Raw genomic sequence first — 57,195 nt, 5'->3', positions numbered from 1 at the left:
AGACGGCTTGTCCGACGGTGCGACCACTGGGCATTTCAGGCGGCGCTTCGCCCGTGGGCGGCGGAGCCGAGCGCGGGGGCTGCGCCATGGCCGAACCGGCGACACACGTGATCAGAAAGCCGCAAAGTAAAATTTTTTTCAGGGTCATGACTCTGGTTCCGCCGATTTGGGTCTGTTGTCGGGTCTCTATGTGATTTTTAGATGGTGTGATTATGGCGTGACTGACATGCAAGGGGAAAATTTCGTGCCTCTGCGATCCGGCGTTTTTGCCGGGCGGAAAGTTTGTCCGGATTTATGTAAGGGCTGTATTGAAGGGGCGGTCAAAAGCATTGAATAAGGCAAAATTGCGCCTAATTATGTAATATATTGAAATTGTTATTAAATAAATGCCTTGTTAATTGAGAATTGCTTCCGTTTTTGCGCTTGCCAATCCAGGTGAGTACTTGAACGGAGATGACTGATGCAGATTGGATCAATGTCGACCTCCGCCATGTCGCAAATGCACGCGAAGATGTTTTCGAAGATCGACGCAAACAGCGACGGCGGAATAACGCTGGAGGAAATGACCGCCTCCGCCAGCGAAAAGACGAAAGGCAAGGGCGGCACAGAAGACAGTGCGAAGATCTCGGAACGCTTTGCCAGTATGGACAGCAACAGCGATGGCTCGGTAAGCGAAGAGGAAGGCCTAAGTTTCTTCCAGAGCCAGATGTCGTCACAAACGATGAGCGGCATGTTGCAGGCTCAGGAAGGCGGGCAGGGTCGGCCCATGGGCCCGCCGCCAGGCGGCGCGACCGGAGGTAGCGGTGGTCAGAAACCGGCGACCTTCGACGAACTCGACACCAATCAGGACGGTTCGGTCAGTCTCGATGAAATGCTGGCCTCGTCTGAGAGCGATGAAACCGAAGATACGGAAGACACCGACGAAACCGCGCGCCTTACCGAACTGTTCTCAAAGATGGATACCGATGGCGACGGCTCGGTCACCGAGAGCGAGAAATCGACCTTTGATGAAAAGATGCGCGCCGAAGGCCCGCCGCCTCCGCCTATGGAGGCTTTTGCTCAGACCTCTGAAAGCGAAGACACCGCATCGTCGGCGACAGGTACGACCGTCGATGAGGGCACTGCGGCCAAGCTCGCCGCGCTGACGGCTCAGTGGATGCAGTCCATGGCCGCTGTGCTGGCGGAACAGGCGAAAAATCAGACGCCTGTGTCGGTTGCGGCCTAAAGCACATTCCGAAAAGTGTGCAACGGTTTTGGCTTCCCCGAACTCCGTTTCGGAATCAAATGCGCGACCAAGCAAAATGTTAGAGCGGGATTTCGATTCGACCTGAACGAAATCCGCTCTAGTCGGACGCGGGCAGGTAGAAGGCCTGCCCGTTCAGCTACGGTTCAGGAACTGAGGTGCTTGATGGGCTCACAACACGGAGAAAACCCCATGCGCCGCCTGATTTCCCTTTTCGCCCTTACCCTGATTTGCGGCCTGTCCGCCGGGGCCGCCTCGGCTCAGGACAGTTATGGTGGTGGTCGTTGGCAGGATCGTGACGATGACCGTCGCTGGGGCGGTCTGCCGTCCGGCTCTTACCGCGAAAGTTGCCGGGATATTGAACTGCGGGGAGATGTGCTGTCGGCGCGCTGCCGCGCCAAGAGCGGTTATTATAACTATACGACCCTGTCCTTGCGCGATTGCCGCGGCGGTTCTGTCGAAAACGACCGGGGCAATCTGCGCTGTGAAGGCGGCCGGTACGGCGGTGACTGGGGGGGTAATGGGGGCGGTGGTGGTGGCTGGAACGACAGCCGTCTGCCAGAGGGTAACTATTTGCAAACCTGTCGCGATATCCGGGTGGAGGGTGACCGCCTGACGGCGCGCTGCCGGATGCGCGAAGGCGGCTATAGCTATACGGATATACGCCTGCGTGAATGCCGCGGCGGGCGCGTTGAAAACCTCAATGGCACCCTGCAATGCGAAGGCGCCGGCTATAGCGGCGGGCGTCTGCCGGCCGGCAATTATCGCGATACCTGCCGCGACATCTCGCTACAGGGCGACCGGCTTACGGCACGCTGCCGCGACAAATGGGGCGATTACCGCCTGACGGCCCTGTCGTTAAGCGATTGCAATGGCGGACAGGTCGAAAACAGCAATGGCAATCTGGTTTGCCGCGGCTGGTAAAAGAAAAGAGGCCGGGCGCCGGACCCGGCCTCTCGCCTTTACTGGAAGGTTTCCGCGATTTGCGCGACGGTCGGCCCGCCGCCATACTTGTTGGGGCCCTCAGTGCCTTTCAGGCAATAGAAGACCAACAGGACAATGCCGCCGATCAGCGGCACCAGGCTGATCAGCAGCCACCAGGCGCTGCGATTGGTGTCATGCAGACGGCGAAAGCTAAGGGCAAGGCTGGGCAGGAACAGGCCCAGCGATATCAGCAATTGCAGGGTGGAAAAAATACCAAAGCTGCCGTTTGCACGTTCTGAAATGCTCAACGCGGCCGGAACCAGAATGACGATGAACTGAAACAACGCAAACCACCAGAATTCAGACCGCGTGGCGCGCCCCGAAAACGTGGCGTAGTTCTTCAGACCGCTTTTAACCGCTTCGACAAAGCCCATGTGTTGCCCCTTGTAAACAGACGCCCCTGTGACGCTAGGTAAGACTATAAGGGCAGGTGCGCGGGTGTGGAAAACCCGAAAATGTTGAACAGGTGTCGCCGGTCAGGTTCGGGCGGGCAAAGGTCCGTCAGGCATTGCGTCTGGCGGTGATCCGCCGCACCCTCAAGGATCACCGCCTGCGTCATCACCTATATCCGTACATTCTCAAGTGCGCCGCCCCAGGTGGTGCGCCAGCGGCGCTTGATGAGGCTCAGGCCGCCGAAGGCGATCAGGGCCAGCGCCGCAAAGCCAATCAAGCCCGGCTGATAGGACCCCAGAGCCTGTTTTGACAGGCCCAGACTGGTGGCCAGATAGAAGCCGCCGATGCCGCCAAACATGCCGACAAGGCCGGTCATCACGCCGATTTCGGCGCGAAAGCGCTGCGGCACCAGTTGAAATACCGCGCCATTGGCCATGCCTAGCGCCCCCATACCCACGATCAGGAACAACAGGGCGGTGAATTCGGTCGGCAGGCGGAAGCTGATGATGATGAGGGCAATCGCCGCGACCACGTACATGATCGACAGGGTGCGGATGCCGCCGATGCGGTCGGCAACGCTGCCCCCCACCGGCCGGAACAGCGAACCGGCAAAGACGCAAGCCGCGGTAAAAAAGCCGGCCTTGACCGGATCGAGGCCGTATTCAGTGTTGAAATAGATGTTGAGCGAGGAGCTGAGGCCCACAAAGCCGCCAAAAGACACGCCGTAGAACAACAGGAACCACCACGCATCCTGTTGTTTTAGGACGCCAAAATACTGATCCAGACGCTTGGGGGCGGGCGGATTGGGCGCATCCTTGGCAAACAGCATATAAAAGATAAAGGCGGCGATCAGCGGCAGGGCCGCCAGACCGAAGACCGTGCTCCAGCCAAAGGCCTTGGCCAGCGACGGCGCAAACAGCGAGGCGAACACCGTGCCGGAATTGCCCGCACCGGCAATGCCCAGAGCCACGCCCTGATACTGTGGCGGATACCAGCGCGATGCCAGGGGCAGGGCGACCGCAAACGACGCCCCGGCGACGCCCAGCACGCCGGCCAGCATCAGCACACCGGCATAGGAGTCGATTTTCAGCACAAAGGCCGCCAGCAGCCCGCCAATGACGATGGCCTGAGCGATTGCGCCCGTCGTCTTGGGGCCAATACGATCGACCATCACCCCCGCCACCAGCCGTAGCAAGGCCCCGGTCAGGATGGGCACGGCAACCATGAAGCCCTTTTGCGCCGGGGTGAGGCCCAGATCGCTGGCGATCTGCACGCCCAGAGCGCCCAGCAGCACCCAGACCATGAAGCTCATGTCGAAATAGAGAAAGGCCGAGACCAGCGTAGGCGCGTGTCCGGCTTTGAGGAAGTCTTTGGAAATCATGGATAAACCTGCGGCGTCGATCCGGGCAGTGCAAAGGCCACCGCGGCAATGGGGAGACTTTTTCGGGTGAAGACGACGGTCCGGTTCGTTCCGGAGGCTGACCGCCGTTGGCCAGTTCCCCAATCGCTGGCCAAAGGCTAAGTCACTCAGGCAGACCCTGTCAAGGTGCGATTTTGCGTTGCGGGAAAGGTCAAAATTTTTCGCTTGCGCCCGGCGGCAGGTTGGCATTAGCCGTAGGAGCAGAATCGACGCCCCGCAGCGCGGTGGGGTGTACCCGATACCCTCTCCCTGCCGGATAATTCCCCGTGAATGTGCTGATCATCGATCCCGACGACGCGCGTGCGGCCCTTGTGGCCGAGGGCTTGCGGCTGGACGACAGCCTGCATGGCGCGACCCTGCACATCTGGCCGCGCTTTGAGCTGGCCCGCCTTAGCGAGATCAACCCGGACATGGTCATCATCGCCTGCGAAAGCCCGGATCGCGATACGCTGGATGCGCTTCAGATCGCCCATGAACACGCGCCGCGCCCTGTGGCCATGTTTGTGGACCGTTCGGATGCCAATACGACGGCGCAGGCGCTGGAGGCCGGGGTGGCGGCCTATGTGGTGGACGGCTATGCACCCAATCGTGTGGCCTCCATCCTGTCGGTGGCGGCGCATCGTTTCAACCTGATGCAGACCCTGCGCCATGACCTGTCGAAGGCGCGGGCCGATCTGGCGGCGCGCAAGACCATTGACCGCGCCAAGGGGGTGCTGATGACCTCACGCGGGATCGGCGAAGAGGAGGCCTATCGCCTGATGCGCAAGCACGCCATGGACTCAGGCCGCCCCATCGCGGCCATCGCCGAGGACATCCTCGCCATTTCCGACCTGCTGAAGAAGAGGGACGACGGATGCTGAGTGTACGTATCGGTTTCAGCCCGCTCAACGACGCCGCTCTGGTCGTGCTGGCCGAAGCGCTGGGCTTTTATAGCGCGGAAGGGCTGGATGTTTCGCTCAGCCGCGAAGCCAACTGGTCGAATATTCGGGACAAGCTGTCCTACGGCCTGCTGGATGGTGCGCATGTGCTGGCGACGTTGCCGCTGGCGCGCGGGCTGGGGCTTGGGCCCGCCATCGGGCACATCATCGCGCCCATGGCGCTGGGGGCCAATGGCAATTCGGTGGTCATCTCCTCCAAGCTGAAAGAGGTGTTCGAAGGGCTGGGGGCCTCGACCCTGCTGGAGTCGGCGCGCGCCCTGCGGCTGGTGATCCAGCACCGGCGCGCCGTCAGCGAAGGCAAGGTGACCTTGGCCATTCCGTTCAACTATTCGCCGCACCATTTCGTGCTGCGCCACTGGCTGGCAGCGGGGGGGATCGACCCCGACCGGCAGGTGCAATGGGTGGTTCTGCCGCCGTCGCGCATGGCCGATCATCTGCGCGACGGCGTGATTGACGGTTTCTGCTCTGGCTCCCCCTGGCCGCAGATGGCGGAGTTGAACGGGAATGGGGTTGTGCTGTTCTCAGACCCGGCCTTCTGGACGCTGAAGCCCGAAAAGGTGCTGGCTCTGCGCGGCGTCTGGGCCGAAGAGCATCCTGAGGCGGCCGTAGCCCTGACGCGCGCCCTGTTGCGGACCGGGCAGTGGGCGACTGATCCGGCTCATGCCGACGAACTGGCCCTGATCCTCAGCCGTGAGGCCTATGTGCGCGCGCCGCTGGAGGCTATTCAGGCGGCGCTGGCTCCCGGCGGGGCGGGTTTGATTCTTGATCCGCAGACGGCGACCTTCCCGTGGATCAGCCACGCCAAATGGTTCATCGGGCAGTTTGTGCGCTGGGGCCTGACGGAGGGGAGTCACGATTTCGACGCCATTGCGCGACGGGTCTATCGCCCGGACCTGTGGCGGCAGGCGGCGGCCCCGCTCGGCCTGTCCCTGCCGTTCGAGGATGAGAAGGACGAGGGCGGGGCCGATGCACCGTGGATGTTACCGGCCGCGCCCGATCCGGTCCTGATGCCGCCCAATACCCTGTTCGACGGGGGCGTGTTCCGGGTCAGACGGCCATAGGTTTTGGCGGCTGAATCCCAATCTCGCAGGCGCAAAAATCGCCGATTGACAGGGCGCGCGTCCTGTGGCCCAATAAAACTACGGATCAAGGTCGATCCACGACATTTGCTCAGAGGTGCCAACGGCGGCGCGTTTGAGCCTTCATCGGACAAAGATGTCCCGCACTCCTGAAACGCTTTGGCGTCAAAGGAGTGCGGGATTTTTTTTGGCCCAATTCCCACGCGCTCGCATTGGAGCAACCCCATGGCCTTTCATTCTGAGCCTGTGGCCAAACCCCGGATCGTCGTCATCGGCGCGGGCATGGCCGGTGGCCGTATCGTCGAAGAGATTCTCAAACGCGATGATCGTATGTTCGACATTTCGATCATCGGTGCCGAGTCTTGCGCCACCTATGACCGCATCCAGCTCTCGCCGGTGCTGGCGGGCGAAAAGACGTTTGAACAGATCGTCACCCATTCGCAGGACTGGTACGATCTCAATGGCGTGAAGACGCACTTCGGCTGTTGGGTGCAGGGCATTGACCGCGATGCCCGGCGGGTGGTGCTGCACGACGGTCAGACGATCAGTTACGACTATCTGATCCTCGCTACCGGTTCCGACCCGATCCGCCTGCCTCTGCCCGGTGCAGATTTGTCAGGCGTCGTGGCCTTTCGCGACCTGCACGACGTCGATCTGATGCAGAAGGCGGCGGAGGCAGGCGGTGAGGCGGTGGTCATCGGCGGCGGGCTTCTGGGCCTAGAGGCCGCCTATGGTCTGGCCAAACGCGGCATGAAGGCCACGGTTATCCATCTGGTCGATGTGCTGATGGAGCGGCAACTCGATGAGGCCGCCGGGCGGTTGCTGGAAAAGGCGCTGGCCGAACGCGGTGTGTCGGCTGTGCTGAATGCGCAGTCCGAGGCCATACTGGGCGAAACCCACGTAGAAGGGTTGAAACTCAAGGACGGGCGCGTGATTCCGGCCTCGCTGCTGGTCATGGCGGTGGGTATCCGCCCGCACGTGGAACCGGCGAAGTCAGCCGGTCTGACGGTCGAGCGCGGCATCGTCGTCGATGACCAGATGCGCACCAGCGACCCCTTCATCTTTGCGGTCGGCGAATGCGTGCAGCACCGCGGGCAGTGCTACGGCCTTGTGGCGCCCATCTGGGACATGTGCCGTACGCTGGCCGATGTGCTGACCGGCAAGAACCCGCAGGCGGCCTATCTGGGCTCGGAACTGGCGACGCGGCTTAAGGTCTCCGGCGTCGATCTCTATTCGGCCGGGCAGTTCAACGGCGGCGACGGTTGCGAAGACATCGTGTTCCGTGACCCGGCGCGCGGCGTCTATAAGCGCATCGTCATCAAGAATGACCAGCTTGTGGGCGCGGTGCTGTTTGGTGAGGCGGCGGACGGCGGCTGGTATTTCGACCTGATCAAAAAGGGCGAAAGCATTGGTGAGATTCGTGACACCCTGATCTTCGGTCAGGCGGTGACGGAGGCACTGGCCGGCGTGGACCCTAACGCCGCCGTTGCGGCATGGCCCGACGACACGGAAGTGTGCGGCTGCAACGGCGTAAGCAAGGGTATGGTGGTCGCGGCCATCAGCGGCGGCGCGGACACGCTGGATAAGGTGCGCGGCTGCACCAAGGCGTCGGCGTCGTGCGGCTCGTGCACCGGCATTGTCGAACAGTTGCTGAAGGTCACTCTGGGCGATGCCTTCAAGGCGCAGACCGGCCCCAAGCCGATGTGCAAATGCACGCATCATGGCCACGCGGTCGTGCGTCAGGCGATCGTCGAGCAGGCGCTGAAGACCATCCCGGATGTCATGCAGGCGCTGAAATGGGAGACGCCGGATGGCTGTTCCTCGTGCCGCCCGGCGCTGAACTACTACCTCCTGTGTGCGTGGCCGCGTGAGTATCAGGACGATCCGCGTTCGCGCTTCGTCAATGAGCGTAACCACGCCAATATTCAGAAAGATGGCACTTATTCGGTCGTGCCGCGCATGTGGGGCGGCGTCACCTCGGCCAGGGAGCTGCGCGCCATTGCCGATGTCGTCGATAAGTTCAACCTGCCCATGGTCAAGGTGACGGGCGGGCAGCGCCTCGATATTTTCGGCGTCAAAAAAGAGGACCTGCCCGCCGTCTGGGCCGATCTCAATGCCGCCGGTATGGTCTCAGGCCACGCCTATGCCAAGGCACTGCGCACGGTGAAAACCTGTGTCGGGTCGGAATGGTGCCGCTTCGGAACACAGGACTCGACGGGGCTGGGTATTCGGCTGGAGCAGGACACCTGGGGTTCCTGGATGCCGCACAAGTTCAAGATGGCGGTCTCAGGCTGCCCGCGGAACTGCGCCGAGGCGACGATCAAGGACTTCGGCGTCATCTGCGTCGATTCCGGCTATGAACTGCACGTGGGCGGCAATGGCGGCATTCACCTGCGCGGGACGGACCTGTTGTGCAAGGTGGCGACCGAGGTCGAGGCCCGCGAATACTCGATGGCCTTTGTACAGTTCTACCGCGAAGACGCCTGGTATCTGGAGCGCACCGCGCCGTGGATCGAGCGTGTGGGCCTTGAGGCGATCAAGGCCAGACTGTTCGATGAAGAGGCCCGCAAGGCCCTGATGGCGCGCTTTCTGGAGTCACAGGCCGTGTTTCAGGTCGATCCGTGGGCGGAGCACGCCCCTCAGTCCGAACCGGCCAAGGTGTTTTCACCGCTTGCGGATCTGCGCAGCGAAAAGAAGGAGATAGCGCGATGAGCGGCGATCTGGCTTTGCAAACGCCACCGCTGACGTGGCTGGATGTCGGGGCGGCGGCGGAGGTGCCGTATCAGGGGGCCCGGCGGGTCGAGACGGACAAGGGGGCCATCGCCGTCTTTCGTACCGTGGATAATGACTATTACGCCGTGATGGACAAATGCCCGCACAAGGGCGGTCCTTTGTCCGAAGGCATCGTGCACGGTCGTCATATCGCCTGTCCGTTGCACAACTGGTCGTTCAGCCTCGAAACAGGCGAGGCCGTCGGGGCCGATGCGGGGAAGGGCTGTACGCCCACCGTGCCGCTGAAGATCGAAAACGCCCGGATCTTGCTGGGACTGCGTTAAACCCCTTTCCCTCAAGGGAGAGGGGGAGAGGTTCAATGACCACCACCCAATCTACCACCTGTCCCTATTGCGGCGTCGGTTGCGGCGTCGAAGCGACGCTTGCTGGCCGTCAGATGACCGTGCGGGGCGATGGGGCGCATCCGGCCAATCAGGGGCGGCTCTGTTCCAAGGGCACGGCGCTCGGCAAGACCTTCGGACTGGAGGGGCGATTGCTCAGCCCGCGCCGTCGCACGCCACAGGGTTTTGTCGATACAACATGGGACGCGGCGCTTAGCGAGGTGGCCCGGCGTTTCCGCGACATCATCGCCGAACACGGGCCGGATGCCGTGGCCTTTTATGTCTCCGGTCAGTTGCTGACCGAAGACTATTACGCGGTCAACAAGCTGGCCAAGGGCTATATCGGTACCGCCAATATCGACACCAATTCGCGCCTGTGCATGAGTTCGGCGGTGGCCGCCCACAAACTGGCCTTCGGGGCCGATCTGGTGCCGGGGGTCTATGACGATCTGAGCGAAGCCGATCTGCTGGTCTTCAGCGGCCACAATGCCGCCTGGACGCACCCGGTCCTCTATCGTCGCATCGAGGCGCGTCAGGATCAGTTCCGCGTCTGCATAGACCCGCGCCGCACCGATACGGCCAAGGCGGCCAACCTGCATCTGATGATCCGCCCGCAGACGGATGTGCGCCTGTGGAATGGCCTGTGCGCGCACCTGATCGCGCGTGATGCGCTCGATCATGACTTTGTGGATCAGCATACGCAGGGCTTTTCACGCCTGATGGCCGCGCTCGCCGCCGACGATCAGAGCCTTGAGGCCGTGGCCGCGGATTGTGGTATCTCGCCGGCCGATCTGAAGACGTTTTATGATGCCTTTCTGCACACGGATAAGGTGGTGAGCTTGTTTTCCATGGGCTCCAACCAGTCGTCGCAGGGCGTGCACAAGGGGCTGAGCCTGATCAATGCCCACCTCCTGTCGGGCAAGATCGGCAGGCCGGGGGCTGCGCCGTTTTCGATCACGGGGCAGCCCAATGCCATGGGGGGGCGCGAAGTGGGCGGGCTGGCCAATATGCTGGCCGCGCATATGGATTTCGATGACGCGTCGAGAGCCCTTGTGCAACGCTACTGGGGCTCACCGACCCTTGCGCCCAAACCCGGCCTGAAGGCCGTCGATATGTTTGAGGCGGTGCGCACGGGCAAGATCAAGGCCATCTGGATCATGGCCACCAACCCCATGGTGTCCATGCCCGACGCCAACCGCATCCACGAAGCCTTGTCGAACTGCGAACTGGTGGTCGTGTCGGACGTTATGACGCGCACCGATACGATGGATATGGCCCATATCCAGCTTCCGGCAGCCGCCTGGGGCGAAAAGGACGGCACGGTGACCAATTCCGAGCGCGTCATCTCGCGGCAACGCGCTCTGACCGAGCTGCCGGGGCAGGTGCGCCCGGACTGGGCCATCATTGCCGAGGTGGCGCGGCGGATGAACCCGGATTGGGCGCAGGCCTTTGACTGGGCCGGGCCGGATGAGGTGTTTGCCGAGCACGCCGGGCTGACGGCCTTTGAAAACAACGGGCAGCGTTTTTTCGATCTGGGCGGCCTCTGTGGCATGTCAAAGGCGCAATACGACGCGCTGATGCCGGTGCGCTGGCCCTTTCCGGCCGATGGCCTGCCGGCGACGCGCCTGTTCGCCGATGGGCGTTTCAACACGCCGAATGGTCGGGCGCGGCTGGTGCCGCCGGTGGTGCGCGGCCCGGCTCAGCCGCCGACGCCGGACTTTCCGTTCAGTTTCAATTCGTGCCGCGTGCGTGACCACTGGCACACGATGACGCGCACGGCGCTGGCGCCGGAACTGAACCGCCATATCACCGAGCCGACGCTGGACATCCACCCGAAGGATGCGCGGCGGCTGGGGATACGTGACGGACGGCTGGCGGTTGTGACGACGGCGCAGGGCGAGGCCATCTATAAGGCGCGCGTGACCGACGATGTGCGCGTCGGCAACCTGCACGCCCCGATGCACTGGACACAGCAGTTCGCGCCCTTTGGTCGCTCAAACCCGCTGATCAATCCGGCGGTCGATCCGTTGTCCGGGCAGCCGGAGTTCAAGCACACCCCGGCGCAGGTGCGGGCCTTCGGGGAGGTCTGGCATGGTTTTCTGATGGTGCCGCGCGATTTCGACGGCGCGCCGCCTGTGTTTCAGCCGGATACGGTCTGGCGTCGCACCGCCTATGCCCACGCAGATGGCTATGAGATGGCGGGCACGGGCGCGCCGGATAGCGCGGACTTTGACGCCACGGCGACGCTTGAGGACCCGACGAGCGGCATCCGGCGTCAGGTGCGCGTCGAAAACGACCGCCTGACGCGGGTATTGTTCATAGCACCGATCCACAAAAAACTGCCGCCGCGCGACTGGCTGCTGGAGTGCTTCGGAGAGCCGGAACTGAGCGCGCCACAGCGTGCGGCGCTGCTGATCGGGCGGATGCCGGGCGTGTCGGACAAGGGCCGTATAATCTGCGCCTGCAACAGTGTGGGCGAAAACGCCATCCTGGCCTGCATAGACGATGGCGCGGCTACGGTCGAAGCGATCGGCGACGCGACGCGCGCCGGCACGGCCTGCGGCTCGTGCAAGGGCGAACTGAAACAATGCCTGTTGCGCCACGCTGAGGGCTTAAAAAAGGAAACGGTGCAAGCCTGAGACAGGCCCAAACACAAAAAAAACGCCGCCCGATCTTTGCGGGCGGCGTTTTTTTCATGGACGACTGTCTCAGGGCTGATTGTTTCAGGCCGGTTCGGCCAGCGGGACGGGTGCGTGATCGTGAGCTTCGAGGAAGCTGACGATGCGACGGCGGCATTCGACAAACTGCGCATCCTGCATGACGACCTTACGGTCTCGCGGGCGGGGCGTCTTCACGTCCACGATCTCCCCGATGCGCGCCTTCGGGCCATTGGTCATCATCACCACACGATCGGCCAGCAGAACGGCTTCATCCACATCATGTGTGATCATCAGCACGGTTGAGCGGATGCGTTCGTGCAGTTCCATCACCGTATCCTGAAGGTGGGCGCGGGTGAGGGCGTCGAGCGCGCCAAAGGGCTCATCCAGCAGCAATACCTTGGGTTCCATGGCCAGGGCGCGGGCGATGCCGACGCGCTGCTTCATACCGCCTGAGATTTCGCCGGGACGTTTATCCTTCGCGTGGGTCATCTTGACCAGTTCCAGATTGTGCAGCGTGCGGTCGTGGAGCTGTTTCAGGTTTTCCCTGGCACCGTAGAGCTTGGCGACGGCCAGACGCACGTTCTCATAGACGGTCATCCACGGCAGAAGCGAATGGTTCTGAAACACTACGGCGCGTTCGGGGCCGGGGCCTTTGATCTCTTTGTTGTCGAGCAGGGCGGCCCCCAGCGTCACGGGCACAAGGCCCGCGACCACGTTCAGCAGGGTGGACTTGCCGCAACCGGAATGGCCGATGATCGACAGGAATTCGCCCTTATTGACGCTGAGCGAAACGTTGTCGAGCACCTGCGAGATGACGCCATCGCGCTCGAAATCGACATAGATGTTTTCAAGGGAAAGAAGCGGTTTGGACATGAGGTAACCTTTTAATCCGCAGTGGTGCCGCGCGAGACGTACTGACCCACAAGGGCCACCAGACGGTCGAGCACAAAGCCGACCAGACCGACCCAGACGAGAGCGACGATGATGTCGGACATGCGCGACGAGTTGTACTGATCCCAGATAAAGAAGCCGATGCCGACGCCACCCAGCAGCATTTCAGACGCGACAATGGCCAGCCAGCTCATGCCGACCCCGATGCGCAGGCCTGTGAAAATGTGCGGTGTGGCGGCGGGCAGCATGATCTTGAAGAAGTATTCGCCGGGCGTCAGGCGTAACACCTTGGCGACATTGACATAGTCCTGCGGGATATTGCGCACGCCGACCATGGTGTTGATCACGATGGGCCAGATGGAGGTGATAAAGATGACGAACAGGGCTGACGGCTGGGCTTCACGCAGGGCGGCCAGCGAGATAGGCAACCAGGCCAGCGGCGGCACGGTGCGCAGGACCTGAATGATCGGATCGGTCCCCTTGCGCGCCCAATCAACCGTGCCGAGGAAGGCGCCCAGAAGGACACCGCACACGGCGGCCAGTCCAAAGCCTATACCCACGCGCGACAGGGAGGTCAGGACATGCCAGAACAGGCCCTTGTCCACGCCGCCCCGGTCATAGAAGGGATCAAAGATCAACTCCTGCGCTTCCATCAAGACCATGGAAGGCGAGGGCAGACCACCCGGAAAGGCGGTCCCCAGCGCTTCCCACATCAGGAGCAAGGCGCTCACCGTGAGCAAAGGCATCAGGTAGTTCCCGGCCTTGTCAGCCAGCTTTCGCCGCCTGGAGGCCGCTATCTGTTTGGCCTGCGCCGCCGCCAGAAGGATCTGGTTATGCTCGGCGACCGGGTCTGCGGAGACATCAGTCTGAGGGGAGGTCATTTTGTGAACTTCAAAGGGCATGGAAACCTCAATATCCCTCTCCCCTTCGGGGGAGAGGGTTGGGAGGGGCTTAAATCAGGCCAGCTTCTTGACGGGCTGGCTGGCGAGGTAGGCATTCGGGTTGGTCCAGTCGAAGGTCTTGCCATCGAAGAAGCGCTCGACACCGCGGGAATCCGCCGGGGCCGGGATGCCATACTGTTTGGCCACTTCGCGCCACAGGTCGGAGCGGTTGACCTTGTTGACCAGCGCCTTGGTATCCACGTCGTTGTCGATAATGCCCCAACGCTTGTTTTCGGTGACGAACCAGGTGTCATGCGACTTGAACGGGAATCCGGCATTGTCGGCCCAGAACTTCATCAGATGCGCTGAGCCGGAGACATTACGGCCATCGCCGTAATTGATCTTGCCCTGAAGGCGCGGCAGGATGTCGTTGATCGGTACGTTGATATACTGACGCCCGGCGGTGATGGCGCACATGGCGGGGCGGTTCTTGTCGCACCATTGCTGGGCTTCCATGACCGCCGCGATGAGGGCCTTGGCCGCATTCGGGTACTTATCGACCCAGTCGGCACGCATCCCCAGGGCCTTTTCCGGATGGTTCATCCAGATTTCGGAGGTCGTGGTGGCGGTATAACCGATCTTCTGATTGACGAGCTGACCGTTCCACGGTTCACCCACGCAGAAGACGTCCTGCGTCCCGGCCTTCATATTGGCCACCATCTGCGGCGGCGGGATGACGATGGTGGAGACATCCGTATCCGGATTGATCCCGGCAGCCGCCAGCCAGTAGCGCACCCACAGATCATGCGTACCGCCGCGATAGGTCATGGCCACCTTGGCCAGATTGCCGGCGGCCTTCATCTGGGCAAACTTGGCCCTGGCACCGGCGGCGTTCAGCCCGACCTGCACGTTTTTCAGATCGTTGCCGACGCTGATACCCTGACCATTGGTGTTGAGCCGCGCCAGAATATACATCGGCGTCTTGCGCGCGCCGACGCCGAGCGTGAACTGATAGGGCATGGGGCTGAGGATATGCGCCCCGTCGATGCCGCCGCCCTGTGAACCCAGCACGATATTGTCGCGCGTGGCCCCCCATGAGGCCTGTTTCAGCACCTCGACATTGGGCAGGCCGTATTTGGCAAACAGGCCCTTCTCTTTGGCGATGATGAGGGGGGAGGCATCGGTCAGGGCAATAAAGCCCAGCTTGGCGCCGGAAACTTCCGGCCCCTTACCGGCGGCAAAGGCCCCGGAGGGGAAAAGCCCTTTGGCGGCGGCGACGGTGGCGGCAGCCCCGATCAGGGCCTGACGGCGGGAAAAGGTGGTCATATCAGTCGGTCCCTTAAAGTTTGTATTCGAAGCCGACCCACACCTTGGTGCGCGAGGCGGGCATGAGGGTGTTGGCGCGCTCAAAGTCGGCATATTTCAGCAACAGCGACAGGTTCTTGGTCAGGCCGGAGGCAAACTGCGCGTCGAACTCCGTGCCGATCGACTGGCTGAGGCGCTCCGTCTCAAAATCGTGGTAGGCGAGCGTCAGGGTCGGGTTCTTGATCAGCGGGAAGGACGGATGGGTGTAGCCCGCCACCGTCAGGGTGTAGCTGAGGTTCTTGAACCCGTTGGCCATGGTCTTGTTGCCATTGAAGGCCAGCGCATCGGACCAGCCATTGAAGGCGTGCGCCGTAGCCAGCGGCGTAATAAAGCCGCGCGTGCCGTCGCCCTCAAAGGTCTCGTAACCGACCTTGAAAGTGTACATGTCCCAGGTCACTGCCCCGTCGATATTGGAAGCGGACAGTTCGAAATCGGCCGGGTTATAGCCATAGTCGGTCTGCTTGGCGTAATAGCTCGAATAGGCCAGCTTGAAGGATGATACCCAGGCCGAACCTGACGCCTTGAGGCCTATGGTATTGGTCGAGTTCGCCTTGGCATTCTCAAAATCGAGCGCGTAATCAAAGGCCTGAAGCTTCAGGGCTTCATTGATCGGCAGGGTGACATTCAGCAGGTGGCTGTCGGAATCCCAGTCAGCGCTTTCGCCCAGGATACGGTTGACCTGAAACACATAGGCGTAGGTGACGGCCAGCTTGCCCACCGTGGTATCAACGCGCAGGGCATCGAAGGTCTGTTCGTCCTGACGCCAGCCGACATTGCCGATGAAGCGTGCATCGTCGAGGATGAGGCGCTGACGACCGGCGGTGATGGTGGTGAAGCTCGATGGCGTCCACACCACCTGCGCGCGGTTCAGTTCGGTCACGGTCGGGTCATTGACCGCCGGATATTGCGTCTTGCCATTGGTCGTCGAGTTATAGTCGTCATCCAGAGCGCGGACGTCTTCGAATTCCACGAGGAGTTTCAGGTTCTTCCAGTCCGCCGATTGAAAGCCGATGCGATTGCGCAGGGTCAGGGCCGATCCCTTTTTCAGCCCCGCCTGATCGACGCCTTCGTAGCGCAGGCGGCTTTCCAGCAGGGGCTTGCCCATGGCCAGCGCCTCGCTAAACGTCTCCTGAGCGAAAGCCGGGGCACACACCCCGCATAAAAATGTTGCGCCGCACAAAATTAAGGGCGCACTTTTCCGACGCAGCTTTAGATGGGCCACGGTCATATCCCCTGAAAAGAGCAAAAAAAAACGCCCCAGACTAAACCGCAGGTTCCCCTTGTACGGTAATGGTCTGAGACGTCGTTGTCCGGTGATGGGCGAAGCCTTCTGTGGCCCCGCCGTGTGTTATCCGCCTTTGGATAACAACGTGAGCGTCATATAACATTCACGAGGCGTCTGTCTTTTTTTTTCGCATACGCGTAAAATTTATCAAAGACGCCATCGTGTGAGATAGTTTGGCCACAAGGGAACACGCCAAATCGCCGGACTCTGGTGTTGCTGCGCTGCAACTGGGCAATTTTTTCCAATACAGCGTTATTTCGGCTGTTTTCCTAAATTGCAAGTTGTGCTCTTACTGGCGCGTCCGATTATGATTGGCATAGCTGGGGGGCGGAATGGGCTGGCATTATCTTTCTATAGCTGTTGCCCTGATCTGCCTTGCAGTGTCGGGTAATGTACACGCCAGCGACCTCAGGCAGGCGACCACGCGTCTCGATGAGGGGCTGTAGATCGGCGTGCAAAAAGGGCTCTGACGCAATTTTGGTGCAAACGGGTTCAATAAACATCCACCAACCGCGCCTGAAGAAGTTCGATCTTGGCGCGGCCGTACATTTGGCGCTTCACGAGCTTCAGTTTAGTGATCTGCCCCTCTGTCTGGCCGTTGGACCATGATGAGGAGATCGCCGCGCTGACTGCCGCCCGGTCCCTGGCCACGCCGTTAGCGAACGAGGTGATCAGGCTGGCTTTTGCTTGCTCGACCCAGGGGTCGAGTTCAGCCATGGCCTTTTTGCGGATCATGGTGTGGAATTTCGCAACAAGGTCGCGTGCTTCGACAAGTGACGGAACGCCGCCTTCGATAGCCGCGACGAGCAAGGTTTCCGCTTTCGACAAGGTATCTCTCCCCACTGTCATTAGCCTGGCAATGGTCCTCGCCGACGGAACACGCTGTAAGCTTTCAGCGTCGGCCTTTTCCGAACGTCGCCGCCTTGTCGCCCACTCGGTAACGACCCGCATTGAACCTTGGAAGCCTAAGGCTTTGAGACGTCGCCAAAGCTCGGCACCATTTCGATGGCCGGCCACCCATTGTTCATCCAGCCATGGCAAGTGTAGTTCAAGGGAGCTTTCACGAACGCGAAAAATGTCCGAGCGTTGGCCCCGCAAGATTTTCCTGACCATACCGCGGCTATGACCGGTAACCCGGGAAATCTCTCGGATCGAAGCTCCGCTTTCCGACTGTTTAAGGATCGCGGCGTTGGTATCTTCACGTCGAAGGTAGCCTTCGTATTGGAGCCGTTCAGCCGAGGTGAGCAAGTCCGCATTGATTACAGTTGCGCCTATTGCCGCCCGGACCTGGCGCATAGATTTCCGCACGGCATCCCTGAATGCCTGGCTGGCATTCTCCATCAGATGCCAGCGATCCGCCACTTGTGTCGCTTGGGGTAGCGCCTTGGCCACGGCCCCGCCGTAACCGCCGCCGCGATCCCTGGCGACAATGGTAATTTGCGGTTGGCCACCGAGCCACGCCTCAGCCGTTACCGGCTCTCTGTCGGGAAGAAGTCGGATTGGTCGCCGTCGTTCCAGGTCACAAATAATCGTCCCGTAGCGCTGATTGCGACGCCAAGCCCAGTCGTCAATACCGATTACTCTTGGAGGTGCAAATGCCTTTCCGCTTCGCCGTCGAACGACGCGCAGCAATGTATCGTTGCTCACCGGAACCATCAGGCGCGAGGCAAAACTGGCGGCCGGGCGGCCTCCCAATGCCAAGCCGAGTTGGTGAACGACATAGTCGAGCCGAGCTGTCCGGCGTGCCCAAGGGGCCAGGACCGCACTATCGTACCGCTCGGTAAAGATGCGTCGCTTGCATGAGACGAAGTCGCACTGAAAGCGACGCGCCGAAACAAGAAGGCGCACCGGCCGCCCGCCCAGTGGCAAATCACCGACACGGCGACAATACTGGCTGCGGACACGTTCGGATAATGAACCGCAGCACGGACAAGCGCTGCTCCTGTTCGTCGCGCGCACCGTGACAACGGTGGCAGCACCGTCGGTCACCGCGTTAACGACCTCGAAGCCGGCGGGGACGAGGTTGGAAGGTTTGAGGGCGTTTTGCATGACGTTGATTCTCAGGTGAAACCAAAGCCAGCCGACGCTCTAACTGCATCAAAATTGAGTCAGAGCCCCTTTTCCACGCCGGTTGACACTGTGCCGCAGGGTGTTCTGATAACCGACATCGGACTGGATGTGGAAGGGGCTCAGTGTTACTTTGATATCCCCCTCAGGCTTTGGCGCAACACCTCGGATAAGGCCCAGGCCTATGTGCTGGCAGGATCTTCGAGTGCCGGACGCGTTTCCTTTGCCGCCGGAGAGGTTTTTGCAAAATGGCCGGAAGCGGTGTTGTTAAGCAACAACAGCACCTTTGTTTCTGTCAAGGAAGGCGGGAATGGGGGATATAAAGCCTTTAGCCTTCGCCAGGTGAATGTGGAGAGCGCCGATCAGATTTCGGTCGGTCTTTTGTATGAAAAGGGCTGTGATCTACAGGCCACCCGGCTTGTCGATACTCTGGTGCAGGCCCGTTCGCCGAAACCTTAGAGCGATATGTCGAAAAGTGTGAGCGGTTTTCGACAAAAATATCGCGACAAAACAAAAATTTAGAGCGGAATGACGTTCCCGTTTAAAGTCATTTCGCTCTAAGAGGGGCTTCTGCTCAACCCCCGGTTTGCCGGAGCGAGGTTGACAATACATCCGCCGATGACGTCTCCCTATGCTCACGCGCGCCATCGGGAGGGCATTTTCAGCGCGCTTGCGGGTGCCGAGGATGCGCCGGATCGGCTGTTCATCGACAGCAGCTGCATCAAGGGCCACCGCTGCGCGGGAGGGGAAAAAGGGGGGGCTTGGCTCAGGGTATCGGCCGCACGAAGGGCGGACGCAACACCAAACTCCACGCCCTCAGCGACGCGAAGGGGCGTCCTCACGTCCTGCTCCTGACGCCCGGCAACGTCCACGATTGCAAGGTGGCCAAGCTGTGCATCGAGGTCCTGCCGGCCTCCGCCGAACTTGCCGCCGACAAAGGTTTTGACAGCCAGGCCCTGCGTGAATGGCTCGACGCGCGCGGTACCGAGGCCGTCCATCCCATCACCGCGCTAATCCACAAATGCAGGATTGGGTGCTCACTCGTTTTGCTCTTCACCTTAACACAGCTTATCCCCTCTCGTAGGTCTCTTCCATCCGGAAGCATAGTTTAGGGCTGTAATGCGATTTGCGCCCGGGCAGGCTGGCACTTCCCGCGCTGACGTTAACCTGAAATCCAGTTCAGGTCAGAGCGAAGTCTGACCGGTCCTATACCCGCTTTCCGGATGGCCGGAGTAATTCTCAAATGATGGATCTCGATGCGAATGAGCGATGATCAGTTTCACCAACACTTTACGCCTTAACGGGCTTGGCATTCGTCATAGAGAAAAAGACGCCCATTTCCGGATTGCTGATCAGCTTGAACTGCCCCTCAATGGTCAGGGGCTTGTCGTTCCAGGCTACGGCCTTGAGGCTGCGCACCTCGATCACCTCATTGGGCTCGCCCGGCGGATGGAACAGGCACACCGGCGTGTTGATGCCGATCAGGAAATGCTTCGTCAGGTCCAGTCCATCAAGCGGGATAATAAAGCCTCTGACCTTCAGGGTTTGCCCGATCAGGGCCTTGACCTCGTCCGTCGGGGTCAGGCTGTAAAGGGCGGTTTTGGCGTTATAGCGCACCTTGCACTGGCGCAGCTTCACCCACAAAGGGTCGGATGAGCGCGGCAGGGTGCGCTGAAAGGCGCGCTCGCCGCTGAGTTCACCATCGGTGGTCGAAGCCTTCTGTTCGCGCCAGGCCGCAAGGCTCAGGGCGGCAGGCAGGAACAACATCAGGTCGCGGCGTCTCATGCGCGGAATCCTTCATCATCACGGGTCAGAGCCAGGCGCAGGGCGGGCACAAGCGCGCTGAGGCACGCGGTCAGCAGAGCCGCCCCATAGAGCCAGGGCCATTGATCAACAGGCAGGCCGGGGCGAGGAGACAGGCCATAGGCGCTCAGGGCGTGGGTGAGCGCGGACTGTCCCAACAGGCTGAGCCCCACGCCCAGCACCAGCGCCGCATGGACGATCAGCAGCGCCTCGGCCAGACATATCAGGCTGAGATCAAGGGAGGTCGCCCCCATAAACCGCAGCAGAGTGAGGTCACGCGCCCGGCGGTTCAGCGCCTGTACCAGCGACAGGGTCAGGACCAGCGCGCCAAAAGCGCCGATGGCCACAAACAGCCCCGTCGCGAAGTAGATGACCGGGCGCACGAGGCTGAGCAGCCGCGCCAGTTCCAGTTGCGGGCTGGCGGCCGACAGGGTGTCGCTCTGATTGATCAGGGCAGGGGCCGCGGCCAGTGCCACGGGAGAGGTGAAGCTGACCAGAACGGCATTGACATGATGACCGTCTGTGGCTTCGGCGTGGTCGTGATCGTCTGCGTCCGGGCCGTGCGCGTGCACCCGCGCGATGGAGCCCAGATCGGACAGCAGAAGGTGGTCGATAACGCCTCCCGTCGGGGCCAGGATGCCGGTGACGGTGTAGCGTGCGGCGTGCGCTTCGCCTTCACCAGCCAGTCCGTGACTGGAGCCCAGTGTCTGACCGAGGCGCAGGTTCAGCGTCTTTGCGGCCTGCGCGCCGGCGACCATCTGCATCGGCTGCGTCCACAGACGACCCTGTGCCAGTCGGGCGTGATAGAAGCCAACGATGTCCGGTCGCGTCCAGACGATGCGGATGCCTTCGACGCTGTCCCCCAGGGCGATAGGGACACTGGCGCGGATATAGGGTTTGAGATCCGGCTCGGACAGGCGGGCTTCGACGGAATTCAGGGACACCAGACCGGGGGCGGGCGTCTGATGCAGGGCGCAGCACAGGCTGAGGTCGAGACCGGAGGCCTTGGGCCCGACCACCATGTCGGTTTCGGAAATGCGCGCCTTCACCGCTTCGGGCAGGGCGGTCTGGGCCCACAGGATCAGGATAAGCCCGGCCAGCCCGCAGGCCCCGATCAGCAGGGTCAGGGCGGTGGACCCCCAGCGGCGCCACAGGCCCGCCAGTACGAAACGCGCGAACATCATGTCAGCGCCCTCGTTACAACTTCGGCGACAGAGCCCAGACGCGCCTTCACCCGCGCGTCGTGGGTGGCAACGATCAGCGCCGTGCCTTCGTCCTGCGCCAGATCGATCAGCAGCGACAACAGCGCCTCGGCATTGGTCTCATCCAGTGCCGCCGTCGGTTCATCGGCCAGTATCAGGGCCGGGGCATTCATCACCGCACGCGCCAGAGCCACGCGCTGGGCCTGACCCTGACTGAGGCGATCTGCGCGCCGGTCTGTCAGGGCTGATATGCCCAGCCGGTCGAGCAGGTGATGGGCGCGGGCAAAATCCAGCGGCAGGTGCGCGCTGGCGCGGGCCATCTGAAGATTGTCCATAACGCTAAGGGAGTCGATCAGGCGGTAGTCGGCGAAGACAAAGCCGATGCGCCGCCCGCGTAAACGCGCGCGATCTATAGCCTTGCTGGGCCAAAGGGGCTTGTCTTCCAACTGCACCGTGCCGTTTACGGGGGCGATCAGTCCCGCCAGACAGAGCAGCAGCGAGGTCTTGCCCACCCCGGACGGGCCGGTCAGGGCCAGGGTCTGACCGGCACTCAAGCGCAGATCAGGGAGCCCGATAAGGGCGTCCCCACGTCGCACGGCCAGATTTTCTGCGCGCAGCGGCATGTCACGCGGGCTCGCTCTGGCGTCCCCAGACGGGGAAGGGGTCAGGCAGTTTTGCCCAGCTTTTGGGGCCGCGTTGCCACTCGGCCGGGGTCAGCAGCGCCGCATCGAACATGGCGCTCAGGGCCGCCTGATCCATGCCCTTGCCGATCAGCACAATTTCCTGCCGCCGGTCGCCATAGGGGGCGCGCCACACCTGATCCAGAAAGGCGCGCGACTCCGGGTCGTCCGGGCGGCGGTTCGGCGGGATGGCCGCCCACCAGTAGCCGCCCCACTCATGAGTGGCCGCGGCCCCGGCCTGCGACCACGACCCGACATAGTCCATGCGCGAAGCCAGCCAGAAAAAGCCCTTTGAGCGCCAAACTCCCGGCCATTCTCGGTCGAGAACCGCCTTCAGCCGCGCCGCATGAAACGGACGGCGGGCGCGGTACACAAAGCTCGATATGCCGTATTCTTCGGTTTCGGGGACGTTGTTGAACTCCAGCGCCTGTCGCCAGCCGGCGGCCGACTGGGCGCGCTCCATATTGAACAGACCCGTGTTGAGTATGTCGCTTAGCGGTACCACGCCCTTTTCGGCATAGACGATGCGCGCCAGCGGATTGAACTGACGGCAGATGCCTTCGACGTCACGTCGCTGGTCGTCGGTGACGAGGTCGAGCTTGTTGAGCACAATAACATCGGCAAACTCGATCTGTTCGACCAGCAGATTGACCACGGTGCGGGTGTCGTCTTCGCCGAGACTTTCGCCACGATCGGCCAGAAAATCGGAGGAGCCGTAATCGCGGTGGAAGTTGAAGGTATCGACGACCGTGACCATGGTATCCACGCGGGCCAGATCGGCCAGAGACACGCCGCTTTCTTCAACGAAATCGAAGGTCGCCGCCACGGGCATGGGCTCGGCTATGCCCGTGCCTTCGATCAGCAGATAATCAAAGCGCCCGGATTGCGCCAGCACCCGCACCTCTTCCAGCAGGTCTTCGCGCAGGGTGCAGCAGATGCAGCCATTGGACATTACGACCAGCTTTTCCTGCGTGCGTGACAGGTTGGCGTCACCGCCCTTGACCAGAGCGGCATCTATATTGACCTCGCTCATATCATTGACGATCACCGCCACCCGCAGTCCTTCGCGATTGCGCAGGACGTGATTGAGGAGGGTCGTCTTACCGGCCCCCAGAAAACCAGAAAGAACGGTCACGGGAAGTTTGGTCATGGGAGCCTCATGCGTGCTTGAATTTTGATATGTTATAATATAACGCAATCGGACCGCAACTGAAAAGGAGGCCTCATGTCGGCCGCGCGTAAAGTTTCCAAAAGCCGAACCCTTGATGCATTGGCTATGGGGCTGTCGGGCTTGTGTGTGGCGCATTGCCTCCTGATGCCGCTGGTGCTTGCGGCCCTGCCGTTTCTGGGGGTGTTCAGTGAAAACCCGCTCGTCCATCAGGTGCTGGTGGGGGTGGCCGCTCCGGTGAGCCTGTTTGCCCTGATCCGCTCCGGTGGCTGGCGACGGGCAGGGCTGAGCGCAATGGCCCTTACGGGGTTGGGGCTGCTCAGCGTGGCGGCATTTTATGCGCCGGCCGAAGCCTGGGAAACGGCATTGAGCGTCACTGGGGCAGCGCTGTTAGCGACCATGCACCTCTCCAATGCCCGCTTGCCGCACCGACACTAAACCGTTTCTTCCTGAGGTTCGCCACATGATGACTACCGAAATGACCCGTCGCGCCTGGATAGCGGCGGCTGCAAGCGCTGTGCTCGTGCCTCCGGCATGGTCGCAGGCGGCACCACCCTTTACACTTGGGGTCGCCTCAGGTGATCCGTGGGACGACGGCTTTGTCATCTGGACGCGTCTGGCGCCCGATCCGCTGGCGGCCGACGGATTGGGTGGACTGAGCGCACCGGTGGCGGTGCGCTGGTTCGTCTATGACGATGCCGAGGGCCGTCGCGTCGTGCAGCGAGGTGAGGTGATGACCCACCCGCGTTCGGCCCATACGGTGCACGTCACCTTACGTGATCTGCAACCCGACCGGCCCTACTGGTATCGCTTTGAAGCGCTGGGGGCGCAAAGCCCGATGGGCCGGGGGCGCACCCTGCCGCACGCCGATGCGCAGGTGCGCGAACTCAGGCTCGCCATGGCCTCGTGTTCGCACTACGAAGTCGGCTATTTCAGCGCCTACCGCCATATGGCGGCGGAAAATCCGGACTATGTGCTGTTCCTTGGCGACTATATCTACGAGTTCAGCTTCAGCGACCCCAAACGCAAGGTGCGCAATCACGATCAGACGGCGGACGCCACTGATCTGGCCGGTTATCGCAATCGCTACGCGCTTTATCGAACGGATGCGGACCTTCAGACGCTGCACGCCACGACCTCGTGCCTGATGACGTGGGACGATCATGAGGTCGAAAACGACTATGGCGGTCTGTTGCCGCAGGACGTGGCCGAAGACCCCGGTTTCCTGAAGCGGCGGCTGGCGGCGTATCAGGCCTATTATGAACACATGCCGCTGCGCCGCGAATCCCGCCTGAAAGGGCAAAATCTGAGGCTTTATAAGGGGTATCGTTTCGGCCGTCTGGCGGAAATCAATATGCTGGATGGTCGCCAGTACCGTTCGGCCCCGGCCTGTCCGACACCGACGAGCCGTCGGGGGCGGGTGGTCGGCGATGACTGCCCTGAGCGGCTGGACCCCAAACGGACCATGCTGGGCTTCAGGCAGGAGCAGTGGTTGTTTGACCGCTTCAAACAGTCGCAGGCGCGCTGGAACCTGCTGGGGCAGGACCTTCTGGCGGCGTCTTTGCGTCAGAAAGGCAAGGACGCTGAGGGGCGGGCCATTGTGGGGCACTGGACCGATGGCTGGGACGGCTATCCGGCGACGCGCGACCGAATGATTGCGGCCATGCAGGCGACGCGACTGTCCAATCCGGTGCTGCTGGGCGGGGATATCCATTCCTACTGGGCGACTGAACTGAAGACGGATCCGCGCGATCCGGCCTCGCGATCCGTCGCAGCGGAATTCGTCGGGACATCGATTACTTATGACGGCCCGCCCTATGAGGTGTTTGCGGACATGCGGCCCGAAAATCCGCATGTGAAATATTTCGAAAGCCGCCGCCGGGGCTATGTCTCCCTGACCGTGCGACCGGAGGCGCTGGAGGCGCGGTTTCAGGTCATTTCGGACCGCCGCGACCCCCAGGCCACCCTTTCGACCTTGGCCAGCTTTGTCGTGGAAAACGGCAAGCCGGCCATACAGCGGCTATGAAAACGGCCCGGCATGACGAACCGGGCCGTCTTTTGCCTTAAAGGCTGTAGCGCAGGCGCAGCGTCAAAGCGCGCGGGGCTCCGGGCGTCAGCCACACAGCGTCGTAGCTATTTTCGATGTAAGCCTTGTCGAACAGGTTGTCACCTTCAAGACGCAGTTCGACCGTCTCGCTGACCTGCCAGCCGACGCTGGCGCGTGCTGTGACATAGGACGGCAGGCGGAAGCCGCTGTTATTGGGATCGCCGGCACGTTCACCGACGAACACCAGCCCGCCGGACCAGCTCACAGACCCGGCCGCGTGCTGTTCCGGGGCGTAGCTGATGAACAGCGCGCCGCTGTGTTCGGGGATATTGCTCAGGGGCCCGCCCACCAGAGCGGCAGTGGTGTCACGCGTCACCTTGGCGTCCACATAGGTATAGACACCCGTCACATAGGTCGAACGGTTCAGCGCATAGGTGGTTTCAAACTCCAGCCCCTTGGAACGCGCGGACCCCAGCGCAACCTGATAAGCATTGTCAGTCGGATCAGTGCTGAGGATGTTGTCCTTGCTGATGTCGAACATCGACACGGTGCCGGTCAGCTTGCGCTCTTTGAGGCTGAACTTACTGCCGATTTCGTAGGCTTCGCCCTTTTCCGGTGCAAAGGGACGGTTGAAGCGGTCCGCACCCTGATTGTAGCGGAAAGAGCGTCCATAGCTGGCGTAAAAGGAAAGATTGTCTGACGCCTTATAGGTCAGGGCGGCGCGGGGCGAGGTCTGACTCACCGACTGCGCTACCGCGGTGTTGTTCATGCGGTTGGTCACGGTCTGATCGATGTCATCGTGGCGCAGGCCCAAAAGCAGGGTCCAGTGATCGCCAATACTGATCAGGTCCTGCACGAAGAGGGCGCGTCCGCTCAGGTCTTCGTGATTGTCAGTATTGAGCGGGGCCACCGGCTTGGTCTGGCCATAGACCGGATTATAGATATTGATGCCATAGGGGTTGGCGGCGGTCGGGTTGAAGCGCCAGAATTTGCGATACTGGTTGTAGGCAAAGCCGTCGATCCCCGCCCGTATCTGATGCTCAGCCCCGAAAGCCTGTGTCAGCGCGCTGAGTTCCAGACGACCGCTCAGATCGTCCCAGGTGTAGTCGTGGATGCGCAATTGCCGGCGCAGGATCCCGTCGGCCTGCAACAGGCGATTGTGCGTCGATTCGCCGGTCATTGCGCCGTCGCGATAGGCCAGCCCGCCTTCGACAGAGACGCTGTCGGACAGGTCATAGGTCGCTGTTAACTGATGCTGGGTGCTGGTCTGATGGATGTGGCCATCATTGGGCTCACCCAGAAAGCGCGTGACGGGCAGGGCCAGCGGCTCACCATTGACGGCCACGAGGCCGCGGTCATGGGTAAAGTTCACACGGTTGAATTCGCCCTGATACAGAAAACGCAGAGTGTCGCGCGGCGCATAAGCGATCGACGGCGCGATCAGCCAGCGGTCGGAAGGGGTAAAGTCCCGGAACCCGTCCGAGCGTTCCGCCACTGCGATCAGGCGCGTCGTCACCTGCGACCCGACAGGCGTGCCTGTATCCACCGCGCCGCGCCAGGTGGCGAAGCTGCCCGCTGAGAGGTCGGCACCGAAATGCGCCCGGTCCAGCGGGGCCTTGGTCACAATATTGATCGAGCCGCCCGGCTCGCCCTTGCCGGAAAGGGCCGAAGCCGGGCCTTTCAGCACCTCGAAGCGTTCGATGGTGGCGACATCGCGGCGGGCATTGAAGCCGCGATTGGCGCTGAAGCGATTGATCAAAAGGTCCGGGCCCTGATTGATGTCGCCGGAAAAGCCACGGATGGCGTAGGCATCCCACGCCCCGCCAAAGCTGTTCTGCCGCGACATGCCGCCCGCCAGATCATAAAGCTCCCCCAGCTTGGTAAACCCGGCGTCCTCAATCAGGTGTTCGTCGATCACCTTGACATTTTGCGGCAGGCGCAAGGGCTCGATATCGAGGCCCTTGATACTGGCCGCGGCCTTGCGTGACCCGGCCACCACAACCGTTGTCGGCTCCTCGGCGGCGGCGGGCGCATCGGCGCAGGCTGTGCCGGCCACTGCGCCACTCAGCGCCAGCGCGATCAGCGAGGCGGAGCCAGACAGGCGGAGGCGTTTTGTTGGGGAGGTCATCATTTTTGCCCTTGAAGTGTTACGTAATAACATAATAAGAGCGTCGATACTGATATATGAGGCCGTTGACAATGACCGAAATGCAACAGGGTGATCAAAGCGCAATCCTTCGCCTGAAGGCGGTTTCCGCTGGCTATGGCCAGCGGACCATTCTCAATGACCTCAGCCTTGAGGTCAGCCGGGGCGAGATATTTGCGCTTTTGGGCGGCAATGGTGCGGGCAAGTCCACCACCCTCAGGGTGCTGCTGGGCTTTCTCAAGCCGTCTGCCGGTGAGGTGACCCTTGCCGGGCAGGATGTCGTCGCCGACCCAGCCGCCGCGCGGGCGCACATGGCCTATGTGGCTGAGAATGTGGCCCTTTATGAGCATCTGAGCGCGCGGGAAAACCTCGCCTATCTCCTGACGCTGGCGGGAGTCACCGCCGAAGCGTCGCGTATTGAGGGCGCGCTGGAAGCGGTGGGGCTGGACGTGGCGGCGCGCGGCCAGCGGCTGTCGGGCTATTCCAAGGGGATGCGGCAAAAGACGGCGATTGCGCTGGCGGTGGCGCGCGAGGTGCCGGTCCTTTTGCTGGACGAGCCAACGTCGGGCCTCGACCCCAAGGCGATCAGCGAATTCCATGATCTGCTGGATGTCTTGCGCGCGCGGGGCACGGCCATTCTAATGGTCACGCATGATCTTTTGGGGGCCACGCAGGTCGCCGACCGCATCGGTTTCCTGAGTGAGGGGCGCCTGACGCAGGTGGCGGACAAAAGCGAAGACCGGAGCTTCGATATCAACCGCCTCTATCAGGCCTATCAGACCGCGCAGCCGGGGCAGGTGGCATGAGCCGTGTTTTGACCATCGCTCTCAACGAAGGGCGGGCCCTGTTGCGCAACCGCACGGCCGTGATCAGTGCCGCCCTGTTTTTACTCCTCAGTCTGATGGCTATTCTCAATGCCTGGGATCAGTTCCGCTATGCGCAGGGGCTGCGTCAGACCTATCAGTCGGAGGCCAATCAGACCTTCGATGCGCAGCCTGACCGCCACCCGCACCGCATGGTGCATTACGGGCACTTTGTCTTCCGACCGCTCAATCCGATGGCGGCCTTTGATCCTGGCGTCGATGCCTTTACCGGGCAGATGCTCTATCTGGAGGGCCATCGCCAGAACAGCGCCAACTTTTCCGACACGCGGCAAAACACTTCGCTTGTGCGTTTTGGTCAGTTGACGCCCGCCTTCTGTCTTCAGGTGCTCGCCCCGTTGCTGCTGATCTTTCTGGGCTTTGGCGTCATTGCGCGCGAGCGCGAAAACGGCACGCTGGTACTGTGCCTGACGCAAGGGGTTACCGGCCCTCAGATGTTTTGGGGCAAGGCGTTGTGTCTGGCCGTCGTGGCGGGCCTGATCCTGCTGCCGGCGCTGGTTAGTCTGGGTTGGCTGGCCACGCAGGCGATGCTGGGCTGGGGGCTGACCCTGGCGATGCTTACCGGTTACGTCCTCTATCTGCTGATCTGGACGATGGGGATTGTTCTTGTCTCGCGTTTTGCACGGCGTGGTCGTGAGGCCCTTCTGGGGCTGATCGCCCTGTGGGCCTTTTTCTGCGTTTTCGTTCCGCGCATAGCGCCTGATCTCATTGCCCATGCGCGCCCGCTGCTGACTCAGATGGAGACGGATATCCGCATCCACAAAGAGCTGAAGGCCATGGGAGACAGCCACAATCCCGATGATCCTTACTTTAATGCCTTCCGGCAAAAGGTGCTGAAAAGCTATGGCGTTTCGCGGATCGAAGACCTGCCGGTGAATTACAAGGGCCTGCTGGCGCTGGAAGGCGAGCGCATGACCAGCGCCTTGTTTAAGGCCTATGCTGACCGCAACTTTGGTCAGCAGCACGCCCAGACGCGCCTGATGGACGGTGTGGGCCTGCTGGCACCGGTGCTGGCCGTGCAGCGCGTCTCGATGTCGGCAGCGGGCACAGATCTCAGCGCTTATCAGGCCTTTCTGGAACAGGGTGAAGCCTACCGTTTCGGGCTTGTCCAGCACCTGAACCAGCTGCAGGCCACGGCCCTGACCTATGCCAACGATACCAACAAGGCGCGGGAAAACCGCATCTCGCACGACCACTGGACCGACTATCCCGACTTCGTGTTCCGCCCGCTGGCTATGGCTGAGCGTCTGGAGCGCCTCAGTCCGGCTTTGGGTGTTCTGGCGCTGTGGTGCGGGGTTCTGCTGGGGCTCGGTCAGTGGTCGGCCCTGCGTCTGGAAAGGCTGATGAAATGACTATCCTCCGGTTTGAATGGCTGTTGCTGATACGCTCACGCCTGACGCTGGCGGCGCTTATTGTGCTCAGTGTGCTGTCTATTTTTGCCGTGGCGCGCGGGCTGCACGAAGTCGCGCGTCAGAATGCGGTCATTACGCATCTGGAAACCCTCCAGAAGAATGATATGTCCGATCTGGCCAAGGCCTATGGTCCGGAGGGGGATGCGGGCTACGCCGCCTATTACAGCTTTCACCACACTTTTGACCCGCCCTCGCGGCTGGCCTTTGCGGCTCTGGGGCAAAGAGACGTCCTGCCCTATAATCTGCGAGTACGCGCGTTGGGTTTACAAGCCCAGTTGTATGAGGGGGATATCTTTAATCCGGAACTGGCTCTGCCCGGTCGCTTCGATCTGAGCTTCGTGCTGGTCTATCTGACGCCGCTGTTTCTTGTGGTGTTGCTGCATGATCTTGTCTCAGGAGAGGCGGAAAGCGGCCGTCTCAGCCTGCTGCGCGCCGCCCCAAAGGCTGGCATCGCCTTGTGGCTGAGACGGGTGGCCCTGCGCAGCGCTCTGGTTTTTGCGGCCGTGGCGGTGCCTTTTGTCGCCGGGGCCGTAATCGCTCAGGCGCCGGTTGCGGGGGTTATGGGTGGTGTCGCCCTGATCGCGCTTTATGTGATGTTCTGGACGGCGCTGTGCCTGCTGACGGCGGCCTTCGGCTTCGGCTCGCGCATCAACGCGTTGGTGCTGCTGAGTCAGTGGGTCATTCTGGTGCTGGTCGCGCCGACCCTTGCCCATATCGCCATCAGCCGCAGTGTGCCGGTGCCGCAGGGCGTCGATATCGTGCTCAAGCATCGGCAATTAGTACATGGGGCCTGGGAAGTGCCCAAAGACCTGACGATGCAGCGCTTCTTCCACTCTCATCCCGAATGGAAGGCCACGGCCCCGCTGGGTAAAACCTTTGAATGGAAATGGTATTTCGCTTTTCACCACGTCGGCGATGAAAGCGTGGCGGCGGACGTCGCCACCTATCGCGGTCGAATCCTGCAGCGTCAGGCGCTGGCCGAAGGCGTAGGCTATCTCTTGCCGTCGGTCGGTGTGCAGGCGGCGATGGAGCGACTGGGCGATACGGATATCCGCGGTTATCTGAGCTATCAGGATCAGATCAAGACCTTCCATACGGCGTTGCGCCGCTTCTACTACCCCTATATTTTCAACAAGACGCCCTTTCCTGAGCCCGAATACGCCAAGGTGCCCCGCTTTGAGCCCCGTTCCTATGGCGGTGGGATCGGCGGCTTTTGTCTGCTGACACTAGCGGCCCTAAGTGCCGGTCTCGGCGGTGGGGGTGTGTGGCTTATGCGTAAGCGTATCGCTTAATGCAACACCCCCCGCGGCTGTAGATTAAAACCTGTCGCCGGGCGATGTTCGAGTGCGCACTGTGGCCGTTTATGGTTTATGTTTTTCCGCCAGCCGCTGAAATCAGCTCCATAGCCGGTTGGCTGACCAGCGCGCGAAAATGAAACCGCTGCCCCCAGCTCAGTGGCGTTACGTCGTGATATTCGTGCATTCTGTCGTCGGGCAGATAGCCCGGATGCACCTGCTTACGAAGCGATGCGCGCGCATTGGGATCAGCGCCGTGATCCAGAAGTAGTGGGTGAATGCTGGGGTCAGGCTGTCGGAAATTCCGTGAATGTCGGTAAATTCAATTATTTGCGGGGGAGGGTGGCGGACAGAGAGGGATTCGAACCCTCGATAGAGTTGCCCCTATACACGCGTTCCAGGCGTGCGCCTTCAACCACTCGGCCACCTGTCCATCACTGGCAAGACCGGGCCATGCCGCAGGTCTTGGGAAGGCGGCGGTTATAACCGTCCACCGATAAATCGCAAGCCCCTAACTGGCCTCTGGCGCTATCTTTTTTACACCCTATATGTCCGGCATAGGTCTATATTGGGGATAAATCCCCCTGCATACTCAGGAGCCGCGCATGTTCGGTAGCAAAACCCGCCTGATTTCCCGTGAAGACGCCCTGCCGGGCCGTGCCGAGGCCCTGCCCACCGACACGACTCACGCCGTACTGGGGACGCCGCTGAAAGGCCCATTCCCTGAAGGCACCGAAACCGTAGTGTTCGCCATGGGCTGTTTCTGGGGCGTCGAGCGCCTGTTCTGGCAGCAGGCGGGTGTCTATACGACGGCGGCCGGCTATATCGGTGGCTACACGCCCAACCCGACCTATCGCGAGGTGTGCACCGGTCAGACGGGCCATACCGAAGGCGTTCTGGTCGTCTATGATCCGGCCAGGGTCAGCTTTGAGGCGCTTTTAAAGCTCTTCTGGGAGCGCCATGACCCGACGCAGGGGATGCGTCAGGGCAACGATGTCGGCACGCAGTACCGTTCGGCCATCTTCACCACCACCGAGGCGCAGTACGAGGCGGCTCTGAAGTCACGCGATGCGTTTGAGGCCGCGTTGTCGGCCAAAGGGCTTGGCCCGATCACCAGCGAGATTTTCGGCCCCGACAGCGATCAGCCCTTCTACTACGCCGAGGACTATCATCAGGGTTATCTGGAAAAGAACCCGGAAGGCTATTGCGGACTTAAGGGTACGGGCGTCACCTGCGCCATTTAAGAGACCCTCGCCGGGTACGGGCTCCGCCACCTTGGCCGCCGCCTCAATGGCGGCTTGAGCGGCATGATTCCCTCAGCACTCATGCCGCTCTACTGTGTGGGCTTAATATCACGCAAGATCGCCGGGATCTGTTCGCTCAGGTCCTCGGCGATCAGGCCCGGCCCGAAGCGGCGCGCGGCCTCTGAATGCAGCCAGACCCCGGCGCAGGCGGCCTCAAAGGCCTTCATCTTCTGGGCCATCAGACCGCAAATCAGCCCGCCCAGCACGTCACCTGAGCCGGCGGTGGCCAGCCACGGCGGGGCGTGGCGATTGACCACCAGCCTGCCGTCAGGGTGGGCGATTACGGTGTCTGCGCCTTTCAGCAAGACCACGGCCCCGGAGGCGGCAGCCGCATCGGCGGCGGCGCGCGCCCGTTCTTCGGCGCGGCCAAAGACGCGCGCAAATTCGCCTTCGTGCGGGGTGAGGACGCAGGGGCCGCTAATGGCAGCAAACAGGGTCTTCGGGTCGTCCTTGAACACGGTCAGGGCGTCGGCATCAAGCACGCAGGGCTTTTGCGACCTGAGCGCCGCCAGAACGCAGTCGCGCGTGCGCTCGTTCAGCCCGGCGGCGGGCCCCAGCAATACGGCGGTAACCCGCGGGTCGCCGATAAGCCCGCCGAATTCGGCGACATCGCGCACGGGTTTGGTCATGACGGCCTCAAACGCCGTCGCATAGACGATCAGGGCCGACGGGTCGCAGGCCACGGAGACCAGCCCGGCGCCGGCGCGCAACGCCGCCCGCGCCGCCAGTCGCGCCGCCCCGGTCGAATGAAGCGGGCCACCCAACACGACGGCGTGACCGCGGTCATACTTGTTGCCCGCCACATCAGGAGAAGGGAAGTGGGCGAACCAGTGTTCCGGACGGTTATCGGCGGGGGTAGGTAGGGTGCTCATGACAGGCTCGGCGCGCTAAATTCACAGACCACATCCCTATACCATGCGCGCATCCTTTTCGGGAGCCGGATCAAAGGCCTGCGGCATCCGGAACTCTACCGCCTGAAAGTTCTGTCAAACACGCACAGATGCGCATTTTCAATCATCATATCCCCAAAACATGTGATACCGCCCCCTAAAATGAGGGGGTAAGGTTTGGCAGGTTGCTGTTCAAAGCGATGTGCGGAAAAGTGTGAGCGGTTTTCCGCAAAAACATCGCGACAAAACAAAAGTTTAGAGCGAAATGGTGTTTCCACCTAAAGTCATTTCGCTGTAGTGTCGATGTTTGGCTCCGGGAGCTGGGGGTTGCCGGGGGGAAGCGAAACGTCGCAAATGCCGGAACGGACGCATGGCTCATCGCCAGAGTTGTCCCCCTTTGGTGCTGCCGCTTCCTTGTCCCAGGATCGGCCCCCCACGTCCAGACGTCCGTTCCGGCCCTTTTCAAACATTACAGAGAGTTCATCTTCCCCCCGTTGCGGCCTGTGCTGAGCGGGGTTAGGGTCGTTGCCTGCGCAACCTTGTGCGCCCGTACCTTTTCCGGAGATGCCTCCATGCTTGATCGTCGTTCGCTTTTGTCCGGGGCCTCGGCCCTTGCCGCTATGGGGCTGTCGGCCGGTACCGCCCTGGCGCAGACGGCATCGGCGAAGCTGAACGCGACGTTTGACGCCATCTTCAATGAAATGGTCGATCATTCGCCCACGGGGGCCACCTCTCTGGGCCTCGATACGGGGGCGCGCGCCGCCCTGAAAGCCAAACTCGATCCCGCCACGCCGCAGGAGCGCGCCCGCTACACCGCCTTCCTCGAAAAGTCGGTCTCCGCCCTGAAGGCCATTCCGCGCGATCAGTTGTCCGGCATGGACCGCATCAATTACGACGCCGTCCTGTGGGACCTGACCCAAAGCCTGAACGGCTATAAGGCCTTCGCCTTTGGCTCGCCGGGCTCATCGCCCTACGTCATCACGCAGTTGACGGGCTCCTATATCTCGATCCCGGACTTCCTCGACAGCCAGCACACGATCGAGACCAAGGCCGATGCCGACGCCTATCTGTCGCGCCTCAAAGCCTATGCGGTACTGCTCGATGAGGAAACCGCCAAGATGCAGGCCGACGTGGCCAAGGGCGTCATTGCGCCGGACTTCGCGTTGCAAAAGGCCATCACCCAGCTCAGGACGCAGCGCGACACCAAGGCCGCCGACAGCGTGCTGGTGCAATCCATCGTCCGCCGCACGAAGGAAAAGACCATTGCCGGTGACTGGGGCGCGCAGGCGACCCAAATTTATGAAACCGCCGTTGTCCCGGCCCTCAGCCGTCAGATCGCCGCCGTAGAAGCCGTCCTGCCCAAGGCGACGCACGATGCGGGCGTGTGGCATATTCCGCAGGGCGAGGCCTATTACATCTATGGCGCGCGCGGCGGCACCTCGACCGACCTAACGCCGGACGCCATCCACCAGATCGGCCTCGATAAGGTCAAGGAAATCAATGCCGAGCTGGAAAAGGTGATGACCAAACTCGGCATGACCACGGGCAGGACGGGCGAGCGCCTGAAGGCCATGGCCAAGGATCCGAAGTTTGTCTATCCCAACACCGATGTGGGCAAGGACAAGCTACTGGCCGATCTCAATAAACAGGTCGAGGTGGTGCAAGCCAAGCTGCCGGCCTATTTCGGCGTACTGCCCAAGACGAAAGTGACGATCAAGCGCATCCCGCCGGCGACCGAACTGGGCGCGCCGGGCGGCTATTATCAGCCGGCCTCGCTCGATGGCTCGCGTCCGGGGGCCTATTATATCAATCTGCGCGACACGGCCGAGGTGCCGAGCTGGACCCTGCCGACCCTGACCTATCACGAGGCCATTCCGGGTCACCACATGCAGATTTCGATCCAGCAGGAAAACAAGAACCTGCCGATGCTGCGGCAGATTTCCGGTTTCAACGCCTATATCGAAGGCTGGGCCCTCTATTCCGAAGAGGTGGCGGCCAAGGATATGGGCATGTATGCCGAAGACCCCTATGGCTATATCGGCTATCTGCACGACGCCCTGTTCCGCGCCTGCCGGCTGGTCGTCGATACGGGGATGCACCATAAGCGCTGGAGCCGCGAGCAGGCCATGGCCTTCATGGACGCCAATCTGGGTGATCCGAACGAAACCGAAATCGAACGCTACTGTGTGTGGCCGGGTCAGGCGCTGGGTTACATGATCGGCAAGATCAAGTGGCTGGAGCTGCGGGCCAAGTATCAGGCAAAGCTGGGCGCGAAGTTCGATATCAAGGCCTTCCACGATACCGGCCTGACCGCGGGGGCGGTGCCGCTGTCGGTGCTGGAAACCGTCTATGCCGAATGGGCCGCGAAGCTGTAATCAAGAGGAAAAGCCCCATGCTCAATCGACGCGCTCTGCTTGTGACCGGTGCCGCGGCGGCGACCTTTGCCGCCACGGGCGCCCATGCCGCCAGCGACCCGGCGGCGGCCAAAACGCTGAATGCTCTGTTCGACGCCATCTTTGACGAGAATGTCGATCAGTCGCCGACTCTGGCCACCTCACTGGGCCTCGACAAGGACGCGCGCGCGGGCCTCAAGGCCAAACTCAACGATGCCTCGGAAGCCGAGGCCCTCCGGGGCATTGCGCGCGCAGAAAAGTACCTCGCGGCGCTGAAAGCCATTCCACGCGACAAGCTGAGTGGCCTGGATCGCATCAATTACGATACGGTGCTGTGGGGCTATGAGAGCCGCAAGTCGGGCTATGACCGCTTCAAATTCGGCAACTGGGGCGGCGCCAATCCCTATATCCTTTCGCAACTGAATGGGTCCTATCAGTCCACGCCGGATTTCCTCGCCAATCAGCATACGATCGAAAGCCAGGCCGATGCCGAGGCCTATCTGGCGCGTCTGGAGGCCTTCGCCGTCCTGATCGGGCAAGAAACCGAGCGCTTCAAAGGCGATGTGGCCAAGGGCGTCGTGCCGCCGGATTTCGTCATCGACAAGGCCCTGACGCAGTTGCAGGCGCTGGCGGCCATCAAGGGCGCCGACAGTTCGATGACCAGGGCTCTGACCGCCAAGACCGCGGACAAGGGCCTTGCCGGGGATTGGGCCACTGAGGCCGCCCGCCGCATCGACGGGCCGGTCGCTGCGGCGCTTAACGCCCAGATCGACGCGCTCAAGGCCGTGCGCCCAAAGGCGACGCACGACGCCGGTGTGTGGAAGCTGAAGGACGGGGACGCCTATTACGCCTTTGCGGCGGGGTCGTCGTCGGGCACCACCACGAAGATGACGCCCGACGAAATCCATAAGGTCGGTCTGGATATGGTCAGGGAACTGTCGGCCGAAGCCGATGCGAAGTTCAAGGCGCTGGGCCTGACGCAGGGCACGGTGGGCGAGCGCATGGCCGCCATCGCCAAGGACCCCAAATACGTCTATGACAATACGGACGCCGCCAAGGAAAAGCTGCTGGCCGATCTGAACGTTCAGATTCGCGCCATCGAAGCCAAACTGCCCGACTGGTTCGGCGTCCTGCCCAAGACGCCGGTGGTGGTGCGTCGCGTGCCCAAGGAAATCGAAGCCGGTGCGCCGGGCGGCTATTATCAGCGCCCGACGCTCGATGGCTCGCGGCCGGGGGCTTACTATATCAATCTGCGCGACACCGCCGAATGGCCGTCGTGGTCGCTGCCGACCCTGACCTATCATGAAGCGATTCCGGGCCACCACCTGCAAATCGCCATCCAGATGGAGACGCAAGGCCTGCCGCGCCTGCGCAAGGTCGGCGGCTTCTCGGCTTTTTCGGAGGGCTGGGCGCTCTATTCGGAGCTTCTGGCGGCCGAAATGGGCATGTATGAGGCCGATCCGCTGGGCTATATCGGCTATCTGCAATCGGCCCTGTTCCGCGCCATCCGTCTGGTGGTCGATACGGGGATGCACGCCAAGCGCTGGTCGCGCGAAGAGGCCATCCGCTATTTCGTCGCTACCAATGGCGATCAGGAATCGTCCGCCACCACCGAAATCGAACGCTACTGCGTGTGGCCGGGTCAGGCGCTGAGCTACATGACGGGCAAGATCCAGTGGGTGCGTCTGCGCGACCGTATGAAGGCGCAACTGGGGCCGAAGTTCGATATCAAGGCCTTCCATGATCGGGGCCTGACGGCGGGGCCGGTGCCGCTGGCGGTACTGGAAACCGTCTATACGGAGTGGGCGCGCGGTCTTTGATCGCCGCCCGGTGGACGCCCGTCGCTGAGTGTGTTACCCGATTAAAAAAACCAAATATAACTATTCGGGAGGACACTATGAAACGCAACACCTTCGTCGGTGCCTTTGGGGCTGTGGTCCTGACGCTGATGGCCTGCGGGCCGCAGGCGGCTCAGGCCGAGATGTCACCTCAGGCGCAGGTCGCCGCCATGAAGCGCGGCGTCAATATTCTGGGCTACGACCCCCTGTGGAAGGACCCGGCCAAGGCGCGCTTTCAGCCGCGCCTGATGTCGGTGATCCGTGAAGGCGGCTTCAACACGGTGCGTGTCAACCTCCATGCGTTTCAGCACATGGACAAGGATAACCGCTTGTCGCTCTTCTATTTTTCCACCCTTGACACCATGGTGGATGCGGCGAACAAGGCCGGCCTGCACGTCATTCTGGACCTGCACAACTTCAATGAGTGCGCCGAGGATGTGAAGGCCTGCCGACCGAAGATCATGGCCTTCTGGACGCAGATGGCGGAGCATTACAAGGATGCGCCCGACACCGTGATGTTCGAGATTTTGAACGAGCCGCACGGCCCGGTGAATGCCGTGTGGAACGACATGATCGCCGAAAATCTCAAAATTATCCGCAAGACCAATCCGCGGCGCAACGTCATTGTCGGCCCGACCTCGTGGAACAATCTCAATGATCTGGAAGGCTTGCGCCTGCCCGCCGACGACCCGCACCTGATCGTCACCTTCCACTATTATGAGCCCTTCGTCTTTACCCATCAGGGGGCGGCGTGGACGCCGGACTTCAAGGATGTGAAGGGCGTGGCGTGGACGAAGGCCGAAGGGCAGGCGCGCCTTGACGCCGATTTTGACAAGGTCAAGGCGTGGAGCGCCCGCACCGGCCGCCCGATCCTGCTGGGCGAATTCGGGGCCTATGACAAGGGGCCGCTCGACAGCCGCGTGGCCTATACCGATGCGGTGGCGCGGGCGGCGGAGGCGCGCAACTGGGCCTGGGCCTACTGGCAGTTCGATTCCGACTTTATCGTCTATGACATACCGGCGGATCGCTGGGTCAAGCCGATCCATGGCGCGCTGATCCCCGAACAGGCGGCGAAGGTCGAGGCGGCGCAAACGCCTCAGGTCGATCCCAATGACGTCATGGCCCACGTCATCAATACGCCTAAACTGTCGTCGTGGAACGCCTATGGTGCGCCGCAAAACGCGACGCCGGTGCAGACGGCGGAGGGTGCACCCATCCGCTCAGCCCTGCGCATCCCTCTGTCGGCGGCGCAGCCCAATGCCTGGGATGTCGGCGCCGTGGCGCAGATCGCTCAGCCGGTGAAGGCGGGCGACAAGCTTCAGGCGTGGGTGTGGGCCCGCGCCGCCACCCCGGATGCGGCGACGCGCGTGCCGCTGAACATCCTGATCTCGCTCAACAAGGCCCCGTGGACGGCCCTGACCAACACGCCGGTTCAGATCTCGTCCGAATGGGACATGTATGTGGTGCAGGCCGTGGCCGACAAGGACTATGAGGCGGGCACCCTCATGCTGGCCCTGCAACTGGGCAAGTCGGCCTATCCGATCGAGCTGGGCGCGCCGGTGGTCCTGCGCAACTACGCGCCGACCGCGCAGTAGGCCGCTTACGGCCCATATAACAACGGCCGAAGATGCTGACGGCATCCGGCCGTTGAAGACACGAGAATGTCTCATATGTGTCAGTGACATGAGACATTCTCGAATGGAATACCAAGGGTCATTTCCAATGACTCTTGGTATTATCCCGCATATTCGGCCAGAAGGCGCTCAAGTCGCGCGCCTTCTGGTCTCAGAAACCACAGGTAGCGGATCGTCTGCACCAGCGTCGAAGCCCCCAGTGCGCCTCCGAACAGTAAAGCCCCCTGCACGGCCTGAGTGGCGGTCATCTTGTCCGTATCGACCAGTTGCCACAGGGTCACGCCTGTGACGAGGGGGAACAGCCCCATCAGCCAGAACATCACGACGGCGCTGTGCCGGGCCGCGCGGTTTTCGTCCAGCCTGAGCTGTAGGCTCTGCGCAATAGACGCCGTCGGGTCCGCAAAGCGTCGCCTGTGCCGGTCGTGCGCGCGCATCATCAGGATCAGCGCCACCCACGGCGCGACCAGCATCAGCAGGCTCCCCCATTCGCGCGTGATCTCAAGACTGTCATGCCGAAGGGCGTCATACCCAAAGACAAGTGTGATCGTACCCAGTGCGGCCCCGACACACAGCAAAAAAACGGTTTGTCCCTTACGGCGACGCTCGATCCCGCTCATCAGGCTCTCCAGTAAAAAGGCCCGCGCAGTGCGGTCCATGTCGTGGTCATGGGCGCGCCACAGGCGCTCCAGGGTTTCAATCTTCATCGGATAGCTCCTGAACAAGCGTGGCCAGTCGCGCCCGCGCCCGGTTCAGACGCACGCCGATATGGCTTTCACTGAGGCCGTGCAGGGCGGCCATATCGGCATAGGGCGTCTCTTCCAGCCACAACAGCATCAGCGACCGGTCGAGCGGGAAAAGGGCGCGCAAGGCGTCAAACACCTGATCCAACCGGGCATCGGACGGTTCAGGGGGGAGCTGTTGCAGGCCCTCGCGCTGTGTTTCAAACAGGCGCAATAAACGCAGGCTCTCGCGCCGTTTCCACGTCAGGGCGCGGTTATGCGCCACGCGGTAGATAAAGGTCGCCGGGAGCGACTCTCCGCGAAAGGCCGGCCACGCCCTCCACACGGCGATCAGCAGTTCCTGAAGCAGATCCGCCTGATCCGCCGACGCCGCAAAGGCGCGGCTAAGCCGCCGCAGCGCCGGCAGGTGCGGGCTGATCCACTCGCTAAAGGCCGGATCGTGCGGCATGTGGTCGTCTTATCGCGCGGCCGCGGCTTCGCGCGCCAGTCGGAGCGCCTCGCGATTGCTCTGCTCGAAGGCCCAGGTGTTCAGGCCCCAAACCACACCGGCGATGAGCAGAACCAGCAGGGCCGCAAGGACCGGTAGACGGTAACAGGCAGGTAAAAACAATCCAAGCATCTTAATCTCCTGTGTTTGGGCTTACGAGAGGTTAGACGCCCGTGACCGCGTAAAACTTACACGCCCACAAAATAAATCGGTACAGCCGATAACGGGAAGGTCACTTGCCAGCGCTAAGTCTGTGGGTCTAAATACGCGGCGACTTCGCAAGGTGAGCCGATGAAACCCTTTAATGCCGATGCGCTCGAAGATCTGGTCCATGCGCGGGCGCGTCTGGCCATACTCGCCTATCTGTCCACGGCGGGGCAGGCGGACTTTACTGATCTGCGCGATCAGGTGGGCATCACCGACGGCAATCTGTCGCTGCACCTCAAAAAGCTGAACGAGGCGGGCTATGTGGCGATTCGCAAAAAGATCGTCTCCAACCGCTCCAATACGCGTATCGGTCTGACCGATGAGGGGCGCGACGCTTTTTATAACTATCTCGATCAGCTCAAGCGGATGCTCGACGCCGTTCCGGAAAAGCCCGAAATCTGAGCCGCCACGCGATGTTCCATTTTTTAATGAGAACATATTGCGAACTTGGAACAAATGGGGTACGGTCTTCTCAACACATTTTCGCGGACGGGGGATGGACCTTCGCCTTGGGAATCGTGGCATAGGGAAGGTCTGGAATCATGTCGCAAGCGGTATTGAAACTCGTGGGAAAAGACGAAGCTGAAAAACAACGCGCGCTGGAATCGGCGCTGGCTCAGATCGACCGTGCCTTCGGTAAGGGCTCGGTGATGAAGCTGGGCAATGCCGGCAAGGTGGTGGAGGTCGAATCTATTTCCACCGGCTCGCTTGGTCTCGACATGGCGCTCGGTATCGGCGGCCTGCCCAAGGGGCGGGTCATCGAAATCTACGGGCCGGAATCGTCGGGTAAGACGACGCTGGCCCTGCACACGGTGGCCGAGATTCAAAAGGCGGGTGGCACGGCGGCCTTTGTCGATGCCGAACACGCGCTCGATCCCGTCTATGCCCACAAGCTGGGCGTCAATCTGGACGATCTTCTGGTGTCGCAGCCCGATAACGGCGAACAGGCGCTGGAAATCACCGATACGCTGGTGCGGTCGGGTGCCGTCGATATCGTCGTGGTCGATTCGGTCGCGGCCCTGACGCCCAAGGCCGAAATCGAAGGCGATATGGGCGACAGCCTGCCCGGTCTTCAGGCTCGCCTGATGTCGCAGGCCCTGCGCAAGCTGACGGCCTCGATCTCCAAATCGAAGTGCATCGTCATCTTCATCAACCAGATTCGCATGAAGATTGGCGTCATGTACGGCTCGCCGGAAACGACGACCGGCGGCAATGCGCTGAAATTCTATGCTTCGGTGCGTCTCGACATCCGCAGCATCGGAAAGATCAAGGTGCGCGACGAAATCGTCGGCAACAATGTCCGCGTCAAGGTGGTGAAGAACAAGGTCGCGCCGCCGTTCCGCGAGGTCGAATTCGACATCCTCTACGGCGAAGGTATCTCCAAGCTGGGTGAAATCCTTGATCTGGGCGTCAAGGGTGGCGTGGTCGAAAAGTCCGGCTCGTGGTTCTCGTTCAACTCGATCCGCATTGGTCAGGGCCGCGAAAATGCCCGCGACTTCCTGAAATCCAATCCGGAAATCGCGGCGGAAATCGAAGCGCTGGTGCGCAAGAAGTCAGACGCCATTTCCGAAGAACTTCTGGGTACGCCGGAACCGGACGAAGACGGCGAATAAAACCTGAAACCCGCGTGGGGTGCGGGTTTTCAGACCGCCTGCCTTCCACGCGTAAACGCCCCGGTCTTGTGACCGGGGCGTTTCTTTTTGTCCTGACACGTCAGAAAAATACCTGCGTTGGCGCAAAGGTCTTTGCGCAAATACCCAAGCCCTCTATATACGGCTGAAAATCGTCCTGTGGTGCGGTGTTTAACCGTCGGAGTCCCATGCCTTCCTTAAATCAGATCCGTCAGACCTTCCTGGATTACTTCGCCAAGAACGACCATGAGATCGTGTCGTCTTCGTCGCTGGTGCCGCATAACGACCCGACGCTGATGTTCACCAATGCGGGCATGGTGCAGTTCAAGAACGTCTTTACGGGGGCCGAAACCCGTCCGTACAAGCGCGCCACCACCTCACAAAAGGTCGTGCGCGCCGGCGGCAAGCACAATGATCTGGACAATGTCGGCTATACGGCGCGTCACCACACCTTCTTTGAAATGCTGGGGAACTTCTCCTTCGGTGACTATTTCAAGGAGCAGGCGATCAGCCACGCGTGGAACCTGATCACCAAGGAATACGGCCTGCCCAAGGACCGCCTGTTGGCCACCGTCTATATCGACGATGATGAGGCCTTCAATCTGTGGAAGAAGATCGCGGGTTTCTCCGACGACCGCATCATCCGCATCGCCGGGTCTGATAATTTCTGGTCGATGGGCGATACGGGCCCCTGCGGTCCGTGCACGGAAATCTTCTACGATCACGGCGAGCACATCTGGGGCGGCCCTCCGGGCTCTCCGGAAGAGGACGGCGACCGCTTCGTCGAAATCTGGAACCTCGTCTTCATGCAGTTCGACCAGCAGCCGGACGGCACGCGGCTCAACCTGCCCAAGCCCTCGATCGACACCGGCATGGGGCTTGAGCGCGTCGCGGCGGTGCTGCAAGGCGTGCACAACAACTACGATGTGGACCTGTTCAAGGCCCTGATCAGCGCCAGCGTCGAGGCAACCGGCGTCAAGGCGGAGGGTGAGGCCCTGCCGTCGCACCGCGTCATTGCCGATCACCTGCGCTCGACCTCGTTCCTGATCGCCGATGGTGTCACGCCATCGAACGAAGGCCGGGGCTATGTTCTGCGCCGCATCATGCGCCGCGCCATGCGCCACGCCTATCTGCTGGGGGCCAATGAGCCGCTGATGCCGCGTCTGGCGCCGGTTCTGGTGCGCGAAATGGGCGATCATTACGGCGAACTGAAGCGCGCCGAGGCGACCATCGTCGAAACCCTGCGTCAGGAAGAAGAACGTTTCCGCCGCACGCTGGGTCGCGGCATGACCCTGCTGGACGAAGCGACCGCCAATCTGAAAGACGGCGACATGCTGGAAGGCGAAGTGGCCTTCAAGCTCTACGACACCTACGGCTTCCCGCTCGATCTGACGCAGGACGCCATCCGCGCCAAGGGCTTAAGCGTCAATGTCGCCGGTTTCGAAGCGGCGATGGAAGAACAGAAGCAGCGCGGCCGCGCCAACTGGAAGGGTTCCGGCGAAACCTCCGTTCAGGCCGAATGGTTCTCGATACGCGATCAGGCCGGGGCGTCGGAATTTGTCGGCTATGAGCACCTTTCGACCCAGTCGCACGCCCGCGTCATCGTTCGCGACGGCGAGTCGGTCAGCGAAGGTCTGGTCGGTGAGCGCTTGCAGGTCGTCTTCGACCGCACGGCCTTCTATCCGGAAGGCGGCGGGCAGGCGGGCGATACCGGCACGCTGCATTGGGCCGGGGGCGAAGGCCGCGTGTTCGATACGCAAAAGCAGGCCGGCGACCTGATCGTACATGATGTCGAAATCACCGAAGGCGTTCTGGCGGTCGGCGACATGGTGCATCTGCACGTCGATGGGGCCAAGCGTCAGACGACGAAGTCCAACCACTCGGCCGCCCACCTGCTGCACGCGGCTCTGAAAAATGTGCTTGGGCCGCACGTTGCGCAAAAGGGGCAACTGGTCGATGCCGAGCGGATGCGCTTCGACTTCAGCCACGGCGCGCCCGTCTCGCCCGAAGAGATCGAGCGCATCGAAGCCGAGGTCAATGCCGTGATCCTGCAAAACGAGGCGGCGACAACGAAAATGATGGCCCCCGCCGAAGCGATCGAAGCCGGTGCGGTGGCGCTGTTCGGTGAAAAATACGGCGATGAGGTCCGCGTCCTCAGCCTCGGTCACGCGCTTGATGGCGCGGACAAGGGCTATTCGGTCGAACTGTGTGGCGGCACCCACGTGTCGCGCACGGGCGATATCGCCCTGTTCAAGATAATTTCCGAAAGCGGCATCGCCGCCGGGGTGCGTCGTATCGAAGCCTTTACCGGCGAAGCAGCGCGTCAGTATCTGCTGGAGCAGGCGGGCGTGGCGCGTTCGCTTGCGGATCAGTTCAAGGTGCCGGTGGCGCAGGTGTCGGCTCGCGTCGAAGCGCTGGTCAACGACCGCAAGCGCCTCGAAAAAGAGCTGGCCGAAGCCAAGCGCGCCCTGGCCGTTGGCGGCGGCGGGGCGGCCTCTGGTCCGGAAGAGATCAATGGCGTCAAGGTGATCGCCCGCGTTCTCGATGGCGTGGGTGGCAAGGATCTGCGTCCGCTGGCCGAAGACTTCAAAAAGCAGGTCGGCTCCGGCGTCGTGGCGCTGGTCGGCGTGCTGGACGGTAAGGCGGCCGTGACCGTGGCGGTGACGCCCGACCTGACCGGCCGTTTCAACGCCGCTGAACTGGCCAAGGCCGCCGTGATCGCCATGGGCGGGCAAGGCGCGGGTGGCAAGCCTGACTTTGCGCAGGGTGGTGCGCCGGACGCGACCAAGGCCGAGGCCGGACTGGACGCCATCAAGGCCGCCATCGTCTGATCGCGTCGCCATCGAAAACGAAAAGGCCGTCCGTTCGCGGGCGGCCTTTTTCACATTTGCCGATTGCTTTGCGGGCCTCCTCTATGCTGGAGTTCGCCCAAAGGAGAGCCGCATGGACCGCTTGAAGGATAAGGTGGCGCTGGTGACCGGCGGCGCGCAGGGCATCGGCAAGGCTATTGTGTGCAGCTTTGCCGCCGAAGGCGCGCGGGTCGTCATCGCCGACATCGACCCCCGCGAAGGCGAGGCGCTGGCGGCGGAGCTGCCCGGTGCGGTGTTCCGCCGACTCGACGTCGCTGATGAAGCGCAATGGATCGCCGTCCTCGATTCGGTGGTGGCCGATTTCGGCCGGCTGGACGTGCTGGTCAATAATGCCGGCATTACCGGACGCGCCGATGCCAAAAATGATCCCGAACACACCACGCTCGAAGACTGGCGGCGGGTGATGACGGTCAATACGGACGGCGTATTTCTGGGCTGCAAGCACGCGATTCGCGTGATGCGCCCGAATCGCACCGGTTCGATCATCAATATGTCTTCGCGGTCCGGGCTGGTCGGCATTCCGCATCAGGCGGCCTATGCGGCCTCGAAAGCCGCTGTGCGCAATCACACCAAGACGGTGGCGCCTTATTGTGCGGAAGAGGGGCTGAATATCCGCTGCAATTCGGTGCATCCAGCGGCGATTCTGACGCCGATGTGGGAGGCCATGCTGAAGGACGCAGCCGATAAGGAAAAGGTCGCCGCCGGTACGCCGCTGCACCGATTCGGGCGACCGGATGAGGTGGCCGCCGTCGTGCTGCTTCTGGCCTCGGATGAAGCGACCTTCATCACCGGTTCGGAATTCAACATCGACGGCGGCGTTCTGGCGGGCACGGCGGCTTCGCCTAAGTAGTTTTAACTATTAGAGCGGAATGATTTCAAATGGAATCATTCCGCTCAAGCCGCCATTGAGGCGGCGGCCAAGGTGGCGGAGCCACCGCCCGGCGAGGGGCTAAACAAAAATCTAGATCATTATGTTTCTACCAGAAATCATAATGATCTAAAGATTTGCCAGAACGAATAGAGGCCGATGGCGATAAACAGGCCCGACGCCACGTAGCGGACGATCTTCATCGGCACGACCTTCAGCACCTTGTCACCGAACAGCACCGCCGGGACATTGGCCAGCATCATACCGAAGGTGGTGCCGAGCACGACCCAGGCAAAGGCGGTTTCGTACTTGGCCCCCAGAAACACCGTGGCCACCTGCGTCTTGTCGCCCATTTCGGCCAGAAAGAAGGCGATCAGGGTGGTGAGGAAAGGGCCGTAATCCTTTTTGGGGGCCTCGTCGTCGTCCATCTTGTCCGGAATCAGGATCCACAGGCCGAGCGCGATAAAGGCGATGGCGACGATCCACGGCATGTAGGTGGTCAGGGCCAGTCCGGAGACAAAATGCCCGACCCCGGCGGCCAGCGCGTGATTCGCCACCGTGGCGATGAAGATGCCCCAGATAATCGGAATGGATTTGTGATAGCGCGCGGCCAGAATCAGGGCCAGCAACTGCGTCTTGTCGCCGATTTCGGAAAAGGCGACGAGGGCGGTCGAATTGAGGAAGGCGTCCACGGTAAAATCTTGTCTGTGACCGGCCAGGTTCTGACACACAACGACGTGCTTCGCCGCGGCCAGTCACTTATGGCGGCAAGGCAGGTCGTCGGTCTCACCTGTTTCGATTACGCCATGTCCGTGCCGGACAAGTGTGTTGACGTAATCCGCCTGAAACAACGCTCAGGCGCGGTTACTCCCCGAAGGAACGCGGGCTTGATAGACGCGGCTCAGAGATGAGTCAAGAGGAGCGCCAGACCCGATAGGGTGAACAGCGAAAGGACGGTCGATTGGGCAATGGACACCGCCGCGCCTTCGTACCACAGGCCGTACATGCGCGCCTGAATGAAGACGCTGACCGCCGTGGGGCAGGCCGACAGGAAGACGGCGATCTTCCACATCAATGGCGGCGCGCCGAACAGGTGCATGGCGCCGGCCATCACGGCAGGAGCCAGAAGCAGCTTACCCACGACGGAAACGGCGGTCACGGGTGTAACAGAGCGTAACGTTTTCAATGGCATAAGCCCCAGCATCCCGCCCAGCGCCACCAAAGCCACCGGCACGGACGAGCGGCCCAGTATGTCGAGCATCTGATCGAACATTGGCGGAATCTTCACCCCGGCCAGCATCAGCCCGACCCCCAGCAGTGACCCCAGCACGGTGGGGTTCTGCATCGTGCGTTTGAGCGCCAGCCCCACCCCATGACCCGACGCGACCGACAGGCCGGCACAGCCGATAAAAAACAGAATCAAAAAATCGGCAACAAACAGCAGCGGGGCCACCTGCATGACCTGTGGGCCCAGAAGCCCGGTCAGTATGGGCAGGCCGAGAAAAGCGCTGTTGGAAATGAAGGCGGCCATGCCGGCGCCGGTCGCTTCGCCGCGTGTGGCGCCGAATCGCCTCGCAACCAACAAACAAAGCCCCGACGATACCGCGAAAGCCAGCGCATAGACGCCCAGCCAGCCCACATGCAGCGCATCGGGGCGCGGCAGATTGGCAAAGGCGTGGATCAGATAAGCGGGAAAGCCCAGCCAGTAGAAATAGGCGCTTAGGCCATCCAGCCCTTCGGATTTCAGCCGCCCGGTACGCGCCAGAAGCGCTCCCAGTCCGACAAAGGCAAAAAACAGCAGAACGCGGCTCAGGGTTTCCAGCATGGCAGGGCTTTACGCCCTGTCAGGGGGTAAGAAAAGCCCTATTTGTCGGGACCGAAATCGCTGCTCGCTGAGGCTGAGGCGGCCGCTTCGGCTTCCGGATCGGGCAGGCCGATATGCGTCACCTGCCAGGTGAACAGGCCCTTGCGTTTCAGCGTGAACACCGTCTTGCCGATGTCGGGCTGCTTTACCCCCAGACGCGCGCGGTCAATGCTCCAGTAAAGGATGGTGGGCAGGGGCGGCTTGGGCGCAAATTCGCGCGGTTCGACCACATTGGCGTCTTTGCCGGCCCCATAGGAGAGGGCCAGCAGGGCCTTGGCCGTCAGGTACGAATTGACGTCGATCACCGGTTGCTTGGGGGCGGGCGCGGTCAGGTCGGTAATGGCGCGGCCGATGGCCCCCAGCGGGTCCTTCATGACATTGGGCGCGGGGGCTTCTGCGGTGGTCGTGCCCTTGGCATCGGCCCATAATTGTGCCTTCAGGCTGGCGCGCACGTCGTCAAAAGCAACCAGTTCCGACAGGCTCTGGATGTCCTCGGACTCCGCCGCCGAACGCAGGTCGTAAAAGGCCCAGACCGGGCCGATGGCAAAACCGAACAGGGCGGCCAGAGCGGCAACGATGATAGCGATGGATAAGGTCTTGAACACGCGGACAGTTCCCCCTGAAGGCGCTGAAAAACAGGGTTAACACGAAAATAACGCCCTGTCGCGCCCCGTCCGACGATTCGCGTCAGACTGTGACTAAACCGCCTGACCCGTGATCAGCCGGTGCACAAAGGTGAGTTTGTTACGCACGGTGGGCGTCAGGATAAACGGATAGAGCGGTCGTTCGCCCATGGCGTTATGGATCGAGTTGATCGCCAGACTGAGCGGCACCCAGGCCTCGGCCAGCCGTTCAAAATCCGTGACGCGATAGGGTTTGAAATCGACCTCGGCCGCGACGCCTTCGTCGGCCTTGGTCTTGATCGTCATGCCATAATAGTGAGCGGTTTCAAGTGCATCGGTAATGTGCAGCACGTGGGCGAAGGTTTCGGCGAAGTCTTCCCACGGGTGCATCGAGGCATAGGCGCTGATATAGCTGTCGGCCCAGAAGGGGGGCGGCCCTTCGGCATAGTGGCGCTCGATCGAGGCCTGATAATCGGCTTCGTCGTCACCAAAAACGGCGCGGCAGGCTTCAAGTTTACCGGCGTCGCGCACCAGCCGGTTCCAGATGAAATGCCCGCATTCGTGGCGAAAATGGCCGAGCAGGGTGCGATAGGGCTCACCCATCTGGCTGCGCACGCTTTCGCGCACGGCGTCGTCGGCTTCGGCGGCGCGGATGGAGATGACGCCTTCGTCGTGGCCGGTCATGGCGCTGTGGAAGGTGCCGTCCGGGGCCTGTTCGTCCTCCAGATAGTCGAAAACAAGCCCGCCGTCCGGGTCTTCGCTGCGGTCAGGGGCGGGCAGGTCCCATTTGAGGAAGGCGTAAAACAGGCGGTGCTGGGCGTCGATAATGCGCCGGAACTGATCGAGATCGTTGGGGATCAGGCGGTTGTGGCGGCAGGCGCGGCAATAGGCCGAGCCATCGTCTTCGGGCACCAGCCAGTTACACACATCGGTCGCGGCATTGGCGCAGAAGCGATAGCTGTCCCCGCCATTGACCGGTTGCCAGCGGTCGTCACCAGCGGGCATCAGGGCGTGCAGATCACGGCTGTTCGGCGAAAAGCCCAGCCGCGCCCCGCAACTGACGCAGGCGCGGTTATGGAAAAACAGGGTGTTGCCGCATTGGGCGCAGGTAAACAGCTTCATTAAAGCGCAGTCTCTATGGTCGGGTTCCTGTGCCGCGACCCTAGACCGCTATCCATAAGTCTGAAAGGGTGCGCCGCCGGCTCCATGCAAAGGGCCGGTAAGGCTATTTCCCTCGCCACACCCCCGGATGGGCGTCGATCCAGCCATTGATCAGGCCTGATATCTTGAGGTCATCGGCCAGCGACGGATGATAATGGCAGCCGCCAAAGTCCAGTCCGTCGAAAAACAGCGTGTCGAGGCGCGTTTCACCGCCGTTTTTCAGCGTTTTGGCCACCTGAGAAACCTGCGCGCGAATCTCGCCATTGGCGCCATCGGAGGCCATCAGGAGGAATTGCGTTTGAGGATTTTTGGCGCGCAGTGACTTGACGAAAGCGACATAGGTGTCGCGGTAATCGGCTTGCAAGGCCTCGCGCGTCGTCCATTTTTCCCCCGGATTAAGCGCGGTTGAGAAGTCATTGGTCCCCAGCCCAATGACGATAATCTGTGGCTGCCAGCCGGTGGCGTCGTAGGCGGTCTTGCCGTCGAAGAGGCTGTAAGGATAAAGCTTTGGTAGAGGATCGCCGATAAAGCCATTGTAATTGCGCACGATTCCGCGACCGGAAAAGGCGTTGATCTGATAGTCGGCCTCATAGTGTTTGGCCGTCAGGGGCCCGAAGGCCTGAGACGTGTCGGTCGTCGCCCACACCTCGTCCTGGGTACACTCGTGCTTTGGCGAGGTATTGCCGTAACCGACCGTGTAGGAATCGCCGATGAATTCGATCTGACGCGCGCGAGCGGTCAGCGCCGCGGGCTTGTCGGCGCTGAAACCGAGGAAACGCCCGGTCTGGCCTTGCGATTCGGTGATCTTCTCCAGCCGATAGACGTCCACGGCCTTTGTACTTTTGCTGTCGAAGCGCAGCGTCGTCTGACCGGGTTTTTCGATGAGCTTCACCACCTCACCGTTGAGGGACAGCTTATAGATATTGATGCTGTCATCGAAACTGAGGGTGACCGACTTTGAGGCCGTCGCGGTCTCAAAATAGGCGCCCGGCCATTGATGCGTATAGGCCGGGGCCGCCGTGCGCCCGCCGCTGTGCAGGGGCAGGGTGTCGGCAGCGGCGACGCCCGCAAAGCTCGTCCCCGCTAGAAGCCATCCGGCCAGCCAAAGCGCCTTTGTCATCATGTATCTCCCTGATTTTTGCGGCATGAAGGATGATAGCGCTGTCACTGTCAAGACGCGCGCATAAAGAAAGGCCGCCCGCGAACGGACGGCCTTTCATATCACACCTCAGAAGAGACTTTAGCTTAAGCCGCCAAAGCCTTCGACAGGTTCTCGGAGATCTTGTCGAGGAAGCCTTCGGTGGTCAGCCAGCCCTGCGTATCGCCGACCAGCAGCGCCAGATCCTTGGTCATGAAGCCCGCTTCGACGGTGTCGATGCAGACCTTTTCCAGCGTTTCGGCAAAGTGCTTCAGCTCGGCATTGTCGTCCAGCTTGGCGCGGTGCTTGAGGCCCTGCGTCCACGCAAAGATCGACGCCATCGAGTTGGTCGAGGTGGCCTCGCCCTTCTGATGCTGGCGATAGTGGCGGGTGACGGTGCCGTGGGCGGCTTCCGCTTCCATGATCTTGCCGTCCGGCGTGACCAGAGCCGAGGTCATCAGGCCCAGCGAACCATAGCCTTGGGCCACCGTATCCGACTGCACGTCGCCGTCATAGTTCTTACAGGCCCAGACGAAACCGCCCGACCACTTCAGCGCCGAAGCCACCATGTCGTCGATCAGACGGTGCTCATAGGTCAGGCCCAGTTCTTTGAACTTCGCCGCGTATTCGGCGTCGAAGATTTCCTGGAAGATGTCCTTGAAGCGGCCGTCATAGGCCTTGAGGATGGTGTTCTTGGTCGAAAGATAGACCGGGTAGTTGCGCGCAATGCCGTATTCGAACGAGGCGCGGGCAAAATCGCGGATCGAGTCGTCGAGGTTATACATGCCCATGGCCACGCCCGAAGACGGGAACTGGAACACTTCGTGCTCGATGACCTGACCGTCGTCGCCCTGGAACTTGATGGTCAGCTTGCCGGGGCCGGGCACCTTGAAATCGGTGGCCTTGTACTGGTCACCGAAGGCGTGACGGCCGACGACGATCGGCTGGGTCCAGCCGGGGACGAGGCGCGGCACATTGCGGCAGATGATCGGCTCACGGAACACGACGCCGCCCAGAATGTTGCGGATGGTGCCGTTGGGCGACTTCCACATCTTCTTGAGGCCGAATTCCTTCACGCGGGCTTCGTCCGGAGTGATCGTGGCGCACTTGACGCCCACGCCGCAGGCCTTGATGGCGTTGGCGGCGTCGATGGTCACCTGATCGTCGGTGGCATCGCGGTGTTCCATCCCCAGATCGAAATATTGCAGATCGATGTCGAGATAGGGGTGGATCAGCTTGTCCTTGATAAGCTGCCAGATGATGCGGGTCATTTCATCGCCGTCGATATCGACGACCGGGTTCGCCACCTTGATTTTGGCCATTGCGAATGTCCTCTCTGAACGAAGCGCACATGAGGCGACGCACAGGGTCGCACTCGGCGCTGACAGCGCCTCCTATAGACGAAAAGGTGAGCGGCGCAAATGGGCTTTAGCTGATCTGGAAGCGCCGGCGCACACAGAGGTTTGTCAGGCGGGGTTTGCATGTCCTGCGTCTATCTGAGGCGGTGCCGTCAGGGGAACTGTGTCAGAATTGTAACAACTGAAATCAGGCGCGCATTCCCGTATATTGGTGATTGAAAAACACCGAAATGCAGATAGGGTTTTTGTCTCAAAAGTGGCCGCCCTGTGTCGATTTCGACGCATTGTCCGCTCAGTTTGTTATCTCAAATCCATATTCAGCTCCGGGGAAGTTTTATGAAGTCTCTGAAATCGTTGCGTTCTACCTGCCTTGCCTCTACGGCGCTGCTGTCGGTGGCGGCTCTGGCCCTGCCGCAGCAGGCCGCGGCGGTGGTTACGCCTGAGACGGTGCCGCCGGGTGCGGCGGTGGATACGACGAACACGCGCCCCTATATGGTGGGGCTGATGATCCGTAATGAGGCGGGCAATTCCGGCGGCACCTGTACGGGCCTGCTGATCAATCCGCGCACGGTCCTGTTTGCCGCCCACTGCGTCGATGGTCTGGCCCCCGGTGCCTATGACGGCAACAGCCCCGGTAACCGCGCGCAGGTGGGCTACACCACCGATCCGACCTTCGGCCTGACCAATATGCGCGAATTCCTGTTTGGTCAGGACTTTAACGTGTCGAAGGGCGATGCCCGCGTTGTGAACGGCAGCTCGGTCATGGTGTGGTACGATCCGCGTTCGCGCAATGGGTCGGCACGGTCGGCTTCGGACAATTCCTTCCTGTCGGCTGACGTGGCCATTGCCGGTTTCGATACGGCGACCGAGTTGCTGGGTCGTGATGGGGCCAATGGCATCGGCCTGCTGTTTTCCCCGGTCAATGGTCAGGTGCCTGTGACCATCGGCGGCTATGGTCAGGCGGGTAACGCCCTGACCGGCTCACGCCTGTCGGGCACCGAAGACACCTTCTTCCGCCGTCTGGGCAAGAACATGCTGGGCTTCCTCGGTGATGAGCGCTCCATCTCGCTGGGCGTCTATGGCACGGCGGGCGGCAACTTCTTCGATCCGCCGGGCTTCACCTATCAGGACCTGTACTGGGTCGATTTTGACGATCCTCAGCGCGCCACCCGTGCCTTCTCGGCTTCGGCGACGCGCTCCTCAACCCTCAACACCTTCGATTTCGACATCTTCCCCGGTGCGGCTGTGGCCGGTGAAGCCCTGACGGCTTCGGGGGATTCCGGTTCACCGCTGATCACCAGCGCCTATGGCCGCGAAGTCTCGCTGGGCGTGCTCAGCCAGGGGACGTCCTTCTTCTTTGACGTCGCGGGCAATACCAACGACAACTTTGTGTTCCAGAGCACCTTCTCCAACTATGGCGGTATTGCCGGCTATAACCCGCTGTTCCTCTTCTGGGATCAGATCGTCGTCAACAACCCCTATAAGTACGTGACCACCAAGGCGGGCGACGGTGAATGGACCGATGCGACCCGCTGGACGCAGGAAATCGACCCGCTCTATTACGTCCTGTCGGGTTCGACCCTGGTCAATGGCCTGCCGACCACGCCGGCGCTGGGCGTTTCCGGCGCCACCCCCAATATCGGCACCATCACCCCCAACCCGTCACCTGTGGCGACCTGCGCCTTTACGGGCACCTGCGTGCCGGGCGCGGGCAAGAGTGAACCGGTGGATCTCGGTCTGGGCGACAGCGCGGATCGCGCCATGCCGGATACGCAGACCCTGATTTCGACGGTCTCGGTCAACAATCTGGCTCAGCCGGGCACGGTTGAGCTGGGGGCCGGGCAGGTGACCACCCTGAGCATGGAAAGCGCCTCCAAGACGGCTGTCTCTGCGGTCACCCTGTCGCCGGACGCCAATAATCAGGCGCAAAGCACGGCCCTGTGGTCGTCGGGCACCCTGATCGGGGTCAACACGGGCACCCTGACCGGGCCAGGCACGACTAACTTTGTGCCGAACAATACGGCGGGTACGGCGGGCCTGCAAAACTCGACCCGCTGGTTCGAAGTCAATCTGCGCAGCGCCGGCACGACCTTCCTGACCGGCACGACGGTGACCATCGACCGCCTCAATGTGCGCGGCGCGGCGTCGGGCCTGACCATCCGCAGCGGGGCGCGCCTGAACACCGTCATCTCGTCCTTCGGCGACGACGGCGTGCTGACCGTCGATGGTGTCTTCAATCCGCGCGCCTATACGCTTTCCGGCGGGGCCATTTACGGGTCGGGTCAGATCATCGCCCCCGGCGGCGTGGCGATCCAGAACGGCATCGTTTCGGCAGGGGCCGCCAATGGCGGCGTGGGCACGCTCAGCGTCACGGGTAATGTGGTACTTGGCGGCTCCAGCCTGATGGGCGTGGACGTTAGCAGCGCCACGTCGGCTGACCTTCTGGCAGTGACCGGCACCCTGACCCTCGGCGGCAGCCTGTCGGTCGCGGCCCGCAACGGCTATGTGCCGACCTATGGTACGCGCTGGACCGTGGCCACGGCGACGGCTCCCCTGACCGGCAGCTTCGCAACCGTCTCCTCCAACTTCCCCGGCGTTCTGCGCCCCTCGGCGCTGGTTTCCGGCAGCAATCTGGTGGTCGAGGTGACGGCCCTGCCTTACGCCACCCTGCTGAGCAAGACCAACCCTCTGTCCCGCCTGCTGGACGCCAACCGCGCCAGCTATAGCACGCTGAAGCCGGTCTATGATGCGCTCGATCCGCTCGGGGCCGGGGCGCTGGACGCGGCTTTCAGCGCGTCGCAGCCGACGGCGGGCTTTGATGCTCTGGCGCTGGGTCGTTTGCAGGCCGGTGCCATTCAGGGAACCGATTTCGGCCTCGGCGGGGCGTCGGGCAGCAGCCTGACCCTGGCGGGTTTCCGCGATCATAATCAGGCTCTGGGTCTGAATGCACAGGCAGACGAGCCGGTGCGCAATGAGATCGGGGGCGGGCTTTCGACCTTTGCCGCCTACCGCAACCTGAACGGTGACATGGCCTCGCTGAACGCCACCGGGCGGTCCGAAGCCGAGTCGCGCATCCTGTCGGTCGGGGCTGACTATGCCGTGACGTCGGGTCTGCGTCTGGGGGCTGCGGCGCACTTTGCTGATGGCGAGGCGACCGGGCTCGGCACCAAGGCCAGTAGCGATATGCAACAGTTCACCCTGTTTGCGCGCTATCAGAACCAGGGCTTCTTCGCCAGCGCCTATGGCGGTCCGGGGCGTCAGAAGCTGAAAACCCAGCGCAATCTGGCCCTCAACGGTCAGGTGCTGACGGCGGGCTATGATGCGGATGTCACCACGGCCGGTGCGGTTCTTGGCTACGACATCGCCTTTGATCGTCAGGGCGTGGTGCTGTTCGGCTCTACCGATGCCCTCAAGCTCGAAACCGATGGCTACAGCGAAACGGGCGGCAGCTTCGCGCTGAAAGTAGGCGAGCAGTCGTTTGAAAGCGTCAAGACGCGTCTGGGCCTCAGCTACTATGCGCGCTTTAACGCCTTTGGCGGCACGCTGAAACCGGGTCTGACGCTGGCGGCGGTACAGGACAGCGAGGCGAAATCAACCAACAGCGCCAAGGTCGCCTTCGCCATTGCGCCGACCCTGCTGACCGATGTGACCACACCGGGCATGGACAAGGAATGGGGTGAAATCGACCTGCACGTCGATTACGACTCCGGCAAGACCTGGGGCGTCTCCGTGGGCTATCGCGGTGATGTCCACCGCGAGGACATCTCGGCCAATACCGCCTATGTCGTCCTGAAAAAGACGTTCTGATCCGGTATAGAATGCTGATGGAAGCCCCCGCCTCAACCGCGGGGGCTTTTCATTATGCGCCATGCCTTTGCACAGGGCTGTGTGTCCTCTATAAGCCCGCCCATGAAAGAAAACCGTACTGCCCCGCCGCTGGAGCGGCCCGACCTGACTTTGCCGTGCGTCATCCTCGACCGGCCTCAGATGGCTGAAAACATCGGCTCGGTCGCCCGCGTCATGGCCAATTTCGGCCTGCGCGACCTGCGGATCGTCAATCCGCGCGATGGCTGGCCGCAGGAGCGAGCCTGGGCCATGTCCTCGGGGGGCCACTGGCCGCTCGACAATGCCACCATCTATGAGACGGTGGCCGAAGCCATTGCCGACCTCAACGCCGTCTATGCCACCACGGCCCGCCCGCGCGAGACGCAGTTGCCCATCCGCACGCCGCGTCAATGCGCCGACGATTCTTATGCCAACGCACAGCAGGGCCTCAAAACGGGTCTTCTGTTCGGGGCTGAGCGCGCCGGGCTGGAAACCAGCGACATTGCCCTGTGTCATTCGATCGTCACTATCCCCGTCGATCCGGCCTTCCATTCGCTCAACCTGTCGCAGGCCGTGAACATCGTCCTTTATGAGTGGCGCCTGAAGGTGATGGATACGCCGAAGGCCGCCTTCACCAAAAACATGGATCAGCCGGCGGCGCTGGAGAAGCTGCATGGCCTTTACAGGCATCTTGAGGATGAACTGGAAAAGGCCGGCTTCTTCTTCCCACCGGAAAAGAAGGAATCGATGCAACGCAATCTGCGCGTGGCGCTCAATCGGGCGCAGCTCACCGAGCAGGAGGTGCGTACCTGGCGTGGTGTGGTGACCGCGCTGGTGAAGGGCAGGGGACGCTCTCTGCTTAACAAGACCGAAGAATAAGCCCGTACACGGCGTATTTTCAGCCAAAAAGCCGGGAAGCTGTGGATAGGAGCGAAAGGCGCGTTGACTCTCACCGCCACGGCCTTTAAACACCGCCCTCCCGACGGACAACGACGGCGCGGACGAAAACAGAAAGGGCTTTTGTTCTTTTTATTCAGTTTGTTAATTCGATGTCTTGAGAGCGGCTCGCCGATTTAACTTTTTAAAAAGGCGGGTTGACAGGCGGAAGGGAAGTCACTATCTCAGCCACTTCCTTGCAGATGAAACTTATCTGAAAGTGACATTCGCAAGGCGTTAAGCTTAAGTTTTAAATGAGTTGAAAAACTTTTTAAAATAAAGGCTTGACGGTAGAAATTGAGCGGCTATAAGCCCCGCTCTCCTGCTTCCGAGGGCTTCGGCCTGAGGCGGCGGAACGGTTGAGAAAGTTGAAAAACGGCCTTGACTTGAAAAATTAAAGCGGTATAAGCGCCGCTCTCTCAAACAACTGAGATTGAGTTGTTCCCCGCGCCGGTGAGGCTGGCACGCGTGGTGA

At 61.6% G+C, this 57,195-nt stretch carries 48 protein-coding genes, 1 tRNA gene and 1 riboswitch (1 of these 50 only partly in view); of the genes, 24 read left to right on the top strand and 25 right to left on the bottom strand.

What is annotated here, in order from left to right:
• On the bottom strand, nucleotides 1-148 hold the beginning of the coding sequence (locus tag ACK8OE_RS15405; protein ID WP_410273268.1) for a hypothetical protein. It extends 575 nt beyond the left edge of the window; the window shows 148 of its 723 coding nt (coding positions 1-148); the start codon lies at nucleotides 146-148; its stop codon lies off the left edge, out of view.
• A gap of 312 nt (nucleotides 149-460) precedes the next feature.
• Here ACK8OE_RS15405 and ACK8OE_RS15400 point away from each other — a divergent pair, with 312 nt between their 5' ends.
• A complete protein-coding gene (locus ACK8OE_RS15400) occupies nucleotides 461-1,225 on the top strand; it encodes an EF-hand domain-containing protein (protein WP_410273267.1) in 765 nt (254 codons plus the stop codon).
• Nucleotides 1,226-1,435: 210 nt separating this feature from the next.
• Nucleotides 1,436-2,167, top strand: coding sequence for a CVNH domain-containing protein (locus ACK8OE_RS15395; RefSeq protein ID WP_410273266.1), 732 nt, complete (start codon nucleotides 1,436-1,438; stop codon nucleotides 2,165-2,167).
• 38 nt (nucleotides 2,168-2,205) lie between these two features.
• Here ACK8OE_RS15395 and ACK8OE_RS15390 read toward each other — a convergent pair whose 3' ends face one another.
• Both ACK8OE_RS15390 and ACK8OE_RS15385 read right to left on the bottom strand, forming a co-directional pair.
• Nucleotides 2,206-2,601, bottom strand: coding sequence for a DUF805 domain-containing protein (locus ACK8OE_RS15390; protein ID WP_410273265.1), 396 nt, complete (start codon nucleotides 2,599-2,601; stop codon nucleotides 2,206-2,208).
• 188 nt (nucleotides 2,602-2,789) lie between these two features.
• Nucleotides 2,790-4,001 carry a nitrate/nitrite transporter gene (locus tag ACK8OE_RS15385; protein WP_410273264.1) on the bottom strand — a complete coding sequence of 404 codons (1,212 nt, stop codon included), beginning with the start codon at nucleotides 3,999-4,001 and terminating at the stop codon, nucleotides 2,790-2,792.
• Nucleotides 4,002-4,306: 305 nt separating this feature from the next.
• Between ACK8OE_RS15385 and ACK8OE_RS15380 the strand changes: the two genes are divergently transcribed.
• From ACK8OE_RS15380 to ACK8OE_RS15360, 5 genes are all read left to right on the top strand, one after another.
• On the top strand, nucleotides 4,307-4,900 hold the full coding sequence (locus ACK8OE_RS15380) for an ANTAR domain-containing response regulator (protein ID WP_013480066.1): 594 nt from the start codon (nucleotides 4,307-4,309) through the stop codon (nucleotides 4,898-4,900).
• Nucleotides 4,894-6,039 carry an ABC transporter substrate-binding protein gene (locus ACK8OE_RS15375; protein WP_410273263.1) on the top strand — a complete coding sequence of 382 codons (1,146 nt, stop codon included), beginning with the start codon at nucleotides 4,894-4,896 and terminating at the stop codon, nucleotides 6,037-6,039. Before ACK8OE_RS15380 ends, ACK8OE_RS15375 begins: the two co-directional genes overlap by 7 nt.
• A 243-nt stretch (nucleotides 6,040-6,282) precedes the next feature.
• Nucleotides 6,283-8,769, top strand: a complete 2,487-nt coding sequence (nirB, locus tag ACK8OE_RS15370) for a nitrite reductase large subunit NirB (protein WP_410273262.1) — start codon at nucleotides 6,283-6,285, stop codon at nucleotides 8,767-8,769.
• Entirely contained in the window at nucleotides 8,766-9,113 is a 348-nt protein-coding gene (nirD, locus tag ACK8OE_RS15365) for a nitrite reductase small subunit NirD (RefSeq protein WP_410273261.1), read from the top strand. The genes nirB and nirD overlap by 4 nt, the downstream gene beginning before the upstream one ends.
• 35 nt (nucleotides 9,114-9,148) lie before the next feature.
• Entirely contained in the window at nucleotides 9,149-11,809 is a 2,661-nt protein-coding gene (locus tag ACK8OE_RS15360) for a molybdopterin-dependent oxidoreductase (RefSeq protein WP_410273260.1), read from the top strand.
• An 84-nt stretch (nucleotides 11,810-11,893) separates the two neighbouring features.
• Here ACK8OE_RS15360 and ACK8OE_RS15355 read toward each other — a convergent pair whose 3' ends face one another.
• The 5 genes from ACK8OE_RS15355 to ACK8OE_RS15335 form a co-directional block, all read right to left on the bottom strand.
• The gene (locus tag ACK8OE_RS15355; protein WP_410273259.1) at nucleotides 11,894-12,703 is read right to left on the bottom strand and encodes an ABC transporter ATP-binding protein; all 810 of its coding nucleotides are present in this window, start codon (nucleotides 12,701-12,703) and stop codon (nucleotides 11,894-11,896) included.
• A gap of 11 nt (nucleotides 12,704-12,714) precedes the next feature.
• Nucleotides 12,715-13,602: a nitrate ABC transporter permease gene (ntrB, locus tag ACK8OE_RS15350; protein WP_410273258.1), complete on the bottom strand. Its 888-nt coding sequence runs from the start codon at nucleotides 13,600-13,602 to the stop codon at nucleotides 12,715-12,717.
• 75 nt (nucleotides 13,603-13,677) lie between these two features.
• Nucleotides 13,678-14,928: a CmpA/NrtA family ABC transporter substrate-binding protein gene (locus ACK8OE_RS15345; RefSeq protein WP_410273257.1), complete on the bottom strand. Its 1,251-nt coding sequence runs from the start codon at nucleotides 14,926-14,928 to the stop codon at nucleotides 13,678-13,680.
• 13 nt (nucleotides 14,929-14,941) lie between these two features.
• Complete coding sequence (locus ACK8OE_RS15340) at nucleotides 14,942-16,072, bottom strand: alginate export family protein (protein WP_410273256.1); 1,131 nt, start codon at nucleotides 16,070-16,072, stop codon at nucleotides 14,942-14,944.
• Nucleotides 16,073-16,744: 672 nt separating this feature from the next.
• Entirely contained in the window at nucleotides 16,745-18,301 is a 1,557-nt protein-coding gene (locus ACK8OE_RS15335) for an ISL3 family transposase (protein WP_410273255.1), read from the bottom strand.
• On the opposite strand from ACK8OE_RS15335, the gene ACK8OE_RS15330 reads away from it, so the two are divergent.
• Together ACK8OE_RS15330 and ACK8OE_RS15325 are read left to right on the top strand one after the other, a co-directional pair.
• A complete protein-coding gene (locus ACK8OE_RS15330) occupies nucleotides 18,296-18,778 on the top strand; it encodes a hypothetical protein (protein WP_410273254.1) in 483 nt (160 codons plus the stop codon). The genes ACK8OE_RS15335 and ACK8OE_RS15330 overlap by 6 nt on opposite strands.
• Nucleotides 18,779-19,080: 302 nt before the next feature.
• Nucleotides 19,081-19,431 (top strand): transposase, encoded by a 351-nt coding sequence (locus tag ACK8OE_RS15325; RefSeq protein WP_410273253.1) that lies wholly within the window; start codon nucleotides 19,081-19,083, stop codon nucleotides 19,429-19,431.
• A gap of 178 nt (nucleotides 19,432-19,609) precedes the next feature.
• Here the strand turns inward: ACK8OE_RS15325 and ACK8OE_RS15320 are convergent, their stop codons facing one another.
• From ACK8OE_RS15320 to zigA, 4 genes are read right to left on the bottom strand one after another with little or no spacing between them, the layout of a single operon-like run.
• Entirely contained in the window at nucleotides 19,610-20,104 is a 495-nt protein-coding gene (locus tag ACK8OE_RS15320) for a DUF3299 domain-containing protein (RefSeq protein ID WP_410273252.1), read from the bottom strand.
• Nucleotides 20,101-21,306 carry an ABC transporter permease gene (locus tag ACK8OE_RS15315; RefSeq protein ID WP_410273251.1) on the bottom strand — a complete coding sequence of 402 codons (1,206 nt, stop codon included), beginning with the start codon at nucleotides 21,304-21,306 and terminating at the stop codon, nucleotides 20,101-20,103. The genes ACK8OE_RS15320 and ACK8OE_RS15315 overlap by 4 nt, the downstream gene beginning before the upstream one ends.
• Nucleotides 21,303-21,947 carry an ABC transporter ATP-binding protein gene (locus ACK8OE_RS15310; RefSeq protein ID WP_410273250.1) on the bottom strand — a complete coding sequence of 215 codons (645 nt, stop codon included), beginning with the start codon at nucleotides 21,945-21,947 and terminating at the stop codon, nucleotides 21,303-21,305. Before ACK8OE_RS15310 ends, ACK8OE_RS15315 begins: the two co-directional genes overlap by 4 nt.
• Before the next feature lies 1 nt (nucleotide 21,948).
• Entirely contained in the window at nucleotides 21,949-23,154 is a 1,206-nt protein-coding gene (gene zigA, locus ACK8OE_RS15305; RefSeq protein WP_410273249.1) for a zinc metallochaperone GTPase ZigA, read from the bottom strand.
• A 75-nt stretch (nucleotides 23,155-23,229) separates the two neighbouring features.
• Between zigA and ACK8OE_RS15300 the strand changes: the two genes are divergently transcribed.
• Together ACK8OE_RS15300 and ACK8OE_RS15295 are read left to right on the top strand one after the other, a co-directional pair.
• On the top strand, nucleotides 23,230-23,610 hold the full coding sequence (locus ACK8OE_RS15300) for a MerC domain-containing protein (RefSeq protein ID WP_410273248.1): 381 nt from the start codon (nucleotides 23,230-23,232) through the stop codon (nucleotides 23,608-23,610).
• Nucleotides 23,611-23,635: 25 nt separating this feature from the next.
• Nucleotides 23,636-25,198, top strand: a complete 1,563-nt coding sequence (locus ACK8OE_RS15295) for an alkaline phosphatase D family protein (RefSeq protein WP_410273247.1) — start codon at nucleotides 23,636-23,638, stop codon at nucleotides 25,196-25,198.
• A 37-nt stretch (nucleotides 25,199-25,235) separates the two neighbouring features.
• Here ACK8OE_RS15295 and ACK8OE_RS15290 read toward each other — a convergent pair whose 3' ends face one another.
• Complete coding sequence (locus ACK8OE_RS15290; RefSeq protein WP_410273246.1) at nucleotides 25,236-27,347, bottom strand: TonB-dependent siderophore receptor; 2,112 nt, start codon at nucleotides 27,345-27,347, stop codon at nucleotides 25,236-25,238.
• A 71-nt stretch (nucleotides 27,348-27,418) separates the two neighbouring features.
• Between ACK8OE_RS15290 and ACK8OE_RS15285 the strand changes: the two genes are divergently transcribed.
• From ACK8OE_RS15285 to ACK8OE_RS15275, 3 genes are read left to right on the top strand one after another with little or no spacing between them, the layout of a single operon-like run.
• Nucleotides 27,419-28,171, top strand: a complete 753-nt coding sequence (locus ACK8OE_RS15285) for an ABC transporter ATP-binding protein (RefSeq protein WP_410273245.1) — start codon at nucleotides 27,419-27,421, stop codon at nucleotides 28,169-28,171.
• Nucleotides 28,168-29,598, top strand: a complete 1,431-nt coding sequence (locus tag ACK8OE_RS15280) for an ABC transporter permease (RefSeq protein WP_410273244.1) — start codon at nucleotides 28,168-28,170, stop codon at nucleotides 29,596-29,598. Before ACK8OE_RS15285 ends, ACK8OE_RS15280 begins: the two co-directional genes overlap by 4 nt.
• On the top strand, nucleotides 29,595-30,950 hold the full coding sequence (locus tag ACK8OE_RS15275; RefSeq protein ID WP_410273243.1) for a DUF3526 domain-containing protein: 1,356 nt from the start codon (nucleotides 29,595-29,597) through the stop codon (nucleotides 30,948-30,950). The genes ACK8OE_RS15280 and ACK8OE_RS15275 overlap by 4 nt, the downstream gene beginning before the upstream one ends.
• 346 nt (nucleotides 30,951-31,296) lie before the next feature.
• Here the strand turns inward: ACK8OE_RS15275 and ACK8OE_RS15270 are convergent.
• Nucleotides 31,297-31,386, bottom strand: a tRNA-Ser gene (locus ACK8OE_RS15270).
• Between the two features lie 172 nt (nucleotides 31,387-31,558).
• On the opposite strand from ACK8OE_RS15270, the gene msrA reads away from it, so the two are divergent.
• Nucleotides 31,559-32,197 (top strand): peptide-methionine (S)-S-oxide reductase MsrA, encoded by a 639-nt coding sequence (gene msrA, locus ACK8OE_RS15265; protein ID WP_410273242.1) that lies wholly within the window; start codon nucleotides 31,559-31,561, stop codon nucleotides 32,195-32,197.
• A gap of 89 nt (nucleotides 32,198-32,286) precedes the next feature.
• Here msrA and ACK8OE_RS15260 read toward each other — a convergent pair whose 3' ends face one another.
• Nucleotides 32,287-33,129, bottom strand: coding sequence for an NAD(P)H-hydrate dehydratase (locus ACK8OE_RS15260; RefSeq protein ID WP_410273241.1), 843 nt, complete (start codon nucleotides 33,127-33,129; stop codon nucleotides 32,287-32,289).
• 590 nt (nucleotides 33,130-33,719) lie between these two features.
• Between ACK8OE_RS15260 and ACK8OE_RS15255 the strand changes: the two genes are divergently transcribed.
• From ACK8OE_RS15255 to ACK8OE_RS15245, 3 genes are all read left to right on the top strand, one after another.
• A complete protein-coding gene (locus ACK8OE_RS15255) occupies nucleotides 33,720-35,522 on the top strand; it encodes a DUF885 domain-containing protein (RefSeq protein ID WP_410273240.1) in 1,803 nt (600 codons plus the stop codon).
• Between the two features lie 17 nt (nucleotides 35,523-35,539).
• The gene (locus ACK8OE_RS15250) at nucleotides 35,540-37,360 is read left to right on the top strand and encodes a DUF885 domain-containing protein (protein ID WP_410273239.1); all 1,821 of its coding nucleotides are present in this window, start codon (nucleotides 35,540-35,542) and stop codon (nucleotides 37,358-37,360) included.
• A gap of 77 nt (nucleotides 37,361-37,437) precedes the next feature.
• Nucleotides 37,438-38,973, top strand: coding sequence for a glycoside hydrolase family 5 protein (locus tag ACK8OE_RS15245; protein WP_410273238.1), 1,536 nt, complete (start codon nucleotides 37,438-37,440; stop codon nucleotides 38,971-38,973).
• A gap of 140 nt (nucleotides 38,974-39,113) precedes the next feature.
• Here the strand turns inward: ACK8OE_RS15245 and ACK8OE_RS15240 are convergent, their stop codons facing one another.
• Genes ACK8OE_RS15240 through ACK8OE_RS15230 form a run of 3 tightly spaced genes read right to left on the bottom strand, consistent with a single transcriptional unit; the run spans nucleotide 39,114 to nucleotide 40,371 of the window.
• On the bottom strand, nucleotides 39,114-39,716 hold the full coding sequence (locus ACK8OE_RS15240; protein ID WP_410273237.1) for a hypothetical protein: 603 nt from the start codon (nucleotides 39,714-39,716) through the stop codon (nucleotides 39,114-39,116).
• On the bottom strand, nucleotides 39,706-40,200 hold the full coding sequence (locus ACK8OE_RS15235) for an RNA polymerase sigma factor (protein ID WP_410273236.1): 495 nt from the start codon (nucleotides 40,198-40,200) through the stop codon (nucleotides 39,706-39,708). The genes ACK8OE_RS15240 and ACK8OE_RS15235 overlap by 11 nt, the downstream gene beginning before the upstream one ends.
• Nucleotides 40,201-40,209: 9 nt before the next feature.
• Complete coding sequence (locus ACK8OE_RS15230; RefSeq protein ID WP_410273235.1) at nucleotides 40,210-40,371, bottom strand: hypothetical protein; 162 nt, start codon at nucleotides 40,369-40,371, stop codon at nucleotides 40,210-40,212.
• A 159-nt stretch (nucleotides 40,372-40,530) separates the two neighbouring features.
• On the opposite strand from ACK8OE_RS15230, the gene ACK8OE_RS15225 reads away from it, so the two are divergent.
• From ACK8OE_RS15225 to ACK8OE_RS15210, 4 genes are all read left to right on the top strand, one after another.
• On the top strand, nucleotides 40,531-40,848 hold the full coding sequence (locus tag ACK8OE_RS15225; RefSeq protein ID WP_410273234.1) for a winged helix-turn-helix domain-containing protein: 318 nt from the start codon (nucleotides 40,531-40,533) through the stop codon (nucleotides 40,846-40,848).
• Nucleotides 40,849-40,985: 137 nt separating this feature from the next.
• Nucleotides 40,986-42,059, top strand: coding sequence for a recombinase RecA (recA, locus tag ACK8OE_RS15220; protein ID WP_126423517.1), 1,074 nt, complete (start codon nucleotides 40,986-40,988; stop codon nucleotides 42,057-42,059).
• 206 nt (nucleotides 42,060-42,265) lie between these two features.
• Entirely contained in the window at nucleotides 42,266-44,908 is a 2,643-nt protein-coding gene (alaS, locus tag ACK8OE_RS15215) for an alanine--tRNA ligase (RefSeq protein ID WP_410273233.1), read from the top strand.
• 112 nt (nucleotides 44,909-45,020) lie between these two features.
• Entirely contained in the window at nucleotides 45,021-45,797 is a 777-nt protein-coding gene (locus ACK8OE_RS15210; RefSeq protein WP_410273232.1) for a glucose 1-dehydrogenase, read from the top strand.
• Nucleotides 45,798-45,934: 137 nt separating this feature from the next.
• Here ACK8OE_RS15210 and ACK8OE_RS15205 read toward each other — a convergent pair whose 3' ends face one another.
• The 6 genes from ACK8OE_RS15205 to ACK8OE_RS15180 form a co-directional block, all read right to left on the bottom strand.
• Complete coding sequence (locus ACK8OE_RS15205) at nucleotides 45,935-46,507, bottom strand: TMEM165/GDT1 family protein (RefSeq protein WP_410273231.1); 573 nt, start codon at nucleotides 46,505-46,507, stop codon at nucleotides 45,935-45,937.
• A gap of 18 nt (nucleotides 46,508-46,525) precedes the next feature.
• Nucleotides 46,526-46,693, bottom strand: a riboswitch (yybP-ykoY riboswitch).
• Between the two features lie 23 nt (nucleotides 46,694-46,716).
• Entirely contained in the window at nucleotides 46,717-47,640 is a 924-nt protein-coding gene (locus ACK8OE_RS15200) for an AEC family transporter (RefSeq protein ID WP_410273230.1), read from the bottom strand.
• A gap of 38 nt (nucleotides 47,641-47,678) precedes the next feature.
• Nucleotides 47,679-48,284: a DUF2939 domain-containing protein gene (locus ACK8OE_RS15195; RefSeq protein WP_410273229.1), complete on the bottom strand. Its 606-nt coding sequence runs from the start codon at nucleotides 48,282-48,284 to the stop codon at nucleotides 47,679-47,681.
• A gap of 93 nt (nucleotides 48,285-48,377) precedes the next feature.
• Nucleotides 48,378-49,424, bottom strand: a complete 1,047-nt coding sequence (locus tag ACK8OE_RS15190) for a putative zinc-binding metallopeptidase (protein WP_410273228.1) — start codon at nucleotides 49,422-49,424, stop codon at nucleotides 48,378-48,380.
• Nucleotides 49,425-49,527: 103 nt separating this feature from the next.
• The gene (locus ACK8OE_RS15185) at nucleotides 49,528-50,583 is read right to left on the bottom strand and encodes a GDSL-type esterase/lipase family protein (protein ID WP_410273227.1); all 1,056 of its coding nucleotides are present in this window, start codon (nucleotides 50,581-50,583) and stop codon (nucleotides 49,528-49,530) included.
• A 125-nt stretch (nucleotides 50,584-50,708) separates the two neighbouring features.
• Nucleotides 50,709-51,923, bottom strand: coding sequence for an NADP-dependent isocitrate dehydrogenase (locus tag ACK8OE_RS15180; RefSeq protein ID WP_410273226.1), 1,215 nt, complete (start codon nucleotides 51,921-51,923; stop codon nucleotides 50,709-50,711).
• 372 nt (nucleotides 51,924-52,295) lie between these two features.
• On the opposite strand from ACK8OE_RS15180, the gene ACK8OE_RS15175 reads away from it, so the two are divergent.
• Nucleotides 52,296-55,766: an autotransporter domain-containing protein gene (locus tag ACK8OE_RS15175; RefSeq protein WP_410273225.1), complete on the top strand. Its 3,471-nt coding sequence runs from the start codon at nucleotides 52,296-52,298 to the stop codon at nucleotides 55,764-55,766.
• 102 nt (nucleotides 55,767-55,868) lie between these two features.
• Nucleotides 55,869-56,663: an RNA methyltransferase gene (locus ACK8OE_RS15170; RefSeq protein ID WP_410273224.1), complete on the top strand. Its 795-nt coding sequence runs from the start codon at nucleotides 55,869-55,871 to the stop codon at nucleotides 56,661-56,663.
• 300 nt (nucleotides 56,664-56,963) lie between these two features.
• On the opposite strand, the gene ACK8OE_RS15165 is transcribed toward ACK8OE_RS15170, so the two are convergent.
• Nucleotides 56,964-57,195: hypothetical protein (locus tag ACK8OE_RS15165; protein ID WP_410273223.1), on the bottom strand; the 232-nt coding region annotated here is incomplete at its 5' end.

Source organism: Asticcacaulis sp. W401b (genome assembly GCF_046503825.1).
GTDB lineage: Bacteria > Pseudomonadota > Alphaproteobacteria > Caulobacterales > Caulobacteraceae > Asticcacaulis.
Note: the sequence above shows the minus strand (reverse complement) of the source record. Positions and strands in the feature narration are given on the sequence as shown.

Excerpts from the sequence above, each read along its gene's own strand:
- ACK8OE_RS15340 (WP_410273256.1), bottom strand. The coding sequence starts at position 16,072 with ATGGGCAAGCCCCTGCTGGAAAGCCGCCTGCGCTACGAAGGCGTCGAT.
- ACK8OE_RS15355 (WP_410273259.1), bottom strand. The coding sequence starts at position 12,703 with ATGTCCAAACCGCTTCTTTCCCTTGAAAACATCTATGTCGATTTCGAG.
- ACK8OE_RS15250 (WP_410273239.1), top strand. The coding sequence starts at position 35,540 with ATGCTCAATCGACGCGCTCTGCTTGTGACCGGTGCCGCGGCGGCGACC.
- ACK8OE_RS15395 (WP_410273266.1), top strand. The coding sequence starts at position 1,436 with ATGCGCCGCCTGATTTCCCTTTTCGCCCTTACCCTGATTTGCGGCCTG.
- ACK8OE_RS15245 (WP_410273238.1), top strand. The coding sequence starts at position 37,438 with ATGAAACGCAACACCTTCGTCGGTGCCTTTGGGGCTGTGGTCCTGACG.
- ACK8OE_RS15280 (WP_410273244.1), top strand. The coding sequence starts at position 28,168 with ATGAGCCGTGTTTTGACCATCGCTCTCAACGAAGGGCGGGCCCTGTTG.
- ACK8OE_RS15240 (WP_410273237.1), bottom strand. The coding sequence starts at position 39,716 with ATGAAGATTGAAACCCTGGAGCGCCTGTGGCGCGCCCATGACCACGAC.
- ACK8OE_RS15275 (WP_410273243.1), top strand. The coding sequence starts at position 29,595 with ATGACTATCCTCCGGTTTGAATGGCTGTTGCTGATACGCTCACGCCTG.
- ACK8OE_RS15285 (WP_410273245.1), top strand. The coding sequence starts at position 27,419 with ATGACCGAAATGCAACAGGGTGATCAAAGCGCAATCCTTCGCCTGAAG.
- nirD (WP_410273261.1), top strand. The coding sequence starts at position 8,766 with ATGAGCGGCGATCTGGCTTTGCAAACGCCACCGCTGACGTGGCTGGAT.
- ACK8OE_RS15390 (WP_410273265.1), bottom strand. The coding sequence starts at position 2,601 with ATGGGCTTTGTCGAAGCGGTTAAAAGCGGTCTGAAGAACTACGCCACG.
- ACK8OE_RS15310 (WP_410273250.1), bottom strand. The coding sequence starts at position 21,947 with ATGCCGCTGCGCGCAGAAAATCTGGCCGTGCGACGTGGGGACGCCCTT.
- ACK8OE_RS15400 (WP_410273267.1), top strand. The coding sequence starts at position 461 with ATGCAGATTGGATCAATGTCGACCTCCGCCATGTCGCAAATGCACGCG.
- zigA (WP_410273249.1), bottom strand. The coding sequence starts at position 23,154 with ATGACCAAACTTCCCGTGACCGTTCTTTCTGGTTTTCTGGGGGCCGGT.
- ACK8OE_RS15300 (WP_410273248.1), top strand. The coding sequence starts at position 23,230 with ATGTCGGCCGCGCGTAAAGTTTCCAAAAGCCGAACCCTTGATGCATTG.
- ACK8OE_RS15190 (WP_410273228.1), bottom strand. The coding sequence starts at position 49,424 with ATGAAGCTGTTTACCTGCGCCCAATGCGGCAACACCCTGTTTTTCCAT.
- ACK8OE_RS15315 (WP_410273251.1), bottom strand. The coding sequence starts at position 21,306 with ATGATGTTCGCGCGTTTCGTACTGGCGGGCCTGTGGCGCCGCTGGGGG.
- ACK8OE_RS15345 (WP_410273257.1), bottom strand. The coding sequence starts at position 14,928 with ATGACCACCTTTTCCCGCCGTCAGGCCCTGATCGGGGCTGCCGCCACC.
- ACK8OE_RS15290 (WP_410273246.1), bottom strand. The coding sequence starts at position 27,347 with ATGACCTCCCCAACAAAACGCCTCCGCCTGTCTGGCTCCGCCTCGCTG.
- ACK8OE_RS15230 (WP_410273235.1), bottom strand. The coding sequence starts at position 40,371 with ATGCTTGGATTGTTTTTACCTGCCTGTTACCGTCTACCGGTCCTTGCG.
- ACK8OE_RS15210 (WP_410273232.1), top strand. The coding sequence starts at position 45,021 with ATGGACCGCTTGAAGGATAAGGTGGCGCTGGTGACCGGCGGCGCGCAG.
- alaS (WP_410273233.1), top strand. The coding sequence starts at position 42,266 with ATGCCTTCCTTAAATCAGATCCGTCAGACCTTCCTGGATTACTTCGCC.
- ACK8OE_RS15260 (WP_410273241.1), bottom strand. The coding sequence starts at position 33,129 with ATGAGCACCCTACCTACCCCCGCCGATAACCGTCCGGAACACTGGTTC.
- ACK8OE_RS15335 (WP_410273255.1), bottom strand. The coding sequence starts at position 18,301 with ATGCAAAACGCCCTCAAACCTTCCAACCTCGTCCCCGCCGGCTTCGAG.
- ACK8OE_RS15320 (WP_410273252.1), bottom strand. The coding sequence starts at position 20,104 with ATGAGACGCCGCGACCTGATGTTGTTCCTGCCTGCCGCCCTGAGCCTT.
- ACK8OE_RS15175 (WP_410273225.1), top strand. The coding sequence starts at position 52,296 with ATGAAGTCTCTGAAATCGTTGCGTTCTACCTGCCTTGCCTCTACGGCG.
- ACK8OE_RS15225 (WP_410273234.1), top strand. The coding sequence starts at position 40,531 with ATGAAACCCTTTAATGCCGATGCGCTCGAAGATCTGGTCCATGCGCGG.
- ACK8OE_RS15185 (WP_410273227.1), bottom strand. The coding sequence starts at position 50,583 with ATGACAAAGGCGCTTTGGCTGGCCGGATGGCTTCTAGCGGGGACGAGC.
- ntrB (WP_410273258.1), bottom strand. The coding sequence starts at position 13,602 with ATGACCTCCCCTCAGACTGATGTCTCCGCAGACCCGGTCGCCGAGCAT.
- nirB (WP_410273262.1), top strand. The coding sequence starts at position 6,283 with ATGGCCTTTCATTCTGAGCCTGTGGCCAAACCCCGGATCGTCGTCATC.
- ACK8OE_RS15200 (WP_410273230.1), bottom strand. The coding sequence starts at position 47,640 with ATGCTGGAAACCCTGAGCCGCGTTCTGCTGTTTTTTGCCTTTGTCGGA.
- ACK8OE_RS15170 (WP_410273224.1), top strand. The coding sequence starts at position 55,869 with ATGAAAGAAAACCGTACTGCCCCGCCGCTGGAGCGGCCCGACCTGACT.
- ACK8OE_RS15375 (WP_410273263.1), top strand. The coding sequence starts at position 4,894 with ATGCTGAGTGTACGTATCGGTTTCAGCCCGCTCAACGACGCCGCTCTG.
- ACK8OE_RS15180 (WP_410273226.1), bottom strand. The coding sequence starts at position 51,923 with ATGGCCAAAATCAAGGTGGCGAACCCGGTCGTCGATATCGACGGCGAT.
- ACK8OE_RS15295 (WP_410273247.1), top strand. The coding sequence starts at position 23,636 with ATGATGACTACCGAAATGACCCGTCGCGCCTGGATAGCGGCGGCTGCA.
- msrA (WP_410273242.1), top strand. The coding sequence starts at position 31,559 with ATGTTCGGTAGCAAAACCCGCCTGATTTCCCGTGAAGACGCCCTGCCG.
- ACK8OE_RS15360 (WP_410273260.1), top strand. The coding sequence starts at position 9,149 with ATGACCACCACCCAATCTACCACCTGTCCCTATTGCGGCGTCGGTTGC.
- ACK8OE_RS15385 (WP_410273264.1), bottom strand. The coding sequence starts at position 4,001 with ATGATTTCCAAAGACTTCCTCAAAGCCGGACACGCGCCTACGCTGGTC.
- ACK8OE_RS15235 (WP_410273236.1), bottom strand. The coding sequence starts at position 40,200 with ATGCCGCACGATCCGGCCTTTAGCGAGTGGATCAGCCCGCACCTGCCG.
- ACK8OE_RS15255 (WP_410273240.1), top strand. The coding sequence starts at position 33,720 with ATGCTTGATCGTCGTTCGCTTTTGTCCGGGGCCTCGGCCCTTGCCGCT.